A 54,524-nucleotide genomic window follows, 5' to 3' on the forward strand; every position below is an offset into this window, starting at 1 on the left:
CTCGAGGTCGGCGCTCATGCCCATCGACAAGGTGTCCAGCGCCAGGCCCTGCGCCCGCAGCGCGTCGAACAGCGCATGCAGGGCGCGGTGCGGCGCGCGCTGGGCTTCGAAGTCGGCGGCCGGCTCGGGAATGGCCATCAGGCCGCGCAGCCGCACGTTCGGCAGCTCGGCGACGGCGTGCGCCAGTGCCGGCAGCTCGTCGGGCATCACCCCGCTCTTGCTGGCCTCGCCGCTGATGTTGACCTGCAGGCACAGCTGCAAGGGCGGCCGCTGCGGTGGCCGCTGCTCGGACAGCCGCTGCGCGATCTTCAGTCGGTCGACCGAATGCACCCAGTCGAAGGCCTCGGCCACCACCCGCGTCTTGTTGCTCTGCAGCGGGCCGATCAGGTGCCACTCCAGCGGTGGCGAAAAATCCTGCAGCGCATGGATCTTTTCCAGCGCTTCCTGCACATAGTTCTCGCCGAACGCGCGCTGGCCGGCCGCGGCGGCCTCACGCACCGCTTCGGGGCCGAAGGTCTTGCTCACCGCCAGCAGCGTGACGGTCTGCACGGGTCGCCCGGCCATGGCACAGGCGGCAGAAATCCGCTCACGCAGTTGTTGTAACTTGGTCGCCACGCTCTGCATAATGGCCCGAGCCTACCCCAAGCACCCCCGATGGACATCACGCAACTGCTGGCCTTCTCGGTCAAGAACAAGGCGTCCGACCTGCACCTGTCGGCCGGCCTGCCGCCGATGATCCGGGTGCACGGCGACGTGCGGCGCATCAATGTCGAAGCCCTGGACCACAAGGCGGTCCACAGCATGGTCTACGACATCATGAACGACGCCCAGCGCAAGCACTACGAAGACACGCTGGAGTGCGACTTCTCGTTCGAGATCCAGGGCCTGGCGCGCTTCCGCGTCAACGCCTTCAACCAGAACCGCGGCGCCGGCGCGGTGTTCCGCACCATCCCGAGCAAGATCCTCACGCTCGAGCAGCTGAACACGCCGAAGGTGTTTGCCGACCTGGCCCTCAAGCCGCGCGGCATGGTGCTGGTCACCGGCCCCACCGGCTCGGGCAAGAGCACGACGCTGGCGGCGATGATCAACCACCTGAACGAAAACGAATACGGCCACGTGCTGACGGTGGAGGACCCGATCGAGTTCGTGCACGAGTCGAAGAAGTGCCTGGTCAACCAGCGCGAGGTGGGCCCGCACACGCTGAGCTTCTCGAACGCGCTGCGCTCGGCGCTGCGCGAGGACCCGGACGCCATCCTGGTCGGCGAAATGCGCGACCTGGAAACCATCCGCCTCGCACTCACCGCCGCCGAGACCGGCCACCTGGTGTTCGGCACCTTGCACACCAGCAGCGCGGCCAAGACGGTCGACCGCATCGTCGACGTGTTCCCCGCGGCAGAAAAGGAAATGGTGCGCGCGATGCTGTCGGAATCGCTGGTCGCGGTGATCTCGCAGACGCTGTGCAAGCTGAAGGACGGCTCGGGCCGCGTCGCCGCGCACGAGATCATGATCGGCACCTCGGCCATCCGCAACCTGATCCGCGAGAACAAGATCGCGCAGATGTACTCGTCGATCCAGACCGGCCAGAACCTGGGCATGCAGACGCTGGACCAGAACCTCTCGGACCTGGTGCGCCGCAACGTCATCTCGCCGATGGAAGCGCGCGCGAAAGCCAAGTTCCCAGAGAATTTTCCTGGCTAGCCTCGTCCTCGGCCCATCGACTGCCCTCTGCCGTGAAAACGCTGCTCAGCCGCCTGAGAGGCCGTCGCGCCGCTGCGAGCGAGGCAGGCGATTCGCTGCCGGCCACCACCAGCATGCTGCCGCCGGACGAAGTGCTGCCGCCGCCCGTGCGCTGGGAACAACGGGCCGCCGAACTGAAGGCGCGCCCGCTCGATGCCGCCGATGCCGCGCAGCAACTGCTGCGCCTGTGGCGCGGCGATGCACCGCTGGCCGCCATCGGCGACGCCGCGGCGGCCCGCCTGGCACCGCTGCTGCTAGCGTCTGAAGTGAGCGTCGACCAGCAACCCATCCTGCAGGACGAGACCGGCGACTTCCTCATCGTGCTGCTGGAGGGCCGCGTGTCGGTGGAACGCCAGCATCCCGGTGGCGCGGCCACGCGGCTGTTCGAGGCGCGCGCCGGCGACCTGCTCGGCGAGATGGCCTTGTTCGACGGCGGTCCGCGCTTCTGCGCCTGCCGCACGCTGAGCTCCTGCACGCTGGCCGTGCTGGACAGCAGCGCCCTCAATCGCCTGATGGCCGACGACCCGGTGCTGGCCGCCGCGCTGCTGGCTTCGATCACGCGGCGCCTGTCGCTGCGGCTGCGACAGACCGGTGCGCGCCTGTCGGCGCTGCTGGCGCCGCAATGACCCGCGGGTCGACCGACCCATCACGGAGAACCCCACATCATGGAACGCGACCAGGCCTCGAAATTCGTCAATGACCTGCTGCGGCTGATGGTCTCGCGCAACGGCTCGGACCTGTTCCTGACCGCCGACTTTCCGCCCGCGATCAAGGTGGACGGCAAGGTCACCAAGGTCTCGCCGCAGCCGCTGACCGGCCAGCACACCATCGCCCTGGTGCGCGCGGTGATGAACGACAAGCAGGCCGCGGAGTTCGAGAAGACCAAGGAGTGCAACTTCGCGATCTCGCCGCAGGGCATCGGCCGCTTCCGCGTCAATGCCTTCATGCAGATGGGCAACGTCGGCCTGGTGTTCCGCACCATTCCGCAAACCCTGCCGACGATCGACCAGCTCGGCCTGCCGAAGGTGATGAAGGACATCGCGATGACCAAGCGCGGCCTGGTCATCATGGTCGGTGCCACCGGCTCGGGCAAGAGCACGACACTGGCCGCGATGGTCGACTGGCGCAACGAACATTCCTACGGCCACATCATCACGGTGGAAGACCCCGTGGAGTTCGTGCACGCGCACAAGAACTGCATCATCACGCAGCGCGAGGTGGGGCTCGACACCGACGGCTGGGAGGCCGCGCTGAAGAACACGCTGCGCCAGGCGCCGGACGTCATCCTGATGGGCGAGATCCGCGACCGCGAGACGATGGAGCATGCGGTGGCCTTCGCCGAGACCGGCCACCTGTGCATGGCCACGCTGCATGCGAACAGCTCGAACCAGGCGCTGGACCGCATCATCAACTTCTTCCCTGAAGAGCGGCGCGCGCAGCTGCTGATGGACCTGTCGCTCAATTTGAAGGGTATCGTCTCGCAGCGCCTGCTGCCGCGCGAGGAAGGCAAGGGCCGCGTCGCCGCGGTGGAGATCATGCTCAACACGCCACTGGTGTCCGACATGATCTTCAAGGGCGAGGTCAACGAGCTGAAGGAACTGATGAAGCGCTCGCGCGAGCACGGCATGCAGACCTTCGACCAGGCGCTGTTCGACCTGTTCGAAGCCGGCCTGGTGACCTATGAGGACGCGCTGCGCAATGCCGATTCGGTGAACGACCTGCGACTGAACATCAAGCTGCACAGCGTGCGGGCGCGCAACAAGGATCTCTCGGCCGGCACGGAACACCTGACGATCGTTTGAGCCCCCCGGCGCCTGGCGCCGGCCCCCCGAGGAGGCACCCAACCCGACCGGGCAACCCGGATCGGGTTGAGCCCTTCCGATACGCACCGCGCCCCGGGCCGCTGCGCGGCCTGTCCCCTGGAGAATCCGGGCCCGGCCTCTACACTCGGGGCATGAAGACCTACGAACCCATTGCGGCGCGTCGCGTCGCCTTTCTTGGCCTGGGCGTGATGGGCCACCCGATGGCCGGGCATCTGGCACGGGCCGGCCATCAGGTTTGCGTCTACAACCGCACCGCGGCCAAGGCGCAGGCCTGGGTGGCCGAGCATGGCGGCCGGGCCGCGGCCACGCCGCGCGAGGCGGCGGCGGGCGCGGAATTCGTGTTCGCCTGCGTCGGCAACGACGACGACCTGCGCTCGGTCGTGCTGGGCCCGGACGGCGCCTTTGCCGGGATGCCGGCCGGTGCGGTGTTCGTCGACCACACCACGGCCTCGGCCGCGGTGGCGCGCGAGCTGGCCACGGCGGCCCGCAGCTTCGGCCTGCAGTTCATCGACGCACCCGTCTCCGGCGGCCAGGCCGGTGCGGTGAACGGGCTGCTCACCGTGATGTGCGGTGGTGACGGGCCGGCGTTCGAGGCGATGAAGCCGGTGGCGATGGCCTTCTCGCGCGCCGTCACGCTGGTGGGCGCGTCGGGCGCCGGTCAGCTGGCCAAGATGGTCAACCAGATCTGCATCGCCGGACTGGTGCAGGGCCTGTCCGAGGGCATCGCCTTCGGCAAGCGCGCCGGGCTCGACATGAAGCAGGTGCTCGAGGTCATCGGCAAGGGCGCCGCCCAGAGCTGGCAGATGGACAACCGTGGCCACACGATGGTCGACGACAAGTTCGACTTCGGCTTCGCCGTCGACTGGATGCGCAAGGACCTCGGCCTGGTGCTCGACGAGGCGCGCCGCAATGGCGCGCGGGTGCCGGTGACGGCGCTGGTCGACCAGTTCTACGCCGACGTGCAGGCACTGGGCGGCGGCCGCTGGGACACGTCCAGCCTCGTCAAGCGGCTGAAGTGAGCGGGGCGGCCGACGGGCTCAGTTCTTCGCGCCGTCCTTCGGCGCTTCTTTCGAGCCGTCCTTGGCCGCGTCCTTCGAGGGCTGCAGCTCGGCCAGCTCGGCCTCGCTGATCACCTCGAACACCCGCACCACCTTCTGCACGCCCGAGATCGAGCGCGCCACCTCGCCGGCGCGCCGGGCCTCGCGTTCGGTGACACGGCCCATCAGGAAGACCTGGCCCCGCTCGGTGACCACCTTGAAGGCATTGGCCTGCAGGTCGCGCGCATCGAGGAAGCTGGCCTTCACTTTGCTGGTCAGCACCACGTCGTTCGAGCGCGAGCCGATCGAGCTGTTGGCCGTGACCGCGAGCTCGTTGACGATCGAGCGCACGTTCTCGATCTGGCTGATCGATTGCTCGATCGCCGAACGGTCGGCCTCGGTGGGCACCTCGCCGGTCAGCAGCGCCATGCGGTTGTAGCTGGTCACGTTGACGTGGCCGCGCTCGCCCAGCACGCTCTGGATGCGGTTGATGGCCTTCAGCTCGATGGCCTGGTCCTCGATCTGCGCGCCAGAGGTTCGGCGGTCGGCGACCATCAGGCCGCCGACGACGGCGCCGCCCACCACCAGCCCGGCACAGCCGGACAGCAGCGCACCGCCCAGCAGCGAGGCCGAGACCAGCAGCAGCGGCGCCAGGCGGCGACGCGGGTTCAACGAAAGAGACTTCATGCGGGGTCCTGTTCGCCCAACAGTTGCAGATCGATCGCGTCGCACAGGCAGTGCAGCACCAGCAGCAGCGCCTCGAGCACGCGGGCCCGGCGCTCGTGGGGCACGGCCACCAGCACGTCGGTCTCGCCCAGCACGGCGGCCAGCGCACCGCCGGGTTGACCCTTGGCCTGGCCAGTCAACGCGATCACGGTCATGTCCTTGCCCTGGGCCGACTGCGCCGCGGCGCGCAGCCCGGGGTCGTCACCCTCGGGGTCGACGAGCAGCAGCAGATCGCCCGGCTGGCCCAGCGGCTCCAGCTGGCGCGCGAGCACCGATTCCAGCGTGCCCAACCGGGCCAGCGCGCCCAGGCTGCTGCCGTCCTGGCCCAGCGCCATCGCGGCCAAGCCGGGCCGCTCGCGCTCGAAGCGGCCGAGCAATTCATTGGCCATCAGCTGCGCCAGGCTGGCGGCGACACCGGCACCGGCCGTGAACAGCCGGCCGCCGGCCGTCAGCCCGGCCACGATGGCCTGTGCCGCGTCGGCCACCGGACGGCTCAGCACCTCGGCCGACTGGTACTTCAGGTCGGCGCTTTCGAAGAAATGCTGCTGAATCCGCTGCTCAAGCATGGTCATCGATCATAAGACAGGGGTCCGGGACGCCAGTTCCCAGCCGTTCCCGGTTGTGTGCGGGCGCATCCGCGGGCGGCTTCAGTCGGCATCGAAGGCCGCACGCAGCCAGTGCAGCTGCTCGCCCTCGATCGCCACCACGTCGAAGCGGCAGGGGGGCAGCTGCGGCAGGCGCAGCAGGTAGTGCCGCGCGGCCCGCACGATGCGACGCTGCTTGGGCGTCGTGACACTGGCGGCCGCACCGCCGCCCGGGCCATGGGCCCCACCGGCACGCGCCCGCACCTCGACAAAGACCAGCGTGCCATCGGGCTCGCGCAGGATCAGGTCGATCTCGGCACCGCGCGCAAAGGGCCCGCCGGCCAGTCGATAATTGCGCTCCACCAGGCGCAGGCCCTGGCGCTGCAGGTGGTCCAATGCCCGCTGTTCGGCCTGGTTGCCGGTGACCTGCCGCGCCGTCGGCCTGGCCTGTTGCGGACCGGCGCCGGTCCGACCCGATCGCCCACGTTCCGTTGTGACCATCTCTCCCTCCTTGTTGCTGCAGGCGGCCGCGGATGCGGCCGGCAGCCAGCAGTTCCCGCGCGGCGCACTGTATGTGCTGGCCACGCCCATCGGCAACCTGGCCGACATGAGCCTGCGCGCCATCCACCTGCTGAGCCTGGTGGATGCGGTGGCCTGCGAGGACACGCGCGTCACCGGCAGGCTGCTGCAGCACCTGGGGCTGCACAAGCCGCTGATCGCGCTGCACGAGCACAACGAGCTGAGCGCCGCGCCGCAGGTGCTGGCCCGCCTCGCGGCCGGCCAGCGCGTGGCCTATGCCAGCGATGCCGGCACGCCGGCGGTCAGCGACCCCGGCGCCGCGCTGGTGGCCGCCACCGTGGCGCAGGGCCACGCCGTGGTGCCCTTGCCCGGCGCCAGCAGCGTGGTCACCGCGCTGTGCGCGGCGGGCGACGCCGCTGCCGCCGGCTTCTGCTTCCACGGCTTCCTGCCCGCCAAGGGACAGGAACGGCGCGACGCGTTGCTGGCCGTGCTGGCGCTGCCGGGCAGCCAGGTGCTGTTCGAAGCGCCGCACCGCATTGCCGCCCTGCTGGCGCTGCTGGCCGAGGCCGCGCCAGCGCGCCGGCTCACCGTGTGCCGCGAGCTGACCAAGCAGTTCGAGCAGATCCACACGCTGCCGGCCGGCGATGCACCGGCCTGGCTGGCCGCCGACGTGCAGCGCACGCGCGGTGAGTTCGTGCTGGTGCTGCATGCGGCCCCGCCGGCCGCGGCGCGCGAGGAAGATCCTTTGCCGGCCGAGGCCGAGCGGGTGCTCGGCCTGCTGCTGCGCGAGCTGCCGCTGAAGCAGGCGGTGGCACTGGCCACCGAGATCAGCGGCGCGCCCCGCAACGCGCTCTATACGCGCGCGCTGACCCTGCGCCAGGCCAAGTAGCGCCGGCCGATCACTTCGCCGGCGCCGACGCGCCATGCTGCGCGTCGTGCTTCTGGTGATGGATCGCGCGGCTGTTGCGGTCCTGCATGCGGGCGACGTGGCGGCGCTCCTGCTTGGTCACCGTGCCATCGGCCTTGGCATTTGCCTCGGCCTGGTTCACCGCGGCCTGGCGCTTCTCCAGGCGCTGGGTTTCCTGGGCGGTCAGCGCGCCGTTGGCCGCGCCGCTGGCGATGCGGGCCTGCTGGCGGGCGGCCCGCTTGTCGGCATGCGGCATCGAAGCCGAGGCATCCTGGGCCTGCGCGGCCAGGGCGGTGAACGACAGCGCCAGTGCGGCGAGCAGCGAGGAGGAGAGCAGTTTCATCGGGGGGTCCTTTGGATGTTGGGCAAGAGGTTTGCGGGTCCCGGGTTGCGCCCCTGCACAACGGCCCCGGCCTGCGGCCCGAGGACGCGCCAGGGCCTATCGGCGCGGTAAATATTCGTGAAGCAGGGTCGGGTGACGACTCCTAGAATCGAACGATGATTTCGCGCGAACCCACCCTCGAACGCCTGGCCGTCGCCAGGTCGCTGCTGCTCGATCCCTTCAACCTCGACGATGCGGCGCTGAGCCGTGCGCTGGGCACGATCGGCGAGCATCGCATCGACGACGCAGACCTGTACTTCCAGATCACCCGCCATGAAGGCTGGAGCCTGGAGGAAGGCATCGTCAAGAGCGGCAGCTTCAGCATCGACCAGGGCGTGGGCGTGCGCGCGGTGGCGGGCGAGAAGACCGCCTTCGCGTACTCGGACGACATCTCGGAAGACTCGCTGCTGGATGCCGCGCGCACCGTGCGCAGCATCGCGGCCGCCGGCCAGAGCAGGCGCGTGAAGCTCGCCGCTGCGCCGCACGTGGCGCCCAGCCGAGCGCTGTACGGCCCGACCGACCCGATCGCCACGCTGGACAGCGCACAGAAGGTGGCACTGCTGGAGAAGATCGAGCGCATGGCCCGCGCGCGCGATCCGCGCATCGTGCAGGTGATGGCCGGCGTGGCCGCCGAGTACGACGTGGTGCTGGTGGCGCGTGCCGACGGCACCCGCGCGGCCGACGTGCGGCCGCTGGTGCGGATGTCCATCACCGTGATCGCCGAGTCGAACGGCCGGCGCGAAGTGGGGTCCGGTGGCGGCGGCGGGCGCTTCGGCCTCGGCTATTTTCAGGACGCTCAGCTGGAGCGCTATGTCGACCAGGCGGTGAATGCCGCGCTGACCAACCTCGAATCACGCCCGGCCCCGGCCGGCGAGATGAGCGTGGTACTCGGCCCCGGCTGGCCCGGCGTGCTGCTGCACGAGGCGGTGGGGCACGGCCTGGAAGGCGACTTCAACCGCAAGGGCTCGTCCACCTTCTCGGGCCGCATCGGCCAGCGCGTCGCGGCCAAGGGCGTCACGGTGCTCGACGACGGCACCTTGCCCGACCGGCGCGGCTCGTTGAACGTCGACGACGAAGGCCACCCCTCGCAGCGCAACGTGCTGATCGAGGACGGCATCCTCAAGGGCTACATCCAGGACGCGATGAACGCGCGGCTGATGGGCGTGAAGCCCACCGGCAACGGCCGCCGCGAAAGCTATGCGCATGTGCCGATGCCGCGCATGACCAACACCTACATGCTGGCCGGGGACAAGACCAAGGAAGAGATCGTCGCCAGCATCAAGCGCGGGCTCTATGCCACCAACTTCGGCGGCGGCCAGGTCGACATCACCAGCGGCAAGTTCGTGTTCTCGGCCAGCGAAGCGTTCTGGGTCGAGAACGGCCGCATCCAATACCCGGTGAAGGGCGCGACCATCATCGGCAACGGCCCCGATGCGTTGACGCGCGTGAAGATGATCGGCAACGACCTCGAGCTCGACACCGGTGTCGGCGTCTGCGGCAAGGAAGGGCAGAGCGTGCCGGTGGGCGTGGGCCAGCCGACGCTCAGGATCGATGGCCTCACAGTGGGCGGGACCGCCTAGAAGTAGCCGAGCTTCTTGATGCCGAAGTTGCCGATGTTGGGCATCACCAGCGGCAGGTTGCTGTCCGACACGCCGAGCCAGCCGGCCAAGGTGGCGCCGAGCTGATCGACCGATGTCGTCGGCACCAGCCGGCCCTGGCCGATGTCGTCGGGGCCGTTGACCGCGACGGCTGGTGCGGTGCCGTAGAACTGCTTGCCCTTCACCGCACCGCCCATGATCACGTGGTGGCTGCCCCAGCCGTGGTCGGAGCCATCGCCGTTGCTGCTGAGCGTGCGGCCGAAGTCCGAGGCGGTGAAGCTGGTCACCTTGTCGGCCACGCCGAGTTCGGCGGTGGCATCGTAGAACGCCTTCATCGCGTCGGCCACCTGGGCCAGCAGGTCGCCGTGGTTGTCGAGCAGGTTGTCGTGCAGGTCGAAGCCGCCCAGCGACACCAGGAAGACCTGGCGGCTCAGGCCGAAGCTGGCGCGCGCGGCGATCATGCGTGCCACCACCTTCAGCTGCGAGCCCAGCGAGGTGCCGGGGAAGGCGGTCGACAGGTCCGGCAGCCCGGCCAGCGCGGCGCTGATCTGCGCCTCGGCGTCGATCGAGCGCTGCGTGACGCGGGCGTACTCGTCGGCAAACAGGTTGGCGTTGTTGCCGGTGATGAGCGTGCGCAGGGCCGCCTGCGCGGCACTCGACCCGAACAGGCTGCGCTGCAGGCCCTTGATCGCCACGGCACCGCTGGTGCTCAGCTGGTACTGCACCGCGGTGTGGCCCGACAGGAACACCGCATTGCCGGTGACCGAGGTGCAGGTGAACAGGCTGCCGCCATTGCCCGAGAGCATCAGGTCGCCGATGCGGCCGCCCCAGCCGGAGGTGGAGCCCTCGGCCAGATCGGACTGCCAGATCGACTGCTGGTCGTTGTGCGACATCAGCTTGGGCGGCAGCGGCACCGACTTGGCGTTGTACTGCGCCACCGTGGTGGGCACGATCAGCGGGCCGACGTTCAGCTGCACCGCCAGCTTGCTGCTGTCCCACAACGTCTTCAGCGGCGCCCATTGCGGCGCGAACGCGAGCTGCAGGCCGTCGGGCAGCGGCGTCGTGGGCTGCAGCGTCGTGGCCGACAGCGCGGACTGCGCGGTGGCCAGGCTGCCACGGATCTGGGCATAGCTCGCATAGTGAGCGGCATCGACCGGCACCAGCGTGTTGCCGTGGTCGTTGCCACCATAGAGGAACACGCAGACCAGCGCCTTGTAGTCGGTGTTGCCGCTGGTGGCCGCAGCGGCGTCGCCCAGCAGCGAAAGGTTCAGTGCCCACGGCGCGGCGCTGCCGGCCAGCCCGAGCAATGCACTGCGGCGCAGCAGCGCGCGGCGCGCCAGATCGATGGTCGAAGCGGATGTCTTCATGGGTCGGCCCTCCTTCAGCGCTGGACCAGGTAGTCGGGGCAGGACATCACCAGCATCACCGCCGCATAGACGCGGTTGGCCTTGTCGCTGTCGGTGTTGCCGGCCATGCCGCTGAGCGTGCCGACGATCAGGCTGCGCGTGGCCTCGCCCAGCTGGTAGGCACACAGCAAGCGGTTGAGCCGGTCGACCAGCGCCGTCGGGTTGCCCGCCAGCGCCAGTTCGGCGCTGTAGTTCGGCTTGATGTCGGCATGGCCGTTGCCGATGGCCGTCTGCATGTAGTTCAGGTAGCCAGCCACGCTGGATTCATTGGTGATCTGGAACTCCGGCGCCTCCAGCGCGGCATTGCCGATCGCCGAGTTCGGCGGCACATAGCCAGGCCGGAAGTAGTTGAACACCGAGGGCGAGCGCTGCGGGCTCTGGCCCAGGCGCGTGGCCGGATCGCTGGTGTTGCCGACATTCCACTGCGCCGTGACCGAGGTGGCATTGAACACGCGTGCCCACTGCACGAAGCGCAGCATCGGCTCGCGCAGCTTGCCGAAACCCGGCGCGGCCAGGTTGGCATCGCTGCGCGCCTCCTCGTCGAGCAGCACGGCGCGCAGCACCGCCTTCAGGTCGCCGCGCACCCCCTGGCCGTTGTCGTTGAACGCCGCGCTGACGCGGCCCACGTAAGCCGCACTCGGGTTGCTGGTGACCAGGCGCTGGATCAGCTGCCGGCCGATGAAGGGCCCGACATTGGGATGCGCGGCCAAGGTGTCGAGCGCGATCTTCAGCGCCGTGCTGCCATCGGTGTTGGCGGGCACCGTGGTGCCGAGGAAGCTGGCCGCCAGCATCGAGTGCTTGCTGGCGGTCAAAGTGAGCGGCCGGCGCGCATACTCCGGTGTCTTGTCGCCCGGTGGCCGGTCGTAGTTCCAGCCGGTGAACACATGCGCGAGCTGCGTCACGGTGTCCTGCGTGTAGGTCTCGATCGGCTGGCCGCCGGCACCGAGCTTGGGCGTGCCATCGGGGTTCAGCACGTACAGGCCGATCGAGAACAGCTGCATCACCTCGCGCGCATAGTTCTCGTCGGGCTGGCGACCGGTGCTCGCGTCTTCCTTCTGGTTGCCGGCGGTGTTCAGGTAGTTGCCCATCGCCGGGTTCAGCGTGATCTTCTCGAGCAGCGATCGATAGCTGCCAAAGGCATTGGCCGCCAGCAGATCCCAGTAGCCGGCCAACTTGAACTGCTTGTAGGGGTTGTTGATGCCGTCGAAGCCGACGACGAAGATCTCCGACAAGGCCAGGGTCACGCGCTGGCGGAAGCTGTCGGGCGCGGTGAGCAGGCGCTGCCAGACCTGGGAGTCGACCCCGATCGCGGCGTTGTCGGCGTCCGGGTTCTTGTCGACGCCCATGGCCACCAGCCAGTCCCAGTTGCCGGCGGACAGGGGCTTGGCGAACTGCTGGTCCAGCCACGCGCTGTAGCCGATGGCGCGCACGTTGGCGATCTCGGCATCGCTGGCGGCGAGCGTGGCCTGCAGCAGGAAGCGTGCGGCCTGGGCATCGCTGAAGGCATAGCGCGTTGCCAGGACCAGCGGTGCGAAGTCGGCCAGGCTGCCCACGCGCAGCAGCACGCCGCCCGAGGCCGGCCCGAGCAGGTAGACGTCGCTGCCGGCCACGCCGACGTAGTTGCCCGTGCTCGGGTAGTAGCGGTACACGTAGGGCGGCAGGGTGGTGTCGCCCTGGTGGCCAGGAAAGAGATCCGGGTACTGCGCTTCGGCCCAGTCGAGCAGTTCGGTGACGGTGGGCACCGGCGGCGAGCTGCCACCCGAGTCCGCGGCGGCACTCACCTGCAGGATGCTGCGGTCGGTCCTGGCCGTGGCGGTGGCGAAGAAGGCTTCCGGCGGCGCCTCGCCGGCTCCACCGCCGCAGGCCGCGAGCAGCAGCGCGGCGCTCCCGACGAGCGTTGCAGGCCAGCCACCGGCCACGCGTTCAGCCGTCGGCAGCGGGGCCGGCGGGCTGCCTGGCGGCGGGGCAGCCACCGCCTGGCACACAGTCTGAGCGTCCATCGTTCACCTCCTCGAGCAGTTCGATCCAGGGCTGCATGCTGCGGCGTGGGTGAACTTTGCGCGAGCGGTTTTACCTGCTCGGCATGCGGGGTTCACATCGCGCAATGCTTGTATCCGCTTGCCAGACCCCGGTGGCTGCGTGCTACAGTCTCGCCCCATGCGTTCCGCCGTGTTTTTCTTTGGCTACTTTTGGTTCTCGCACCGCACCGGCGGAGGAGAGGCAAGCGCGTCAGCCTGACAAGCACAGCGAACACCTCGACAAACCGCCGGCAACCCCGGCGGTTTTTGTTTTTCCGCCCCTCGAAAGTGACACCGCCATGGCACCGAAATCCCCCAGCAGCCATTCCGCCAGCGAAGGTGGTTTTGGGTATGCGCTCAGCGAGAAGACCAGCGAGACCGACGACCAGCGCATCCGGGACGTGACGCCCTTGCCCCCGCCCGAACACCTGATCCGCTTCTTCCCGATTGCCGGCACGCCGGTGGAGAAGCTGGTGGGCAACACCCGCAGTGCGGTGCGCCACATCCTGCAAGGCAAGGACGACCGGCTGCTGGTGGTGATCGGCCCCTGCTCGATCCACGACCCGGCCGCAGCACTCGAATACGCCCGCAAGCTGAAGACCGAGCGCGCCAAGTACGCCGACACCCTGGAAGTCGTGATGCGGGTGTACTTCGAGAAGCCGCGCACCACGGTGGGCTGGAAGGGCCTGATCAACGACCCCTACCTGGACGAGAGCTTCCGCATCGACGAAGGCCTGCGCATCGCACGGCAATTGCTCGTGGACATCAACCGGGTCGGCATGCCCGCGGGCAGCGAGTTCCTCGACACCATCAGCCCGCAGTACATCGGCGACCTGATCAGCTGGGGCGCCATCGGCGCGCGCACCACCGAAAGCCAGGTGCACCGCGAGCTGGCCTCGGGCCTCTCCGCCCCGATCGGCTTCAAGAACGGCACCGACGGCAACCTGAAGATCGCCACCGATGCGATCCAGGCCGCGTCGCGACCGCACCACTTCCTGTCGGTGCACAAGAACGGCCAGGTGGCCATCGTCGAGACCAAGGGCAACAAGGACTGCCACGTGATCCTGCGTGGCGGCAAGGCGCCGAACTACGACGCCGCCAGCGTGGCCGCGGCCTGCGGCGAGCTGGAAGCCGCGAAGCTGCCCTGCCAGCTGATGATCGACTGCAGCCATGCCAACAGCAGCAAGCAGCACCAGCGGCAAGTCGATGTCGCACGCGACATCGCCGCGCAGATGGCCGCGGGCAACCGCTGCATCTTCGGCGTGATGGTGGAAAGCCACCTGCATGCCGGCGCGCAGAAGTTCACCCCGGGCAAGGACAAGGTCGATCAGCTCGAGTACGGGAAGAGCATCACCGATGCCTGCATCGGCTGGGACGATTCGCTGACCGTGCTGCAGGTGCTGAGCGACGCGGTGAAGGCGCGCCGCCAGAAGCACCGCTGAGGGCGGACGCTCAGGGGGCGGACTGCTGCGCGGCGAGCCGCTCGCTGCGCCAGTAGACGTCGTCGCCGCCCAGCCCGTCGAGGTTGGCGCGGTTCAACACGCGCGCCAGCACGAACAGCAGGTCCGACAGCCGGTTCAGGTACTGGCGCGGCGCCTCGTTGACGGCTTCGTGCGCGGCCAGTGCCACCACCGCGCGCTCGGCCCGCCGCGCGACGCTGCGGCTGACATGTGCCAGCGCCGCGCTGCGCGTGCCCGCTGGCAGGATGAATTCGGCCAGCCGCGGCAACGTGGCGTTGTGCGTGGCCAGCGCCTGGTCCAGGTGCAGCACGGCCTCGGGCTTCAGCAGCGTAAAGCCGGGGATCGACAGCTCGCCGCCCAGGTTGAACAGCTCGTGCTGGATCGTCACCAGCAGCGTGCGCACGTCTTCGGGCAGCGGCTCGGCCAGCAGCACGCCGAGGCTGGAGTTCAGCTCGTCGACATCGCCCATCGCCTGCACCCGCAGGTGGTCCTTGGGCACGCGGCTGCCGTCGCCCAGGCCGGTGGTGCCATCGTCGCCGGTGCGCGTGGCGATCTGCGTCAGTCGATTGGCCATGATGTCTGCACGCCCTGCTGGCAAAAACGCCATCTTGCCCGATCCTAGAATCGTCGACCTTCCGCCCCGTCAAGGAGACGCGCGATGAACGCCACGCTGCCCGCCCACCTCCAGCCTGTCGAGCCCCGGCCGGTGCCGACCGCGATGATCGAGGCGCTGAAGGCGCGCTTCGCCGAGCGATGCTCCACCGCGCTGGCGGTGCGCGAGCAGCACGGCCGCGACGAGTCGCCCTTCGACGTGCCACCGCCCGAGGCCGTGGTCTTTGCCGAGAGCACGCAGGACGTGGCCGATGCGGTGGCGCTGGCCGACCGCTTCGAAGTGCCGGTGATCGCCTTCGGCGTCGGCTCCTCGCTCGAAGGCCACCTGCTGGCGGTGCAGGGCGGCATCAGCATCGACGTGTCGCGCATGAACAAGGTGCTGCGCATCAACCACGAGGACCTGACCGTCACGGTGCAGCCCGGCGTCACGCGCAAGCAGCTGAACGAGGAAATCCGCCACACCGGCCTGTTCTTCCCGATCGACCCCGGCGCGGACGCCTCGATCGGCGGCATGGCCGCCACCCGCGCCAGCGGCACGAACGCGGTGCGCTACGGCACGATGCGCGAGAACGTGCTGGCGCTCGAGGTGGTGACGGCCAGCGGCGAGGTCATCCGCACCGGCACGCGGGCCAGGAAGTCCAGCGCCGGTTACGACCTGACGCGGCTGATGGTGGGCAGCGAAGGCACGCTGGGCATCATCACCGAGGTCACGCTGAAGCTGTTCCCGCAGCCCGAGTCGGTGTCGGCCGCGGTCTGCCAGTTCCCGAGCATTGCCGCCGCGGTGGCGACGACGATCCAGATCATCCAGCTCGGCGTGCCGATCGCGCGCTGCGAACTGCTCGATGCGAACGCGGTGCGGGCGGTGAACCGGCATGACAAGCTCAGCCTGCGCGAAGCGCCGATGCTGCTGATGGAATTCCACGGCAGCCAAGCCGGCGTGCAGGAGCAGGCGGCCACCGTGCAGGAGGTGGCGCGCGACAACGGCGGCCAGGATTTCGAATGGGCCACCACGCCCGAAGAACGCACGCGGCTGTGGACGGCGCGCCACCATGCCTACTTCGCCGCGCTGCAGCTCAAGCCCGGCTGCCGCACCGTCACCACCGACACCTGCGTGCCGATCTCGCGCCTGTCCGAGTGCATCGCGCTGGCGGTCGACGAGGCCGAGGCCGCGGGCCTGCTGTACTACATCGTCGGCCACGTCGGCGACGGCAACTTCCACATCGCCTACCTGATCGACCCGGCCGTCCCGGCCGAGCGCGAGCTGGCCGAGCGCCTGAACAACCAGCTGGTGCAGCACGCTCTGAAGCTGGAGGGCACCTGCACCGGCGAGCATGGCATCGGGCTGCACAAGCAGGGCTTCCTGGTCGACGAGGCCGGCGCCGGCACCGTCGAGCTGATGCGCGTGCTCAAGCGCGCGCTGGACCCGAAGAACATCCTGAACCCGGGCAAGATCTTCGCGCTCTGACGCGCCTGCCTAGCACCTGAGAGACGCGGCCTCCGCGGCTCCCGGTCCTGCCATCAGGCGGCGGCCTGGATCGGCGCACTGCGGCGCAGCAGCCAGGCCGCCAGGTCGGCGGGGGCGAGCGGCCGGCTGTACAGGAAGCCCTGGCCGCGGGCGCAGTGCAGCTGCTGCAGCAGCCGCGCCTGGCCGGTCGATTCGATGCCCTCGGCCACCGTGGCCATGCCCAGCGCCTGCGCGACACGGATCGTGGCCTCGATCAGGGCACGATGGTATTCGCTGGTCTCGGCATGGCTGACGAAGGAGCGGTCGATCTTCACCGTGTCCACTGGCAGCTGGTGCAGGCAGGCCAGCGAGGAATAGCCGGTGCCGAAATCGTCCAGGGCCAGGCCGATGTGCAGCGCCTTCAGCTCGCGCAGCCGCTCGCGTGCCAGCTCGTCCTGCGCCGCGATGCTCTCGGTCACTTCCAGCTGCAGCTGGTGCGCCGGCATGCCGGTGCGCCGCAGGCAGGCCTGGACCTCGGCCACGAAGCCGGGCTGGCGCAGCTGCACGGTGGAGAGGTTCACCGCCATCAGCGCCGGCGCCTGGGCGCCGAGCTGCTGGCGCCAGGCGACGAACTGGCGGCAGGCCGTCTCCAGCACGAAGCGGCCGAGCTCGACGATCAGGCCCGATTCCTCGGCCACCGGGACGAACTCGGCCGGCGACACCAGCCCGCGCTGCGGATGCTGCCAGCGCGCCAGCGCCTCCACCCCGCAGGTCAGCGGATCGGCGAACTCGATGACCGGTTGATAAACCACGAACAGCTCGTCCCGCTGCAGTGCCAGGCGCAGGTCGTTCTCCAGCCCGAGACTGTGGGCCACGCGCTCGTGCATCGAGGGGTGGAACACCACGTAGCGGCCGCGGCCGCCGCGCTTGGCTTCGTACATCGCGGTGTCGGCGTCGCGCATCACGGTGTGCGCGTCGTTGGCCGCCTGCTCGGAGGTGACGATGCCGATGCTGGCGGTGGAATGCACGACATGCGGGCCGATCTGGTAGGGCTCGGCCAACGCGTCGAGCAGGCGTGCCGCCACCGCGCAGGCATCGTCGCGGCTGGCCACCGATTCGAGCACGACGACGAACTCGTCGCCACCGATGCGGCCGGCGGTGTGCTCGTGGCTGGCGTTGCGGCCGATGGTGTCGCCGGCGCGCAGGGCATGGCGCAGGCGCTGCGCGATCTGGCGCAGCAGCTCGTCGCCGACCGCATGGCCCAGGGTGTCGTTGACCTGCTTGAAGCGGTCGAAGTCCATGAACAGCACCGCATAGCCGAAGCCCGGCTGCTCGCCGGCGCGCTGCAGCGCCTGCTGCACGCGGTCGAACACCGCGGCGCGGTTGGGCAGCTGGGTCAGGCCATCGGTGCGTGCGGCATGGCGCAGCATCGCCTGCATCTGCATCTGCTCGGTCATGTCGAAGTGGATGCCGGCCATGCGTCGCGGGCGACCGGCTTCGGTGCGCTCGATCACCGTGCCGCAGCTCAGGACGGTGGCCCAGTCGCCGTCGGGCCGCCGCAGGCGTTGCTCGAAGCGGAAGGGCACCTCAGGGTTCTCCAGGTGCTGGCGCAGCGCTTCGCGGCGCGGCGCCTCGTCGTCCGGATGGGCCAGTGCGTCCATCGTCAGGCCATCGAGCGGCATGCTGCCGGCGGAGTAGCCGAGCATGGACATCAGGCGTTCGTTGCAGCTGTAGACATTGCTCTGCATGTCCCACTGCCAGGTGCCGACGCCTGCAGCCGCCACGGTCATCTCCAGCAGCACGCGCTGGTTGCGCGATTCGGTCACGTCGGTCAGGCAGGACACCGCGCCGACCACATGGCCGAACGGGTCGGTCACCGGCTCGGCATTCACCAGCAGCCAGCGCAGCGAACCGTCTGCAGCGGCCACGCCCATGGTCTCGCCGCGCAGGCCGCGGCCACTGCGCAGCGCCCGGCCGCCGGGGCTGTCCTCGCGCGGCAGCGTGCTGAGGTCTTCGCGCACCAGCTTCCAGTGCGCGGGCCGCGAGGCCAGGTCGACCAGCTGCGCCCGGCTCAGGCCCAGCATCTGTTCAGCGGCGCGGTTGCATTCGACCACCAGACCGTCCGGAGCCTGCACCACCACGCCGGTGGGCAGCGCGGCCAGCATCGCTTCGGTCTTCAGGCCTTGCGTCACGCGTTCGGTGATGTCGTTGGCCACGCCGACGAAGCCGCTCAGCGCACCGGTCTCGTCATGCAGCGGTTGCACGTCCATGTCCAGCCAGGACTCGCGGCCGTCGGCGCTGCGGATCGGCAATTCGGCGCGCACGCCGCAACCCTGTTCGAGCGCCTGGCGGATCGGCGCGATGCGCTGCGGATCGGTGCTGGCCGCCTGCAGCATGCGCACGGTGTGGCGGCCCTGGATCAGGCGGGCGTCATAGCCGGTGATGCGGGCGAAGGCCTCGTTGGCCCACACGGAGCAGCCGCGCGCGTCGGTGATGATCACCGCATGGTGCGTGCGCTCGGCCACCAGCGCCAGGCGGGCCAGTTCCTCGGCCTGCGCGGCCAGCTGGCCGTTCTGGCGGCGCACGGCACGCACGGTCGGTTCGATCACGCCCAGCACCAGCAGCAGCAGCAGCACGGCGACCGAGGCCGCCCCGCTGCGCAGGTCGACCAGCGCCTCGTCGCTGCGCGCCCGCGCCGCTTCGCCCGATCGTTCCGCCAGCGCCTGGGTGGCGGCCAGCGCCGGGTCGACCTCGTCCTGCAGCGCCACCACGGCCGCGCGCAGGAACTGCTCATGCTCGGCCTGGCCGAGGCTGCGCAGCACGCTCTCGGCCCGGTACCAGAGGCGCTCGCGCGCCGCATGCCAGCGCGCCATCGCCGGCTGCAGCACCGTGGCCGCCGCGGGCGAGGCGTCCGCCTGGGCTTCGACCAGCTCATCCAGGCGCCGGGCTTCGCGCTGCGAGGCGCTCACGGCCTGCTGCAGGGTGCGGTCGGCGGTCTCGCGGTCCTGCGCCCGTGCGCCGCTGTGCAACAGCATCGCCTGGCGCGCGATCTGCTCGCCCCACATGGCCTGGCGGCCGGCCAGGCCGATGATGTCGGTGTCGTCGCGCCGCTGCTGTTCCAGGCGCTCGCCGCGCTGCTGCATGAAGGCCACCACCGCGGCCACCAGCAGCAACACCGACAGCATGGCCCAGCGCACACGCTGATGCATGTGGCCGGCGGACGTGCGGCGGGCGGATCGGCGCTGGTGCGGTGCAGCGGGCAAGGGGGTCTCCGGCCAGGAATGGCGCAGCCGGGGCGCGGAGACCCCAGCTTCATTTTTGTCGTATCGGCCGAATGACGCGGAAACTTGAGCTGCGCGCAGATGCACGCGGATGCACGCGGGTGCGCGCGGCCGCCGCAGCCTGGCTTACTGCTGCGGCGCGCCGACGGACCAGCGCTTGGTCACGTCACCGCGGCCGTTGGCGCTTTCCAGGTGCACGCCAAAGCCCCACAGCCGCGCCACGTGCTTCAGCACCTCTTGCGCGCCATCGTCCAGCGGCCGGTCGTTGTGCTGGAAGTGGCGCAGCGTCAGCGAACGGTCACCGCGCAGGTTGACGTTCCAGACCTGGATGTTGGGCTCGCGCGAGCCCAGGTCGTACTGGCGCGACAGCGCTTCGCGCACGCGCTTGTAGCCGGATTCGTCGTGGATCGCGCTGACCTCGAGCTCGCTCTGCTTCTCGTCGTCGGTGATCGCGAACAGGCGGAAGTCGCGCATCAGCTTCGGGCTCAGGAACTGGCCGACGAAGCTTTCATCCTTGTAGTTGCGCATGGCCTGGTCGAGCGTCGGCACCCAAGGCGCGCCGGCGATCTCGGGGAACCAGTGGCGGTCTTCGTCGGTCGGCTGTTCGCAGATGCGCTTCAAGTCCGTGTACATCGCGAAGCCCAGCGCATACGGGTTCAGGCCCGAGTAGCCGCGGTCGGTGACGCGCGGCTGGTAGACGACGTTGGTGTGCGACTTCAGCCACTCGATCATCACGCCGTCGGTCAGGTAGCCGTCGTCGTACATCGTGTTCAGCAGCCGGTGGTGCCAGAAGGTGGCCCAGCCTTCGTTCATCACCTGCGTCTGGCGCTGCGGGTAGAAGTATTGGGCGACCTTGCGCACGATGCGCACGATCTCGCGCTGCCAGGGTTCGAGCAGCGGCGCGTTCTTCTCGATGAAGTACAGCAGGTTCTCCTGAGGCTCTTCCGGGAACCGACGCACTTCAGCGGGCTCGCCAGCCTTGTCCGCGCGCTTGGGCAAGGTGCGCCACAGGTCGTTGATCTGCCGCTGCGCATAGGCCTCGCGGTCCTTGCGGTCGGCCAGCTCCTGCGCGAGCGACTTGCGCTGCGGCCGGCGGTAGCGGTCGACGCCATGGTTCTGCAGCGCGTGGCACGAATCGAGGAATTCCTCCACCGTCTCCATGCCGTGGCGTTCCTCGCACTCGGCCACGTAGTTCTTGGCATAGACCAGGTAGTCGATGATCGACGACGCGTCGGTCCACATGCGGAACAGGTAATTGCCCTTGAAGAAGCTGTTGTGGCCATAGGCGGCGTGCGCGATCACCAGCGCCTGCATCGCCATCGTGTTCTCCTCCATCAGGTAGCTGATGCAGGGGTTGGAGTTGATGACGATCTCGTAGGCCAGGCCCATGTGACCGCGCTTGTAGTTCTTCTCGGTGGAGATGAACTCCTTGCCATAGCTCCAGTGCCGGTAGTTCACCGGCATGCCGACGCTGGCGTAAGCGTCCATCATCTGCTCGGCGGTGATGATCTCGAGCTGGTTGGGGTAGGTGTCCAGGCCATAGCGCTCGGCGGTCTGACGGATCACCTCGTGGTACTGGTTGATCAGGTCGAAGGACCAGTCGCTGGGACCTTCCAGGCGCTCGACTGTCCGGTTCAGCGGCAACGGACCACGGCCCGGCTTGGCCGCGGCGGGGGACAGGATGGCGCTCATTTTGTCCATTAGGCGGCCTGGGCCGCCCCCTCCTTCTTGAACAGATCCCGGAACACCGGGTAGATCTGCGAGGCTTCGGTGGCCTTGCGCATCGCGAAGTGCGGCTGCGATTCGCAGAGCTGGGTGTACTCTTCCCAGAGGTTCTGCTCCTCCTCGGCCACCTGCACGTAGGCGAAGTAGCGGCACAGCGGCAGCAGCTTCTCGGCCAGCAGCTCGCGGCAGCGGCCCGAATCATGGTGCCAGTTGTCGCCGTCGCTGGCCTGCGCGCCGTAGATGTTCCACTCGCTGGGGTTGTAGCGCGCGCGGATGATCTCTTCCATCAGCACCAGCGCGCTGGACACCACGGTGCCGCCGGTCTCGCGGGCATGGAAGAAGTTCTCTTCGTCGACCTCCTGCGCCTGCGTGTGGTGGCGGATGAAGACGATGTCGATCTTCTCGTAGTGGCGCGTCAGGAACAGGTACAGCAGGATGAAGAAGCGCTTGGACAGGTCCTTGCGCGCCTCGTCCATGGACCCCGACACGTCCATCAGGCAGAACATGACTGCCTTGCTGGTGGGCACCGGCACCCTCACGCGGTTGCGGAAGCGCAGGTCGATGGGGTCGAGGAAGGGGATGCGATCGAGCCGCGTGCGCAGCGCGGCAATCTCTTCTTCCAGCGCCTTGATCTCGGCCTGCTTCGCGGTGTCGTTCGCGCTGGCGCTGAGCTTCAGCTCGGCCAGGCGTTCCTGCAGCTCGCGCAGCTCGCGCCGCGAACCGGAGCCGATGGCCAGGCGGCGGCCGATGGCGCCGCGCATCGAGCGCACCACATGCAGGTTGTTCGGCGTGCCGTCGCTGGTGTAGCCGGCGCGGTGGCTCTTCCACTCCGGCGTCTCGGCCAGTTGGGTGCGCACGAGGTGCGGCAAGGCCAGGTCCTCGAAGAAGACCTGCATGAACTCTTCCTTGCTCAGCGCGAAGGTGAAGTCGTCCTCGCCTTCGCCCTGGTCGCTGGCCTGGCCCTTGCCGGAGCCGCCGCCCTGGCCGCCCTTGGGCCTTTCGATGCGGTCGCCGCGCACGTATTCCTGGTTGCCCGGATGCACGACTTCGCGCACGCCGCCCTGGCCATGGTGGAACACCGGCTCGGACAAGTCCTTCTTCGGGATGCGCACTTCCTCGCCACGCTCGAGGTCGCGGATGCCGCGGCCATCGACCGCGCGCTTGACCGCTTCCTTGATCTGGTCCTTGTACCGCCGCATGAAGCGTTCGCGGTTCCCGATCGACTTGTTCTTGCCGGCCAGCCGCCGGTCGATGATTTGTTGAAGCATCCGGACCCTCTCGTTGGTCTATCGAGCGCGCTCAACTGCTCTTGCGCACGCGCAGGTACCACTCGCAGAGCAGGCGCACCTGCTTCTGCGTGTAGCCCTTGGCCACCATGCGGGTGACGAAGTCCTCGTGCTTCTTGGCTTCGTCGGCGCTGGCCTTGGCGTTGAAGCTGATGACCGGCAGCAGCTCCTCGGTGTTCGAGAACATCTTCTTCTCGATCACGGTGCGCAGCTTCTCGTAGCTGGTCCACACCGGGTTGCGGCCCTGGTTGTTGGCGCGGGCACGCAGCACGAAGTTGACGATCTCGTTGCGGAAGTCCTTCGGGTTTGCGATGCCCGCGGGCTTCTCGATCTTCTCGAGCTCGGCGTTCAACGCACCGCGGTCGAACACCTCGCCGGTGTCGGTGTCGCGGTACTCGTGGTCCTGGATCCAGTAGTCCGCGTAGGTGACGTAGCGGTCAAAGATGTTCTGGCCGTACTCCGAGTAACTTTCGAGGTAGGCAGTCTGGATCTCCTTGCCGATGAATTCCGCGTAGCGCGGCGCCAGCTGCTCCTTGATGAAGCCGATGTACTTCTGTTCCAGCTCCTGCGGGAACTGCTCGCGCTCGATCTGCTGCTCGAGCACGTACATCAGGTGCACCGGATTCGCGGCCACTTCCTGGCTGTCGAAGTTGAAAACCTTCGACAGGATCTTGTACGCGAAGCGGGTCGAGATGCCGCTCATGCCTTCGTCGACGCCGGCGTAGTCGCGGTACTCCTGGTAGCTCTTCGCGCGCGGGTCGGTGTCCTTCAGGTTCTCGCCGTCGTAGACCTGCATCTTGCTGAACAGCGACGAGTTCTCGGGCTCCTTCAGGCGCGTGAGGATCGCGAACTGGCTCATCATCTTCAGCGTCCCCGGGGCGCACTTGGCCTGGCCGAGCGAGGAGCCGTTGATCAGCTTCTCGTAGATCTTGATCTCCTCGCTAACACGCAGGCAGTACGGCACCTTGACGATGTAGACCCGGTCGAGGAAGGCCTCGTTGTTCTTGTTGTTGCGGAAGGTCTTCCACTCGCTCTCGTTCGAGTGCGCGAGGATGATGCCGTCGAACGGGATGGCGCCGAAGCCCTCGGTGCCCTTGAAGTTGCCTTCCTGCGTGGCGGTGAGCAGCGGGTGCAGCACCTTGATCGGCGCCTTGAACATCTCGACGAATTCGAGCAGGCCCTGGTTCGCCAGGCACAGCCCGCCGGAGTAGCTGTAGGCGTCCGGATCGTCCTGCGCATAGGTCTCGAGCTTGCGGATGTCGACCTTGCCCACCAGCGAGCTGATGTCCTGGTTGTTCTCGTCGCCCGGCTCGGTCTTGCACACCGCGATCTGCTTGAGCACCGAGGGATAGCGCTTGACGACCTTGAACCTGCGGATGTCGCCGCCGTACTCCTCCAGCCGCTTCACGGCCCACGGGCTCATGATGCGGTTGAGGTAGCGCGACGGGATGCCGTATTCCTTCTCGAAGATCGGGCCGTCCTCGGCCGCGTTGAACAGGCCCAGCGGCGACTCGTTCACCGGCGAGCCCTTGATGGCGTAGAAGGGCACGTCCTGCATCAGCGCCTTCAGCCGCTCGGCGATCGAGCTCTTGCCGCCGCCGACGGGGCCCAGCAGGTAGAGCACCTGCTTCTTCTCTTCCAGGCCTTGCGCGGCGTGGCGGAAGTAGGACACGACCTGCTCGATCGCGTCTTCCATGCCGTAGAACTCGGCGAAGGCCGGGTAGATCTTGATGACCTTGTTCGCGAAGATGCGCGACAGCCGCGGGTCGTTGCGCGTGTCGACCATCTGCGGCTCGCCAATGGCCTTGAGCATGCGCTCGGCGGCCGTGGCATAGGCCAACGGGTTGCGCTTGCACTCGAGCAGATAGTCCTCGAGAGACAGCTCTTCTTCCCGCGTACGTTCGTAGCGGGCGGCGAAACTGCTGATCACGTCCATGCGGACCTCCTTGTGCGGGACTTGACGCCAGCGCAGGCCGTGCAAGGCCTGCATCGGTGTCGGGGAAGTTCTGATGAAGTCCCGGCTTAACGGGCCCAGGCTCCATCAGAGCTTTCCGGTCGGCATGATCAGTGTTGCTGCTTCAGCGTGTCTCCAGCTTGATCCAATCGCGTGGGCCGCAAGCCGCCGAGAAAGGCCCGCTTCCGGGACCATTTCTGCGGCGAACCCTTGCAAGGCCCGCGCCAGTCATGTCGATGCCATCCTATACGCGCTTGAACGGCCGTGCACCCACACGCGCTGACAAGCGCGGCACCCACGATGACCATCATGCGCCGAATTGCACGGCGATGCACGGGCCTGTGACCTTCGGGCCACGCCGCGGTGCGTGGCGCGCGCGTTTGGAGGTGGTGCGCGCGGGGGGCTTCAGCGCTCGGTGGCGCCGAGCTTGTCGAGCAAGCCGTTCAGCTCTTCGAGCGAGCCGAAAGAGATGGCGACTTCGCCCTGCTCGCCGCGCTTGGTCCTGCGGTGGATGCGGATCTCGACCTGGGCGGTCAGCGCGTCGGCCAGCTGTTCTTCGAGCCGCACGATGTCGCGCGGCTTGTCCTTCTTCACGCGCAGCAAGGGGGCCTGACGGCCCGAGCCCTGGGCCTTGGCCACCAGGCGCTCGGCCTCGCGCACGGTGAGCTTCTTCGCGACGATTTCGTTGGCACTGAGGATCTGCTGCGCCCCCTCCAGCGCCAGCAGCGCGCGGGCATGGCCCATGTCCAGGTCACCGGTGATCAGCAGCTGCTGCACCGGCGCGGCCAGGTTCAGCAAGCGCATCAGGTTGCTGGCCGCGCTGCGCGAGCGGCCCACCGCCTGCGCGGCCTGCTCGTGCGTGAGCTTGAACTCGCTGATCAGCCGCTGCAGGCCTTGCGCCTCTTCGAGCGGATTGAGGTCTTCGCGCTGGATGTTCTCGATCAGCGCCATGATCGCGGCGGCCTCGTCGGGCACGTCCTTGACCAGCACCGGCACCTGGTCCAGCCCGGCCAGCTTCGCCGCGCGGAAACGGCGCTCGCCGGCGATGATCTCGTAGCCGCTGGCGCCGACCGGGCGCACCAGAATGGGCTGCATCACGCCCTGGCTCTTGATGCTCTCGGCCAGTTCGTAGAGCGAGCCCTCGTCCATCCGGGTGCGCGGCTGGTACTTGCCGGCGCGCAACTGTGTCAAGGGCAAGGTCGTCGGGTGGGCGTCGGCATCGCTGCCGTTGCCGCTCACGTGAGGGCCGAGCAATGCCTCCAGGCCCTTCCCCAGGCCCTTGGGTTTCTTGGTCACCATGCTGGAATTGTCACCGACGGGCCCGGCGCTGCGCAGCCGGGTACAACACCTCCCGCTCGAAGTAGCGCCGCAAGCGCAGGATGCGCGGGTCCATCCGGCCGGGCATGCGCGCGAGATGATCGACCACACCATCGACCCGCAACATCAGCGCGTTGCGCTCGTCGCGCCGCCACTGGCCGGCCAGCCGCGCAGCCAGCACGTCTTCGCGGTCGTGCGTGCCCAGGACGCGCTGCAAGTCGGCGCCATCGACCCAGCTGTAGCGGTCGTCATGCACCACCCGCATCGAGATGCCGCCGAAGGCGTGGTGCTGGCCTTCCTCGTCGGCCCACAGGCGCTCTCGGGCACGGTCCTTCAGCGCGCTGCCGAGGGCCAGCACGAGTTGCGGCACCACCACCATCACGACCGCCACCGCGCCCGCCAGCAGCAGCACAAGCCAGGAGCCACGCAGCAGGCGATCGACCACGCCGGCCAGCAGCATCGCGCCCAGGCCGATCAGCAGCGCCTGCCTGCCGTGCTTCATCGCGACAGGCCGAGCAGCCGCTGCACTTCTGCCGCGCCCTCGGGCCAGTCGCCCAGGCCGGACTCGGCGTTGAGGTGGCCACGTGGCCCGATGCAACGGGCCTCGGCACCCCAGTCGGTGGCCAGGGCCTCGGCGCACGCCACGCTGCCGAACGGGTCGTCGCTGCTGTAGAGCAGCCGGGCGGCAAACGGCAGGCGGTGGCGCCGCGCCGGCCGCCAGGGGGCCAGCTGCGGCGGCAGGTCGGGGGCATCCACATCGGGCGGCGCCACCAGCAGCGCGCCGCGCACCCGGTCCGTGTGCGCCGAATGCGCGGCCCAGGCGGCCACCAGATGGCAGCCCAGGCTGTGCGCCACCAGCACTGCCGGCTGCGGCGACGCGAGCAGCGTGGTTTCGAGCTGCGCCATCCAGTCGCCGCGCCGCGGCCACACCCAATCATGCTGTTGCACCCGCTGCCAGCCGTGGAGTTGCTCCCAGCGGGTTTGCCAATGCCCGGGCCCGGAATCCAGCCAGCCGGGCAGCAGGAGCACGCGCGTGTTGGTCATGGTGCTTGCCGTATGCTTCCAGTTTGCCCGTATCGGGGCGAATGCAGGACTTTAGCCATGACTTATCGCGTCTTCGTCGACGGCCAGGAAGGCACCACCGGTTTGCGCATCCACGAGATGCTCGCGCGCCGGCCCGAGATCGAGGTGCTGCGCATCGACGCCGACAAGCGCAAGGACAGCGCCGAGCGTGCACGCCTGCTGAACGCGGCCGACGTGGCCTTTCTCTGCCTGCCCGACGCCGCCGCGCGCGAGGCGGCCGCGCTGGTGACCAACCCGAACACCTGCCTGATCGACGCCAGCACCGCGCACCGCACCGCGCCCGGCTGGGCCTTCGGCCTGCCCGAACTCGCGCCTGGGCAGCGCGCGCTGATCCGCCAGAGCAAGCGCATCGCCAACCCGGGTTGCCACGCCAGCGCCTTCATCCTGCTGGTACGGCCGCTGGTCGATGCCGGGCTGCTGCCGGCCGAACTGCCGCTGTCGGCCACGTCGATCACCGGTTACTCCGGCGGCGGCAAGAAGATGATCGAGCAGTACCAGGCTGGTGGCGACCCGCGGCTGGATGCGCCGCGGCCCTATGCGCTGAGCCTGGCGCACAAGCACATCCCCGAGGTGATGGCGCACGGCCGGCTCGCGACCAAGCCGGTGTTCATGCCGGTGGTGGCCAATTTCTACAAGGGCTTGGCGGTGAGTGTGCCCTTGCACTTCTCGCAGCTGAAGGGTGGCACCGATGGCGCCGCCCTGCAGCGCGCGCTGGCCGAGCGCTATGCCGGCGAGCGCTTCATCCGGGTGGCGCCGCTGTCCGACCCGGCGGCGCTGGAGGACGGCTTCTTCGATGTGCAAGCCTGCAACGACACCAATCGCTGCGACCTGTTCGTGTTCGCCAACGAGCAGCAGGCCGTGCTGCTGGCCCGCCTGGACAACCTGGGCAAGGGCGCCAGCGGCGCGGCGGTGCAGTCGATGAACGTGCACCTGGGCGTCGACGAGGGCCTCGGGCTCTGACGCCCCGCTAATGCGCGCCGGGCTCCGGCGTGCGGTAGTGGTAGGCGTAGGCGTCGGCAAAGCCCAGTCGGCGGTAGACGGCGCGCGCCGGCGCGTTGTCGCCTTCCACCTGCAGATAGGCCACGCGCGCGCCGCCTGAACGGGCACGCGCCAGCAACTGGCCGCACAGCACCCGTGCCAGGCCCTGGCCGCGGCTGTCCGGGTGCGTGAACACGTCGTAGAGGCCGACCAGATCGCCCTCCGTCGCGATCTGCCCGCAGGCCGCGATGTGACCGTCCTCGCGACGACGCAGCACCCAGCCCTCGTAGGGCACCGGCGACAAGGCCAGGCGCTCGGCATGCGCCACGCGCTGCCCGGCCGGCGAACCGCGCAAGGCCCCGACCTGCTCGGCAAAGTCCGCCGGTGACAGCCGTTCCAGCGCCAGGCCGGGCGGCAATGCCTCGGCCTGGTCCGGGCCGTCGGGCGCCACCATCACCCGCGTGTCATCGATGCTGTGGAAGCCGGCGGCCGCCAGCGTGGCGTCGAGCCCCATCGGCTGAGTGAACGGCGTGATGCGCACGAACATCGGCAAGCCGGCCTCGCGGTACACGGCTTCGCACAGGGCCAGCCGCTCGGCCAGCGGCAGGCGACCGTCGGCCACCGCATTGATGCAGCGGGCGCGCTTGGCCTTGCCGGGCGAGAAGCGCAGCAGCCAGCCATCGACCCAGCGCTGCTGCGGCGGCGCGCTGGCGTTGAGGCCGGCATCTTCGACGCGGGACAGCAGGCTGGCGGGGTACGCGGGGTTCAGCATGGTCATCGAGCCTCGGGCCACGTCTTCACATGGACTTGGCGCGCTGCACCAGCTCGCGCGCGAACTCCAGGTAGGCCTGTGCGCCCTTGGCGGCGGGATCGAAGACCACGCCCGGCTGGCCGTAGCTCGGCGCTTCGGCCAGGCGCACGTTGCGCGGAATGACCGCCTCGAACACCTTGTCGCCGAAATGCGCCTTCAGCTGGTCGCTGACCTGCTGCTGCAGGGTGATGCGCGGGTCGAACATCACCCGCAGCAGGCCGATGATCTGCAGGTCACGGTTCAAGTTGGCGTGCACCTGCTTGATCGTGTTGACCAGGTCAGACAGCCCTTCGAGCGCGAAGTACTCGCACTGCATCGGCACGATCACGCCATGGGCGCTGCACAGGCCGTTCAGGGTCAGCAGGCTCAGCGAGGGCGGGCAGTCGATCAGCACGAAGTCGTAGTCGCCAGCCACCGCCTGCAGTGCGCGGCGCAGCCGGTCGTTGCGATGCTCCAGCCCGACCAGTTCGACCTCGGCACCGGCCAGCTCGCGGTTGGCCCCGAGCACGTGGTAGCCACCCTTCTCGGACACCTGGCGCGCCTCGGCGATCGAGGCGCTTTCCAGCAGCACGTCGTAGACCGACAGCGGCATGCCGCGCTTGTCGATGCCCGAGCCCATGGTCGCGTTGCCCTGTGGATCGAGGTCGACCACCAGCACGCGCTGGTCGGCGCGCACCAGGCCGGCCGCCAGGTTCACCGTGGTGGTGGTCTTGCCGACGCCGCCCTTCTGGTTCGCGATGCAAAAGACTTTGGCCATGGCGCGGAGTATCGCCGCTGGTCTTGGCGCCGAGAGGCCGGCTGCGGCGGCGTTCGATGCGCTCAGTCGCGCCCGTGGGGCCGCAGCCACACCAGGCAGCGCTGGGCCTTCAGCGCCGGCACATGCAAAGGTTCCACGTGAAACACCGTCACGTCGGCCGGCAGTGCGGCCACCTCGTCGTCCGGCGCCCTGCCCTTCATCGCCAGCCAGATCCCCTGCGGCGCCAGTGCCGCGCGCGTCCAGCTGACGAAGTCGGCCAGCGACGCGAAAGCCCGCGAGATCACGACGTCGAAGCCGGCGCCGGGCGGCAGCGCCTCGACCCGACCATGCAGCGCGTGCAGGTTGGGCAGCGCCAGCTCGCCGGCCACCTGGCGAATGAAGCTGGCCTTCTTGGCCACCGCATCGATGCAGCTGACCTGCCAGCCCGGCTCGACGATCGCCAGCACCGCGCCCGGCAGCCCGCCGCCGCTGCCCACATCCAGCAGCTTCAGCGGTCGGCCGGCGGCGTGGCGGCGCAGCGCCGGCAGCACGGCCAGGCAGTCGAACAGATGCTGCGTCAGCATCTCGCCGGGGTCGCGCACCGCCGTCAGGTTGTAAACCCGGTTCCAGCGCTGCAGCAGCGCCAGGAAGGCCAGCAGGCGGTCGATGGTGTGCGCATCCAGCGTCAGCCCGAGCAGGTCCAACGCGGCGGCCAGTCGTTGACGAGCCGGGTCCGCGTCAGCGCCGGCAGCAAGACCCGGCGTCACGGCGGAGGCTGATTCGCCGGGGACCGGCCCGGGCGGCGGCGGCCGCATCAGGCGGCGTCCTGCCGGGGGGCGGCTGCCTCGGTCCGCTCGCCACCAAAGCCCTGGAATCGCTTCTTCTTCAGGTGCACCAGCAGCAGCGAGATGGCCGCCGGCGTTACGCCCGAGATCCGGGAGGCCTGGCCCAGGGTTTCCGGCCGGTGCCGGTTCAGCTTCTGCCGCACCTCGAAGCTCAGCGCCGTGACCTGCGCGTAGTCCAGCTCGGCCGGCAAGCGCAGCTGCTCGAAGTGCGCGGTCCGCTCGACTTCCTCGACCTGCTTGCCGATGTAGCCCGCGTATTTGGTGGCAATCTCCAGCTGCTCGATCACCTCGTCGGCCAAGGTCTCGCCCAGCTCGGCGCGCAGTGTTTCACGTGAAACAGCGGCCTCGGGCTTGGCTGCCTGGGCGATCTCGCTCACCGTGTCGAAGCCGATGCCCGGCCGGCGCAGCAGATCGGCCAGCGTGTACTCCCGCTCGATGGCCTTGCCCAGCCAGCGCTCGGCATCGGCCGCCGGCAGCAGCCCGGGGTGGATCCAGGTCGACTTCAGGCGTTCCGATTCGCGCGCCACCGCCTCCTGCTTGCGGCAGAAATGCGCCCAGCGCTCGTCGTCGACCAGGCCCAGCTCACGGCCGATCGGCGTCAGCCGCGCATCGGCGTTGTCTTCGCGCAGCTGCAGCCGGAACTCGGCGCGGCTGGTGAACATGCGGTAGGGCTCGCTGACGCCCTTGCCGATCAGGTCGTCGACGAGCACGCCGAGGTACGCTTGGTCGCGCCGCAGCTGCAGCGGCGCCCGTTCCTGCGCTGCCAGCGCCGCGTTGATACCGGCGTACAGCCCCTGCGCCGCTGCTTCCTCGTAGCCGGTGGTGCCGTTGATCTGGCCGGCGAAGTACAGCCCGGCGATCGAGCGCGTCTCGAAGCTGGACTTCAGTTCGCGCGGGTCGAAGTAGTCGTACTCGATGGCATAGCCCGGCCGCACGATGTGCGCCCGCTCCAGCCCGGCCATCGAATGCACCGCGGCCAGCTGGATGTCGAAGGGCAGCGAGGTCGAGATGCCGTTCGGGTAGAACTCGTGCGTCGTCAGCCCTTCGGGCTCCAGGAAGATCTGGTGCGCGTCCTTGTCGGCGAAGCGGTTGATCTTGTCCTCGATGCTCGGGCAGTAGCGCGGGCCCACGCCCTCGATCACGCCGGTGAACATCGGGCTGCGGTCGAAGCCGGAGCGGATGATCTCGTGCGTGCGGGCATTGGTGTGGGTGATCCAGCAGGGCAGCTGGTGCGGGTGCTGTTCGGCCCGGCCGAGGAAGCTGAACACCGGCACCGGGTCCAGGTCGCCGGGCTGTTCGGTCAGCCGGCTGAAGTCGATGCTGCGGCCGTCGATGCGCGGCGGCGTGCCGGTCTTCAGCCGCCCCTGCGGCAGCTTCAACTCCTTCAGCCGCGCCGACAGCGTGACCGCCGGCGGATCGCCCGCCCGCCCCGCCGCATGGTTCTGCAACCCGACGTGGATGCGCCCGTCCAGGAAGGTGCCGGCCGTCAGCACGACGGCCTTGGCCCGAAAGCGAATGCCCACCTGCGTGACCGCGCCGACCACCCGGTCGCCCTCGACCATCAGGTCATCGACCGCCTGCTGGAACAGCCACAGGTTCGGCTGGTTCTCCAGCCGCCGCCGGATCGCGGCCTTGTACAGGATGCGGTCGGCCTGCGCGCGCGTGGCCCGCACCGCCGGCCCCTTGGATGAATTGAGGATGCGGAACTGGATGCCGGCCTCGTCGGTGGCAGCGGCCATCGCGCCGCCCAGCGCGTCGACCTCCTTCACCAGGTGGCCCTTGCCGATGCCGCCGATCGACGGGTTGCAGCTCATCTGCCCCAGCGTCTCGATGTTGTGGGTCAGCAGCAGCGTGCGGCAGCCCATGCGCGCCGACGCCAGCGCGGCTTCGGTGCCGGCATGGCCGCCGCCGACGACGATCACATCAAAGGTTTCGGGATGGAGCACGGTGAAGCTTCGCGCGGCAGGCGCGCGGACAAGGCACGGGGGGAAGCCGCGATTGTAGGAAGCCGGGGCCTGCTTGGGGTGACCGGCCGCTGGTCACCCTATCATCGGCCGGCCATGGACTGCCGCCCCCACTGTGCCGCCTGCTGCATTGCCCCGTCGATCAGCAGCCCGATCCCCGGCATGCCGCAGGGCAAGCCCGCCGGCGTGCCCTGCGTGCAGCTCGACGAGCAGCTGCGCTGCCGCCTGTTCGGCCGCCCGGAGCGGCCGGCCGTCTGCGGCGGCCTGGCCCCCAGCGCCGAGATGTGTGGCACCGACCGCCAGCACGCCCTGCAGTGGCTGGGCCGGCTGGACCGGCTGACGCAGCCTTCAGGCCGCTGAAGGTGGCTGCAGCGGCCGTCAGCGCACCGCCGCCAGCCGCAGCTGCCGTGCGACGAAGGCCACGCACAGCGCGGTGCCCAGCGCCGCCACCGCCAGCGGCACCAGCAGGTCGGGCGCGGCGATCAGCTCGCCCTTCAGCACCCGGCCCATCAGCGTGATCTGCGCCAGCGCCGGCACCCACAGGTGCCAGGGCTTCTCGCCCTCCTGGTTCAGCAGCGTCACCAGTGGCAGCAGCGAGATCACCAGCACCACGACCGTGTTGTTCGCCTGCGCTTCCTTGAACGTGCGGCAGCGGATCGCCACCGCCATCAGCAGCGCCGACAGCATGGCCGCCAGTGGCAGCAGCAGCGCCAGGAACTGCGCCGCCTCGCGCCAGCCGAACTGGAACATGGCCGCCAGCGTCTCGCTGCGCAGCAGCCACTGCGCCGGCAGGAAGCTGAAGCAGGACAGCACCGCGATCAGCATGCCGACGCTGGCCACCGCGCCCCACTTGCCCAGCACCAGGGCGGCGCGCGGCGCCGGGTTCATCAGCAGCGGCTCCAGCGAGCCGCGCTCGCGCTCGCCGGCGGTGGTGTCCAGCGCCGCGTTCAAGGCGCCGTACAGCACCGCCATCAGCACGAAGAACGGCAGGATGCCGGTCAACTGTGCAGCACGGGCCCGCGGGTCGGCCAGGTCGCGTTCCTCCACCTGCAGCGGCTGCAGCAGCGCCGGCGTCACGCCGCGCCAGGCCAGGCGCAAGGTCGCCTGCTCCTGGCCGAAGCCCATCAGCAGCCGCGTCAGGCGGCCGACACTGCCCTGCGCCCGGTTGTTCGCGCTCGAGCCCACCAGTTCGACCACCGGTGCCACGCCGCGCGCCAGGTCCGCCTCGAAATCCGCCGGCACCACCAGCACCGGCTCGCCAAACTGGCGCGACACCAGCTGGCGCTCGTAGTCGGCCGGTGGCGTCTTGACCTGGTAGGTCTGGCGCTCGAGGAAATTGCGCAAGGTCGGCGCCTTGTCCAGGCCCACCGCGTACACCTCGCGCGCCTCGGCCCGCTGCTCGATGCCAGCGATCAGCGCCGACATCGCGACCAGGATCAGCGGCCCGATCGCCACCGACGACAGCACCACCATCAGCAAGGTGCGGCGGTCGCGCAGCGCATCGCGCAGCTCCTTGAGAAACACGATCCACGCCAGCTTCATGCGCCCGCCTCCACCCCGGATTGCGCCGCTTCGTCACGGAAGGCCAGCTTGACGAAGCAGGCCTCGAAGTCCGTATCGCCGGTGCGCTGCAGCAGCTCGGGCACGCTGCCCTCGGCCACCGTGCGGCCGTGCGACATCACCACCACCTGGTCGCACAGCCGCTCCACCTCCTGCATGATGTGCGTCGAGAACACGATGCACTTGCGCTGCTCGTCGCGCAGCCGGCGCAGCGCCTCGCGCAGGCTGCGGGTGGCCAGCACGTCTAGCCCGTTGGTTGGCTCGTCCAGGATGATGTGCGAGGGGTCGTGCACCAGCGCCCGCGCCAGCGCCGTCTTCATCCGTTCACCCTGGCTGAAGCCCTCGGTGCGGCGCGCGAGCAGCGGCTTCATCTCCAGCATGTCGGCCAGCGCCTCGGCGCGTGCCTCGGCAGCGTCGGCGCTCAGGCCCTGCAGCCGGCCGTAGTAGACGATGTTCTCGCGCGCCGTCAGCCGCGGGTAGAGGCCCCGCGCGTCCGACAGCACACCCATGCGCGAGAGCGCACGCCGCGGCTCGCGGGCGATGTCGATGCCGTCCACCGTCACCTGGCCAGCATCGGGCGTGATCAGCGTCGCGATCATCCGCAAGGTGCTGGTCTTGCCGGCACCGTTCGGTCCTAACAGGCCGGTGATGCGGCCATCCTCGGCGCGGAAGCTCAGGTCCTGCACCGCCTGCACCACCTGCGCCTTGCGGCCGCGGCCGCGCACGAAGCGCTTGCTCAACCCGGTGACCTCGATCATTTGGCGCCCTCCGCGACCACCGGCTGGATCGGCACGAAGGCCGGCGGCCGCGGTATCCCAGAAGCGCACGTGGTGTCGACCGCCAGCGCCTCGGTCTCCGTTGCCGCATCGACGAATCGCAACACCGCGTCGCGCAGGCAGGCCAGCTGCAGCACGCCATGGCCGGTGTTCGGCACGATCACGTGACGCGCCTTCGCGCCCAGCGCCTGGGCCACGCGCGCGCCGTGGCGCGGCGGCGTCACCGGATCGGCGCTGCCCGACAGCACCAGTACCGGCGCCGGCGTGGCCGGCACGGTGTAGAAGGCCGCCGGCGGCGTGCCACGCGGCCAGTCGGCGCAGACTTGGCGGTAGACCTTGGCAAAGCTGTCGCCGAAGTCGCCGCCCGGTGCGTCCGCACTGGCTTCCAGCCGCGGCAGGTCTTCGGCACAGACCACCGAGAAGTGCATGCCGCTGGCGATGCCGCCGATGCCGCCCAGCGCGGTCGACAAGCCCAGCAGTGGCCCGTAGCGCCCTTCTGCCGCCTCGTGGATGGCCGCTGGCAGGCCGGACGCGAGCACCGGGCTGTACAGCGGTGTGCGCACCGCGCCGAGCAGCATGCTGCGCGTCAGCGTGATGCGTTCGAGCTGCCCGGTCAATGGATGTTGGACGCTCACTTCGCGCGTTTGCATCGTCAGCAACTGCTGCCACTGCGCACGCAGCGCCGGGTGCTTGCTGCGGCACACGGCATCGGCCTCGCAGCCGCTGAACACCGCATCCAGCGCCGCCTGGTTGTCGGTCGAGAACGCGGCTGGCAGCGCCATGTCCGGCGGCGCCACGCCGTCGATCACCGCGCGCCGCACGCGTTGCGGAAACTGGCGCAGGTACTCGAGCACGGCCCGCGTGCCGTAGGACGCACCGATGGCGTCGATCTGCGCCACGCCGAGCGCTTCGCGCACCGCGTCGATGTCGGCCATCGCAATCGTCGTCGTGTACTGGCGCAGGTCGCCGTGTGGCAGCTGCTGCAGCGCCACACGGCAGGCCTGCAGGCGCTGCAGCACCTGCGCTTCGTCGAGCGCAGCGGCCAGCGGCCGCTGCGGCGCGCGCTCGTCGTCATCGGCACATTTCAGCGGCGCGCTGCGGCCGGTGCCGCGCTGGTCGACGAAGACCAGGTCGTGCCGGTTGCTGAAGCGCGCGTAGCGCTTGGACAGCGGCCCGGCCAGGTCGATCGCGCTCTGCCCCGGTCCGCCGGCGAAGAAGAACACCGGGTCAGCGGCCTTGCGCCGCGCCAGCGCCGGCAGCACCGCGTAGTGCACCTCGATCTGGGCAGCCTGGGGCTGCGCGGGATCGAGCGGCCGCTTGACCCGGCCGCACTGCGCCTCGTGCTCCACGCCTTTCAGGCGGCAGGGGGTCAGGCCCATCGCGGGATCGGCAGCCTGGGCGGCCTGGGCCGCCAAGGGCGCCAGCAGCAGCGCGGCCAGCCGCCACCCGCGCAGCGCGCCCGCCTTGGTCATCGTGCGTCTCATGGGCGGCGATTCTTGCGCGCCGGCCCGGTCCGCCGCATCGGCGATGTGCCCAATCGCGCGGCCGGCCGCGTGAGTCGACAGCCGGACGGGCGAATGGCGGCCGGCGATGCCTCAGCCGGCCAGCAGCCGTTTCAGTTCGCCGCTGGCGATCAGCTTGCGCGTGTCGTCGAAGCCGCCGACCAGCATGCCCTTGACGAACACCATCGGGAAGGTCGGCCAGCCGGTCCACATCTTCAGCGCGTTGCGGCGGCGCCAGTCGCTGAGGTAGCTGCCGTATTCCAGGTAGTGGCAGGGGATGCCGGCGTCGTCGAGCGCCTTGCGCACCTTGCGCGGGAAGGGGTTCTGCCGCATGCCCACCACCAGCACCGGATGCTGGGCAGCGGCCGCCTGCACCTCGCGCACGATGGCGCTCTGGTGCTCGGCCACCTTCTGCCGGATGGCCGGGTGGATCTGGGATTCGTCGAGCACGGAGCGCGGCATGGTCGGTGGCCGGAAGCGGGGACAGCCGCGAGCATAGCCGCAGCGCGCCAAGGGGATTTGACGCGCCGGCTATCGTCGCACGCCACCCAACCCCTGAAGAAAGCCTCCGCATGAAGCTCTATTACAGCCCCGGCGCCTGCTCGCTCAGCCCGCACATCGTGCTCGAGGAAGCCGGTCTGCCCTACGAAGCCGTGATGGCCAGCACCAAGAGCCACAAGCTGCTCGACGGCACCGACTACTACACCATCAACCCCAAGGGCTATGTGCCGCTGCTGGAACTCGACGATGGCCAGCGCCTGACCGAAGGCCCGGCCATCGTGCAGTACATCGCCGACCTGGTGCCCGCCAGCGGCCTGGCCCCGGCGGCCGGCACGATGGCACGTTATCGGCTGATCGAGTGGCTGAACTTCATCTCGACCGAAGTGCACAAGAGCTACTCGCCGCTGTTCAATGCCGCGATGCCGGAGGAAGGCAAGGCGGTGTACCGCGAGCGGCTGCTGGGCCGCTACCGCTGGATCAACGAGCAGCTCGAAGGCCGCCAGTACCTGATGGGCGACACCTTCACGGGGGCCGATGCCTACCTGTTCACCGTCACCACCTGGGCCCCGCGCGTCGGGCTGGACCTGTCGGCCCTGGCCAACCTGCAGGCCTTCCAGGCCCGGGTCGCGGCACGCCCGGCGGTGCAGGCCGCGATGAAGGCCGAAGGCCTGATCGCCAAGTAGGCGCAGCGGGCCGCAGCGGCCTGCAAGCGCTCAGGCGCGCCTGGCCAGGCTGCGGGCCAGCGCGTCGCAGGTGCCGCGCTGGCTGTCGGTCGCCTCGATGCGGCTGCACACGCCGTCAAGCTGCTGCTGCAGCCGCGCGAGCACCGCGCCGTGCCGGCCACCGGCATTCCAGCTGGCGAGCTGGCTGCCCACCTTCTGCAGCGAGCGCGCGCTGCGCTCGTAGAACGCGCCCTTGTCCTGGGCCGCCTCGCGGAAGAGCTGCGCCGCCGTCTTCTCGATGCGCGCGGCGTCCTGCGGCGCCAGCTCGACCAGCGCGGTGAAGTAGGTCGCACCCCACTGCAGCCGCGTGGCCGGGCCTTCGCTCTTGTCGAAGGCCTGCTGGTACCAGCGCAGCGCCTCGTCCTTGCGGCCCAGCTTGCGCGCATTGCCCGCCAGCTGGCTCATCAGGTAGTAGGGCGAGTGGCTGCGGGCCAGGTTGGCCTTCAGCAGCGCATCGCTGTCCTGCCACAGGCCGGCCTGGCCCAGCATGTAGGCGGCGCCGGTGATCACCGCCTGGCGCTCGTAGCCATCGGTGATCTCGCGGTCGGCACGAGCCGCATGCTCACGCACCTGCTTCAGCAGCGCGGCCGAAATCTTCGGGTGGCGCTCGGACTTCGCGAGGTCCACCCGGGCCAGGTCGACGCGCGCGGCCAGCGCCGAGAGCCGATCGGCGCGCGACAGGCTGGCATCGCCTTCCAGCCGCTGCAGCGCGGCATCGAAGGCCGCGGCGATGGCCTGGCGATCGGCGCCGGCATCGGGCGCCAGCGCGCGGGTGATGTCCGGCGCGTAGTTCACCAGCATCTCCATCTGCGCGCGGCTGGCCACCGGATCGGCCAGCAGCTTGCGCACCCGCTCACGAACCGCGTTATCTGGCTTCAGGCCCTTGCCGTCGTCGCTGGCCGCCAGCGACTTCAACAACAGCCGCGTGCCGGATTCGGCCTCGGTCGCCGGGCAGGCGGCCGACAGCTCGGCCAGCAGGCCCGGCCGCTCGGCCTCGGGCACGAGCTGGTCCTGATCGGTGTCCCAGGAGTACAGCGCCAGCGCGCGCCACTCGTTGGCGCCCAGCGGCTTGCCGGCACGCGCATCGGCCAGCACCGCCTTCACCGGCCGGCCGCCGGCCAGGCCCTGCTGCAGCAGCGCCATCACCTGCGGTGCGTCGGCTTCGCCGGGCAGGCGCGTGAGTTCGGTGCCGTCGGCCCCCATCAGGATCAGCGTCGGGTAGCCGCGCACCTTGAAGCGCGCACCCAACTTCTGCGCGCCGGGCAGGTCGCCATCGATGTTGACCGCGACGAAGCCCTTCGAGCGCTCGATGAAGTCCTGCCGGTTGAACAGCGTGGCCTTCAGCTGGTTGCACGGCGGGCACCACTTGGCGCCCCAGTACAGCAGCACCGGCTTCTTCTCGGTGCGGGCCTGCGCGAAGGCCTTGTCGACATCGGCATCGCCGGCAGCGGCCAGCCAGGCCACGCCGCTGTCGGACTTCGCGCCGGCCGCGGCGGCGGCGGGCAAGGTGGCCAGCAGGCTCAGGCTCAAGAACGCGGCACGGGCGGCCAGGGTCAGGCGGCTCATCGGCATTTCCTTCGTGGGGAAGGCGCGATTGTGCCGCCGCGATGGACGACGAACCCCCGGGGTCAGCCCGGTAGCCCCGCCGCGGCGGCGGCCAATAGCTCGCGCGTCGCAGCGTCGGCAGGAAAGAAGTGCTCGACGCGCAGCGAGGCCGCCGTCACGTCCAGCGGCGCGCCAAAGGTGGTGAAGGCCGAGAACAGCTTCAGCTCGCCGCCGTCCACGGTGCGCAGGCGCGTCAACAGCAGCGGCGACGCAGGCGCGGCGGGCACATGCGCGCTCAGCCGCCGCGGCAGCAGCGGGCGCAGTTCCTCGACGATCGCGCGCAGCGGTGCGCACAGCATGGCCTCGCGCTGGGCACGCTGCCAGACCTCGCCGGCCACCTCGTCCGCATTGATCAGGGCCGCGGACAAGCCGCCCGGCAGGAACATCAGCCGCAGCAGGTTGACGCCCTGGCCCAGGTTGCCCGGATCGACCCCCAGCAAGACCATCATCGCCAGCGTGCCGCGGTTGGCCTGCAGCAGGTTCCACGCGTCGTCCAGCACGAAGGCGGGCGCCGGGTCGTGCGCTTCGAGCAAACGCGACAGCGCATCGCGCACCGGCGCCATCTCGGCATCGGCCAGCGCGCGCTGGCGGAAGGCCGGCGCATAGCCTGCTGCCAGCAGCGTGTCGTTGCGCTCGGCCAGCGGGGCCTCCAACGCATCGAGCAGCGCATGCAGCATCTCGCGGCTGGCCTGCGCGCGGCCGGTCTCGATGCAGGACAGATGCCGCTGCGAGACGCCGACGCGCAGCGACAGCTCCAGCTGACTGATGCGGCGGCGCTGGCGCAGTGCGCGCAGGCTGTCGCCGGCACGGCGGGCGGCGCCACTGCGGGCGGCCGGGAGCGGGGCAAGGGCGGCGTCGAGCATGGCCGTGATGCTGCCGCAAGCGCGCACCGCCGGCCATGACCTGCGAGGTCATTGCCGCCGTGCGAGGCCGGCCCGCAGACTGGCGCCACCTGGTCTGCAACCCACCCGAAAGGAGTCCTGCCATGCGATTGCTGCTCACCCTCGTCACCGCTGTCTTCGCCGCCTTCACGCTGTACGTGCTCTCACGCACCGGCCTCGTCGGCTTCTTCGAGCAGCTGCTGGCCAGCCCGGCCGGCTGGCAGACGCTGGCCGACGTGACGATCGCCCTCACGCTGGCGCTGGCCTGGATGTGGCAGGACGCGCGCCGCGAAGGCCGCGCGTTCTGGCCGTGGGTGCCGGTGACCCTGCTGCTCGGCTCGATCGGGCCGCTGCTGTACCTGCTGCTGCGGCGGGCCCCGCAGTCACGCCTGCAGGCCGCCTGAGCTCAGGACAGCGGCGCCTGCGGATCGTCGTCGCCCGGCTCCGGCGCGGCCCGCGCCAGCGCCATCCAGATGCCGAAGGGCAGCTTCATCGCGCGCTTCGGTGCCGGGCGCAGCACCTCCAGCGCGCCGCCGTCGTGCGCGGCCATCACGCCGTAGACCTCGGGCACGTCGTCGGGCCCGCCGATGCCGGCCTTCAGCACGTACCAGCACTCGCCGCCGATCTGGCGGTAGGCCTCGCCCTTGGTGGGCTTGCGCAGGTCGGCCAGCAGGTCGGCGCGGCGCACCTTGATCTCGTGCACCACGGGCTCGAGGTAATCCTCCACCGTGGTGTGGCGGATCGAGTAGACGTCGGGCATCGCCATCACCCAGCCGGCGGCATCGACTTCGCCCACCTTCGCGCGCAGCGACAACCCGCGCCACACCACGCGGCCGGCACGCTGCATCTCGCGCGCGATGCGGCCGACCAGCGCCTCGTGCGCGTCGCGCGCGCCGCGGTTGCGCTGCAGCGTCTGCGCCAGCAGCGCGATGCCGGCTTCGGTGACGCGCACCGTCTCGCGGCCCTGGCCGTCGCGCTCGCGGCTCAGCAGGCCGGCGGCCAGCAGCTCGATCTCGATCGGGTCCTGGAACGGCCAGCCGGCCGAGCGCCACACCTCGCGCAGCCGGCGCTGGTGCTGCACGGTGATCGCGATCGCCATGGCCGCGTCTTTCGAATGCTATGGACGCCGCTCAGACCTTCACGGACGGCTCGGTGCAGCTGCCCATCGTCGCCACCAGCGCGTCGAGGAAGGCCCGCGTGCGCGCCGGCATCAGGCGCCGTCCCGGGAACACCGCCCAGCACACGCCGGGCGGCAGGCACCAGTCCGGCAGCACCCGCACCAGCGTGCCGCGCTCGACCTCGGGCCGCGCGAAGAAGTCCGACACCGTGACCACGCCGATGCCGGCCTGCGCCATGCGCATCAGCGCCTCGGGCGAATTGGCCACCGTGTGCTGCGCCGGCGTGCCGCGCCATTGCTCGCGCACCGCGCCGGCAGCGCCGCCGGCCGGGTCGCGCTCGAGCGTCCAGCCCTTGGCTTCGCCACTGCGGGTCATCAGCAGCAGGCCGTGCAGGTCCAGCAGGTCCTCGGGCTCGGCCGGCACGCCCACCTGCCGCAGGTAGCCGGGCGCTGCGTACAGGCCCGCGCTCATCTCTGCCAGCTTGCGCGCGGCCAGCTGGCTGTCGTCCGGCAGGTCGCCCATGCGCACCGCCAGGTCGAAGTTCTCGCCGATCAGGTCGACACGGCGCGGCGACAGGTCCAGCTCCAGCACGATGGCCGGATGCGCCTGCACGAAGCTGGCCAGCATCTGCGGCAGCGCGACGCTGGCGAAATCGCCCGGCATCGACACCCGCAGGCGGCCGCTGGGCATGGCCTGGCGGTGCTGGGCCAGCGCCTGCGCGCCATCGACCTCGGCCGCCAGCGCGCGGGCATGGTCGAGCACGCCGATGCCGAAATCGGTGATCGCCAGCTTGCGCGTGCTGCGCTGGAGCAGCCGCTCGCCAAAGCGCTTTTCCAGCGCCGCGATGCGGCGCGACACGGTGGATTTGGGCAGCCGCACCCGCTCGGCCGCGCGGCTGAAGCTGCCGGCCTCGGCAACCCGGGCAAACAGCATCAGGTCATTGGCATCAAGGTCGATCATTCGTGTCCGCCCGGCCGCCCGAAGGACACGAAGACCCCCTCGGGGGGCGCGAACGCAGTGAGCTGGGGGTTCATGGTTCGCGATTCTGACGGCGATTGTTCCGTGCGCGCAACGATGTTATGCATTTCGGCGTCTTCCGTTGCTGTCATGGCGTCAATACAGTGACACCCATCGACAACCCTTCCGCACCGGAGTCCGTATGAACATCCTGCAAGTCAATTCCAGCGCCCGTGCATTCGCCAACGGGACCGGTTCGTTCTCGACCCGCCTGGCCAACGACCTGGTGCAGGGCCTGCGCGACGCCGAACCTGCCGCCACGCTGACCGTGCGCGACCTGACCGGCACGCCGCATCCTGCGCTGGACGAAGCCACGCTGCAAGCGCTGTTCACGCCCGCCGAGCAGCGCACGCCCGAGCAGGCCGCCCGCGTGGCGCTGGACGACGCGCTGATCGCCGAGATCCAGGCCGCCGATGTCATCGTGCTCGGCGTGCCGATGTACAACTTCGGCGTGCCCAGCCAGCTGAAGAACTGGATCGACGCGATCGCCCGCGCCCGCGTCACCTTCCGCTACACCGAGAAGGGGCCCGAAGGCCTGCTGACCGGCAAGACCGTCTACGCGGTGCTGACGCGCGGTGGCGTGCACCGCGGCCAGCCCAGCGACACGGTAGTGCCGTATCTGCAGACCACGCTCGGCTTCCTCGGCATGACCGACGTGCACTTCGTCTACGCCGAAGGCCTGGCGATGGGCCCGGAGGCCGAGGCCCGCGCGCTGGCCGATGCGCAAGCGCAGATCGACCAGCTGCTGCACAGTACCGAGACCGTTTGATCGCCCCCCTTGACGAAAGGATCCCCGCGATGAGCACCGCCACCCTCGAGACCTCGACGATCCAGCGCCCACGCGCGGTGGAGCGGCTCGTCGCCGGCCAGGCCACCAGCGATGGCGCGGGCGTCAAGCTGACCCGCGTGCTGACCCAGCCGCTGCAGCGCCGGCTCGACCCGTTCCTGATGCTCGACGCCTTCGGCTCGGACAACCCGGGCGACTACATCGCCGGCTTCCCGGACCATCCGCACCGCGGCTTCGAGACCGTGACCTACATGATCGCGGGCCGCATGCGGCACCGCGACTCGGCCGGCCACGAGGGCCTGCTGACCAATGGCGGCGTGCAGTGGATGACCGCCGGCCGCGGCGTGATCCACAGCGAGCTCCCCGAGCAGGAAGAAGGCCGGATGGAAGGCTTCCAGCTCTGGCTCAACCTGGCCGCCCAGGACAAGATGATCCCGGCGGGGTACCGCGACATCCCGAGCGACGCGATCCCCGGGTTCACGCGCGACGGCGTGTTCGCGCAGGTCATTGCCGGTGAAAGCCACGGCGTGGCTGGCGCCGTGCAGCGCGCGCGCACCGAGCCGCTGTACCTGGACCTGCACTTCGCGCCCGGCGCGCGCTTCGAGCAGCCGCTCGATCCGGCGCTGAACGCCTTCGTCTACGTCTACCGCGGCGGGCTGCGGATCGGCGAGACGGCGGTGCCGCCGCAGCGCATGGCGATCCTCGCGAATACGGCGGGCAGCGACGGCGTGGTGCTGCAGGCGGGCGGCGAGCCCACCCGCGCGCTGCTGATTGCGGGCCGGCCACTGAACGAGCCGATCGCGCAGTACGGCCCGTTCGTGATGAACACGCGCGAGCAGCTGATGCAGGCGGTCGAGGACTACCAGAACGGCAGTCTGGCCGGCGCCGGGCTCTGACCCCACCCCGGTAGGGGACAGGCCGCGCCAGCGGCCAGGGGCGCGCGGTGCCGATCGGAAGGGCCCGGCCCGATCCGGGTTACCCGGTCGGGTCGGGTGGCCCCCGCGGGGGGCGGCCGTCAGACGGCCGGGGTCGTCAGGCTCAACGCTCCTTGCGCAGCGCCGCCGACGGGTGGGCGGCGTCGCCCAGCATGTACAGCGTGTACAGGCTGCGCGCGCTCAGCGTCGCGTCGGTCAGGCTGTACAGCGCGGTGCTCGACAGCGGCGAGGTCACGTCCAGCCGGACCGCGGTGCCGCCGGTCACGGTACCGAAGTCCGACGCGTGGCCGAGCGCGGTGTTGGACGCGATGACGCTGAAATCGGCCGTCAGCGTCAGCGGATCGGTCAGGCCGGACACACCGTGCACCAGGCGCAGCTTGGCGTTGGTGCTCACGCTGGGCAGGCGGTTGTCGTCGGTGATCACCGTCAGCTGCGGCGCGCTGGCATCGCCCCAGACCAGCAGCGTGGTGTCGCTGCCGGCGGCGATGGTCGGCGAGGGCACCAGCACCGGCGTGCCGTTGACCACCAGCTGCAGCGCGCTGTTGGTGGCGATGAAGCTGCCGTAGTTGCCGATCGTCGGCGAGGTGCCGTTGGACAGCAGCGTGATGCCGCCGAGGCTGGCCGTCACCTTGCCATTGCCCGCCACCGAGGCCACCACGCGTGCGCGGGCCAGGTTGTTGTTGAAGGCGCTGACGCTGCCCTGCTGCGCCTCCAGCAGCGCATGCACCAGCACGCCGCTCGGCCCGGGCGTGAGGATCAGCGTGGCCACCTGGGTGCTGGCCAGCACCACGTTGCCGACATCGAGCCGCAGGTCGGTCTTGTCGCCGGCCGCCGTCACGCGCAGCCGGTAGGTGCCCGCCGCGATCGAGGTGTAGCCCACCGTGCCACCGCCGGCAACGCTCGCCGCCACCGGGCTGGCGTTGTCCAGCGACTCGTCGCTGCCGGTCAGGTACACGTCCAGGGTGCCGGCGTCCGGTGCGGTGTTCAGCACCATCAGCTTGCTCTTGCCGCTGTCGGCGGCGGTGGCGTCCTCTTCCAGCAGCGCGGTCTTCATCGCGCCCTGCCAGCCATAGGCCACCACGGTGTACGAGACGCCGCCGGTCAGCGTGCGGCCGGTGGTCGACAGCGCCGAGGTGCTGCCGCTGTTGGTGATCACCGTCGAGATGCTGCTGGTGCCCACGTCGGCATAGTCACCGGCTGCGCCGTAGCCCAGGGCGCTGTTCTTCTTGCTGTCGTCAACGTAGAAGTCGAGCGAGGCATAAGCCGTGCTCGCATTCAACAGGCGCAGCCGGGCGGTGCCGCTGCTGCTGCCCCCGCTGCCATTGCCACCACACGCTGCCAGCCCCAGGCCAGCCAGCACCACCACGGACCCCAGGGCCCACCACTTGAAGTTCTTGAACACGATCCCTCGCTGCTCCATCCAGACAATGCAGCGGGCATTGCACGTCGGGCGCGTTGCCGCGCTGTGGCCGATTGCGAGGGGTTCGTGAAGCAGCGTGTCCGGCCCGACACACTGTGGGGCCGGCCGACGGGTTCAAGCGTCTTGCGACGGGTCAGGCAACAACCTGCACGCCCTTCCAGAACGCGACGCGGCCCTTGATCTGCGCCGCGGCCTCGCTGGGCTCGGGGTAGTACCAGACGGCGTCCGGATTCATCTCGCCGTTCACCAGCAGGCTGTAGTAGCGCGCCTGGCCCTTCCACGGGCAGCTGCTGCGGTGGTTGCTGAAGCTGGTGTACTCGCGCTTGAGCGCGCTCTCCGGAAAGTAGTGGTTGCCTTCGACCACCACGGTGTCGTCGCTCTCGGCGATCACCACGCCGTTCCAGATGGCTTTCATGCGTTGCGGTCCTTGCTCGGGTCTGCCGTCGAAGCCGCGCATCATGCCGAAGAAACAAAGACCCGCCGGCACGGCGGCCACCGGCCGCCTTATGCTGCCCGCCCATGTCTTCCATGCCACCCGCCACCCCGGTGCTGGCGCTGCAGGGCCTGCGCTACCGCTGGCCCGGGCAGCACAGCGACGCGCTGCAGCTCGACGCCCTTCAACTGGCCCGCGGCGAGCGCCTGTTCGTGCGCGGGCCCAGCGGCTGCGGCAAGAGCACCTTGCTGGCGCTGATCGCCGGCGTGCTGCTGCCCGATGCCGGCAGCGTGGCGCTGCTGGGCACGCCCTGGTCGACGCTGTCGGCCATGCGGCGCGACCGCTTCCGCGCCGACCACATCGGCTACATCTTCCAGCAGTTCAACCTGCTGCCCTATCTCTCGGTGCTGGACAACGTGCGCCTGCCCTGCCGCTTTTCGCCGGCGCGTGCCGCCCGCGCACCGGCCGGCAGCGCCGAGCAGCTGCTCGAACGCAGCGGCCTGCCCGCCGCGCTGTGGCGGCGACCGGCGGCGCAACTGTCGGTGGGCCAGCAGCAGCGCGTGGCGGCAGCCCGCGCATTGATCGGCCAGCCCGAGCTGGTGGTGGCCGACGAGCCGACCTCGGCGCTGGACGAAGACCTGCGCGAAGCCTTCATGCAGCTGCTGCTGGACTGCTGCACGCAGGCCGGCAGCGCGCTGGTCTTCGTCAGCCACGACAGCCGCCTGGCCGCTCATTTTGACCGTCATCTCGATCTGGCCGCCGTGCGGCCCCGAGAGGTGGCTGCATGACCCCGCTGCTCGGCCTGGCCGCGCGCAGCGCGTGGAACCGCCGCTTCGCGCTGGGCCTGGTGCTGGCCTCGATCGCGCTGTCGAGCTTCCTGCTGATGGGGCTGGAGCGCGTCCGCCAGGACCTGCGCGACAACTTCGCGCAGGCGGTCTCGGGCACCGACCTGATCGTCGGCGCACGCACCGGCTCGGTCCAGCTGCTGCTGTACGCGGTGTTCCACATCGGCAACGCCAGCAACAACATCCGCTATGCCAGCGTGCAGAAACTGGCCGAGCACCCGGCCGTCGCGTGGGCGGTGCCGCTGTCCTTGGGCGACAGTCACCGCGGCTTCGCGGTGCTGGGCACCACGGCCGACTACTTCGCGCATTTCCGCTTCGGAAGCCGGCAGGCCCTGCAGTTCGCCGAGGGCCACGCCTTCAGCGGACTGTACGAGGCGGTGGTCGGCTCGGAGGTCGCGCGCCGCCTGGGCTACCGGCCCGGCCAGACGATCGAGCTCTCGCACGGCGACGGCGCGATCGAGCGCCACGACCACGCGGACAAGCCGTTCACGATCGTCGGCGTGCTGCAGGCCACCGGCACGCCGGTGGACCGCACGGTGCATGTCAGCCTGCAGGCCATCGAGGCATTGCACGCCGACTGGATGGCCGGCGTGCGGCTGCCCGGCTTCAAGCTGGATGCCGCACAGGCCGCGCAGCGCGACCTGACACCGCGCGCCGTCACCGCGGTGCTGATCGGGCTGAAGAACCGGGCCGCGGTGTTCTCGCTGCAGCGCGAGGTGGCGGCCTTCCGCGACGAGCCGCTGCTGGCCATCCTGCCCGGCGTGGCGCTGGACGAGCTGTGGCAGGTGCTGGACCTCGGCGAACGCGGGCTGCGGGCCGTCAGCGCGCTGGTGGCGCTGGTCAGCCTGGCCGGGCTGGTGGCGGTGGTGCTGGCCGGCTTGAACGAGCGGCGGCGCGAGCTGGCCATCCTGCGCGCGGTGGGCGCCGGCCCGCGCACGCTGCTGTGGCTGCTGGCGCTGGAGGGCGGGCTGCTCACCGCGGCCGGCGTCGCGCTGGGCGTGCTGGCCTGCTGGGGCACGGTGGCCGTGCTGGGTGGCTGGGTGCTGCAGCGCTACGGCCTGGTACTGCAGGCCGCGCCGCCCGGCCTGGCCGAAGCACGGCTGATCGGCGCGCTGCTGCTCGCCGGCGCGCTGGCCAGCCTGCTGCCGGGCTGGCGCGCCTATCGCCTGTCGCTGGCCGACGGGCTTTCGCCACGCGTGTGAGGCCAGGCTCAGGCAAGATACCGGCCCGATGTTCGACCACCGTCCCATGACCTCCCTCACCCGCCGCCGGTGGCTGGCGCTGTCGCTGGCCGCCGCCGCGCCGGCCTGCCTGCGTGCACAACCCGCCACCAAGCCGGGCGGCTACTCCCTGCTGAGCTGGGAAGACCTGGTGCCCAAGGGCTGGGACCCGATGAAGGGCCTGCAGGCGCCCGGCCTGGCGGCGATCAACGACGGCGACCCGGCCGCCGCCGACATGATGCGCAGGCTGCGCGAGGCCTGGGACAACGCACCGGCCGAGACCCGGCTGGACGGCACCGCGATCAAGCTGCCCGGCTACCTGGTGCCGCTGGACGAATCGCGCACCGGGCTGACCGAGTTCCTGCTGGTGCCGTATTTCGGCGCCTGCATCCACACGCCACCGCCGCCGGCCAATCAGATCGTGCTGGTGCAGCCGTCCCAGCCGCTGCAGGGCTATCACGCCATGGACACGGTGTGGGTCAGCGGCCGGCTGCGCGCCGCGCGCCAGGGCTCGCCGATGGGCACAGCCGCCTATCGGCTGGAAGCCGCGCTGGTCGAGCGCTACACCACGCCGCCGCAGCGCTGACGCGGCGGTCCGACGACCGTGCTGTCGAACGCCCACGAATCGGCCGGCGGCCTGGCCTGGCAGATCGTCACCCGCCTCGGCGAAGCGCAGCTGCTGCTGCCGGCCATGGCCGCCACCGTGCTGTGGCTGGTGCTGCGCCGGGACGCCTGGCGGCTGGCGCTGTGCTGGCTGCTGGCCACCGGCGCCGCGGCATCCCTCACCACCGCCAGCAAGGTGGCCTTCATCGGCTATGGCGTCGGCTACGCGCCCTGGGATTTCACCGGCTTCTCCGGCCATGCGATGTTCGCCGCCGCGGTGCTGCCGGTGATGTGCCGGCTGGCCGAAGGCTCGCTGCCAGAGCGCTGGCATGGCCACGGGCTGGCCTTCGGCTATGCGCTGGCGGCGCTGGTCGCAGCCTCGCGCGTGCCGGTGCTGGCACATTCGTGGTCCGAGGCCTTGAGCGGCTACGCCCTCGGCGCCATGGCCAGCGCCGTCACCTTGTGGGCCGCGCAGGCGCCGCGGCTGCGCTTCAGCCCCTGGCTGCTGGGCGCGCTGGCGCTGGGCCTGAGCCTGGGCGTCGCGCAGGCGCCGCCCTCGCGCACCCACGACATGGTGACGCGGCTGTCGCTCGCGCTGTCGCGCCGCCCGCAGCCCTACACCCGGCTGCAAATGCACCGCGACTTCCGCCGCCAGCATCTACAGACGGTGCAGATACAGGCGGCTCAACAGGCGGCTCAAAGGCAGGCGAGCTGCCAGGCCAGCGGCACCGCGCCGGGCGGCAGTGCGTCGAAGCCGACATGCTCGATCACCCGCACGCCCTGGTTCAGCTCGTGACTCGACTCGAACCAGCCGCAGCCGCGGGGCGCTTCGGCTTCCGGCAGCGGGCCGCCCGGCGGCAAGGGCATGGCGGCCGGGCCGATCGTGTGCGTCAGCATGTTCATGGTTCCCCCTGGTGTCTTGGTATGGCCGGCATCTTCGGCCGCTGATCTCCGGCCGGCCATCACCCGAGGGTTGGAAACGGCATCCCCCTTTGGGGGGTACCCGACCCCCAGTCACACGCGCCCGCTACAAATTGACACCGGTGATCACCGCTATTCGGCCGATCGCGCGCGGCCGGCCATCCCTAAGCTGCCGCCCATGGAACGCTCGCCCCGCCGCCCACCCCCGCAACCGGCCGGTTCGCTGCCGCCGGTGCGCGGTGTCGCGCCGGTCGGCCGCGTGGCCGAAGCGCTGGAGCGGGAAGACCTGCCCTCGCTGTCGGACATCCTCGCGCACTACCGCCAGCACGGCACGGTGGCACGCACCGTCGCGGCCTGGCACCCGAACCCGCCGCAGGCCCTGCCGTCGCCGGCCGAGGCCCCGCAGGCCTTCGACGAAGCGATCACCGGGCTGCAAACCCGCGAGCTGGACGGGCCTGAGCTCTTCGACCAATTCTTCGGCAACGGTCAACCCTAGAATGGGCTGATGCTCACGGCAGCCAGCAGGCGATCGGGCCGCGCGCTGCCGCTGCAGGCGGCCCGCGCGCTGCTCGTCCTCACCACCCTCTTCCTGTTCGCCGGCCGCAGCCCCGCGGCCCCGCCCGCCAGCGCCCCGCTGCCGGCCTCCGCCGCGACGGCCGCACCGTCGGCATCGGCCGCCGCGGCCGAGCCGGCGCCGGTCTCCGGCACCGGCCAGCGCATCTACGAGCGCAACCGCCCGCTGCTGCTGCAGGTGCGCACGCTGCTGAAGACGCAGGACAGCCAGGCCTCGGTCGGCTCGGGCTTCCTGGTCAGCGCCGAAGGGCACCTGATCACCAACTACCACGTCGTCAGCCAGTACGCGCTGCAGCCCAAGCGCTATCGCCTGGTGTACGCGACCATCGACGGCAAGCAGGGCGCGCTGCAGCTGCTGGCCTTCGACGTGCTGCGCGACCTGGCACTGCTCCGGCCGGTCGACCCCGCGCCGCTGGCCGGCCGCGGCACCGTGAACCTCGCGCCCGAGGCCGACAACATCGGCCGCGGCGCACGCATCTTCTCGCTCGGCAACCCGCTCGACGTCGGCTTCGCGGTGGCCGAGGGCACCTACAACGGCCCGGTCGAGCGCAGCTTCATCAAGACGCTGTTCTTCGGCGGCTCGCTCAGCCCGGGCATGAGTGGCGGACCGGCGCTGGACGAGCAGGGCCGGCTGGTCGGCGTCAACGTCGCCGCGCGGCGCGATGGCGAGCAGGTCAGCTTCCTGGTGCCGGCCGCGCCGGTGCGCGCGCTGCTGGCGCGCGGCCGTGAAGCCAAGCCGATCACCGAGCCCGCCTACCCCGAGATCACGCGCCAGCTGCTGGCGCACGAGGCCGACCTGACCGAGCGCTTCCTGGCCCAGCCCTGGCGCGACGCCGGCCACCCGCGCTACCGCATCCCGGTGCCGCAGGAGCTGTGGATGCGCTGCTGGGGCCGCGCGCCGCAGGTCGAGCGCGGCCTGCAGTTCGAGCGTTCGGACTGCGAGATGGACAGCCGCGTCTACGTCGCCGGCCGGCTGCAGACCGGCTACCTGACGGTGCGCCACGAAACCTACGACGGCAGCAAGCTCGGCACCCTGCGCTTCGCCGAGCGCTACTCGTCCAGCTTCCAGAACGAATTCATGGGCGCCGACGATCCCACGCGCACCGCGCCGCGTTGCGTCGAGCGCACGATCGAGCGCGAAGGGCTGCCGCTGCGCGCGGTGATCTGCGTGCGCGCCTACAAGAAGCTCGAAGGCCTGCACGACCTGAGCGTGCTGGTGGCCACGCTGGACGCCACCCAGACCGGCGCGCAGGGCCGGCTCGATGCGCATGGCGTCAGCTTCGCGAACGCGCAGCGGCTGGCGCAGCACTACCTCGACGGATTCGCATGGATCGCCCCGAAGAACGTCTCGCGCTGATCGAGCTGCTCGAGCGCGACGGCCGCGTCGGCCGCACCGTCGACGTGGCGCAATGGCCGCAGACGCTGGGCCGCTCGCTGGCCAACAGCGTGGTGCTCGACGACCCGCACGTCGCGGCCGAGCACGCCCGGCTGGAGGCCGACGAAGCAGGCCGCGTCAGCCTGACGGTCGGCCCCAGCGACAACGGCGTGCTGCTCGACGGCGCCCGCCTGGCCGCCGGCGAACGGCGCGAGCTGCCGCCCGGCGGCGCGCTGCTGCAGCTGGGGGCCACCCGCCTGCGGCTGCGGCTGCGCGGCGAGACGCTGGCGCCGGAGCGGCGGCTGATCTTCACCGAGCTCAAGCCGCTGACCCTGGCCGCGCAGGCCCTGGCGCTGATGGCGCTGATGCTGGCGCGCCAGTGGGTCGCGCTCGACCCCGGCGCCGACCTCACCGCGTGGCTGCCGCTGCTGTTCGGCCTGCCGCTGGCGCTGGTGGGCTGGTGCGGCGTGTGGGCGCTGGTGTCCAAGCTGTTCCAGCACCGCTTCGACTTCTTCGGCCACCTGCGGCTGGTGCTGCCCTGGCTGCTGGCCACCGAAGCCAGCGAGGTGCTGGTGCCGCAGCTGGGTGCGATGTTCGGCTGGGCCTGGCTGTGGCAGCTGACGCCGGCGCTGGGCGTGCTGCTGCTGGCCTTGCTGCTGCGGGCGCAGCTGGCGCACGTGCTGCCGCAGCATGGGCGCATCGTCAGCGCCACGGTCGCGCTGCTGACGCTGGGCTACGGCCTCGTCAACCTGGCGAACATCCACCGCAGCACCGACCGCTACACCCGCGCGCCGTACATGAGCACGCTGCCGCTGCCGGCACTGCGACTGAGCGGCAGCAGCACGCCGCAGGCCCTGGTGGGTGCGATGGCGCCGCTGCGCGAGCAGCTGGCCGACCGCGTGCGCCAGGCGCGCGACGAAGACGCCGACGCCAACCCCGACGGCGACTGAACGGCGGCGCTAGCCGAACGGGCGCACGCCGATCAGCGGGCCGTGCAGCCAGAAGCCGAACACGGCCCAGGCGATGACGCCGACCACCAGCGTCAAGCCGCTGCGCGCTGCGCTGCCGGCCGGGTAGCGGGTGCCGGCGGCCCGGTCGCGCGCACGCGCGCTGCGGAAGCACAGCACCGCCCACGCGAGGAAGCCGCCGAACAGCAGCAGGTCGGCCAGCGTGTTGTTGGCCAGCAGGTGGGCCAAGGCCCAGGTCTTGACGCCCAGCAGCATCGGGTGGCCCAGGCGCGCCTTGAGGCCGTTGCCCGGCACGTAGGCCGCCGTCAGCAGCACGAAGGACGGCAGCATCAGCAGCGCCGCGAGGTGGCGGGTCCAGGTCGGGCTGGCCCACAGCACCACCGGCTGCTGGCGCGCCAGGCCGTAGCCCCACACCACCAGCCCGAAGCCGAGCACCGACACCAGCGTGTACAGGCCCTTCCAGGCCTTTTCGCCGCGCGCGGCGATGAAGCCTGTGCGCGTGCCCTCGGCGACGATGCGCGCCGAATGCATGCCCAGGAACAGCAGCAGACCCAGCACCAGCACCGTCATCTTCGCCTCCGGTTCAAACGCGGGGGAATGGCCGCGTCAAAAGAATGTCATCACTTCTTGGCCGTGCTGCGCAGGTGGATGGACCACAGCCTGGCCAGGTCGGCCGTGCCATCGCTGCCCTGCACCGCGGCAAAGGTCTTCAGCGCATCGTCGTTGCGGCCCAGGCGCGCCTGCAGCATGCCCTGGTGCAGCAGCGCCTCGTTCGGCTGGCGCAGGCCGCCCTTGGCAATCGCCGCTTCCAGCAGCCCCAGTGCGCGCTCGTTGGCGCCGGTGGCGGCGATGGCCATCGCCAGGTTCGCCGCGACATTGCCGTCCTTGCCGTTGCGGGCGGCGGCCTCGTTCTCGTTCAGGCCCTTCTGGTCGGCGGCCGCGGCCTTGGTGGCCTGGTCGCGCAGCCGCTGGTGGGCCGCCGCCTGGGCACCCTTGCCGAACAGGCCGGCGGCATAGCCCTCGTCCATCAGCTTCTGGGCCTCGGCCGGCAGGCCGGCCTGCATCGCACGCAGCGCCATGTCGGCCTGCTCGTCGGTTTCCAGCGCCAGCCCCACGGCGCGCTGCAGGCGGTACAGGTCCAGGCGCAGGCGCTCCTCGGCGAAGCCGGGCCGGCGCGCGGTGCGCGAGATCAGCTCGGACCAGTAGTCCAGCGAGGTGTAGTAACGCGTCAGCTTCTCCAGCACGCCGTTGTAGGCCGGCTGGTCGTTGAGCTTGTTGTAGCTGATGGCCATGACCTTGAGCATCAGCTCCGAAGGCGCGCGGCCCGCGGCCTCGTCGGCCTCGACGGCCGACCGCGCCTCCTGCAGCGCCGCGGCATGCTCGTTGCGGTCCACCAGCAGCGCGGCATAACGGCGGCGCAGCGCGGGGTCGTTGCCGCCGAGCTCGCGGTAGGCCTTCAGCAGGCGCAGCGAACGCGCGGGGTCGTTGTTGGCCTCCAGCGCCAGCTTGGCCGCGACCTCGGTGATCGGCAGCTTGTCGGCCTGCGGCATGTGCGGCGAGCCGAGCACGGTCTCGAAGGTGTTCAGCGCCAGCGCACGATCGCCGGCCTTGAACGCGGCGACGGCCTTGATGCGCTGGATGTTGTAGGTCTCGAAGGGCGTCAGCGCCGGCACCGCCTCGGCCTCGGTCACGCTGACCAGCGCGGCCTTGCCGGCGGCCTCGTCGCTGCCCTTGAGCGATTCCTGCGCGGCCAGCAGCGGCTTGATCACCTCGTTGCGCATCGTCGGGCCGGCCGGGGCACTGGCCGCGCTGGCGGGCGCTGCCGGCTGCTGTGCCGGGGCCGGCAGGGCGGCCGCGACGAGCCACCAAGCCAGCAGGGAGGGAACGATCACCGGGCGGCGCCGGGCGGTCAGGGGCGTGAACATGCTGAAGACATCCCAGGGGCCGGGCCCCCAAAAACACAAGGGCGAGAGTGTAGGGCGGCGGCCGATGAGAAGAGCTGGCCCTGCGAAGCTTCAGCGGGTACCGGCGCGGTACCAGCGCGTCAGCGCCGCCTGCTCCAGCGCCGGATGGGCCGCCGCGTCGGGCAGCCAGCGGGCGCAGCTGGCCGCCGCGCGCGCGGCGAAGTCCAGCCAGGCCAGGTGCCGCCGCAGCACGCGCTGCTGGCGGTGCTCGATCAGCGGGTTGAACAGCCCGCGGCGCGAGAACAGCTGGCGCGGGTTCTTCTTGACCCACAGCCACGAGCCCATCTCCAGCGTCAGCGGCAGGAACACCTGCCCGGGCGCGGCCTGCAGCAGCAGGTGGTCCCACAGGTCGCCATGGGTGCGGTAGTGCCGGCTCTGCGGCTCCAGCACGTAGGGGTGATGCGGCAGCGACTGGTCGAGGATCGTGCCGAAGGCCTGCAGCACGGCCAGCTGCGGCATCGGCCGCGCGGTGTGGGCGAACGGGAACCACAGCCGGTCCCTCAGGCCAAAGCCCGAGTGGCAATCCACCGCCAGGCTGAACGGGCGCGGCAGCAGCTCGCGCTGC

General features: G+C 70.2%; 53 protein-coding genes (1 of these 53 running past the window's edge). 21 read left to right on the forward strand and 32 right to left on the reverse strand.

Going from position 1 to position 54,524, the window contains the following annotated elements; all coding sequences use genetic code 11:
- Positions 1-624: YggS family pyridoxal phosphate-dependent enzyme (locus ACILR4_RS14785; RefSeq protein WP_395701611.1), on the reverse strand; the 624-nt coding region annotated here is incomplete at its 3' end.
- A gap of 30 nt (positions 625-654) precedes the next feature.
- Here ACILR4_RS14785 and ACILR4_RS14790 point away from each other — a divergent pair.
- The 4 genes from ACILR4_RS14790 to ACILR4_RS14805 all read left to right on the forward strand — a co-directional run bounded on the left by ACILR4_RS14790 (position 655) and on the right by ACILR4_RS14805 (position 4,579).
- Positions 655-1,698 (forward strand): type IV pilus twitching motility protein PilT, encoded by a 1,044-nt coding sequence (locus ACILR4_RS14790; protein WP_395701612.1) that lies wholly within the window; start codon positions 655-657, stop codon positions 1,696-1,698.
- 32 nt (positions 1,699-1,730) lie between these two features.
- Positions 1,731-2,363: a cyclic nucleotide-binding domain-containing protein gene (locus ACILR4_RS14795; RefSeq protein WP_395701613.1), complete on the forward strand. Its 633-nt coding sequence runs from the start codon at positions 1,731-1,733 to the stop codon at positions 2,361-2,363.
- 39 nt (positions 2,364-2,402) lie between these two features.
- Positions 2,403-3,539 carry a PilT/PilU family type 4a pilus ATPase gene (locus tag ACILR4_RS14800; RefSeq protein ID WP_395701614.1) on the forward strand — a complete coding sequence of 379 codons (1,137 nt, stop codon included), beginning with the start codon at positions 2,403-2,405 and terminating at the stop codon, positions 3,537-3,539.
- A 152-nt stretch (positions 3,540-3,691) separates the two neighbouring features.
- A complete protein-coding gene (locus tag ACILR4_RS14805; RefSeq protein ID WP_395701615.1) occupies positions 3,692-4,579 on the forward strand; it encodes an NAD(P)-dependent oxidoreductase in 888 nt (295 codons plus the stop codon).
- Positions 4,580-4,597: 18 nt separating this feature from the next.
- Here the strand turns inward: ACILR4_RS14805 and ACILR4_RS14810 are convergent, their stop codons facing one another.
- The 3 genes from ACILR4_RS14810 to ACILR4_RS14820 all read right to left on the reverse strand — a co-directional run bounded on the left by ACILR4_RS14810 (position 4,598) and on the right by ACILR4_RS14820 (position 6,408).
- The gene (locus ACILR4_RS14810) at positions 4,598-5,284 is read right to left on the reverse strand and encodes a BON domain-containing protein (RefSeq protein WP_395701616.1); all 687 of its coding nucleotides are present in this window, start codon (positions 5,282-5,284) and stop codon (positions 4,598-4,600) included.
- Positions 5,281-5,889 carry an SIS domain-containing protein gene (locus ACILR4_RS14815; protein WP_395701677.1) on the reverse strand — a complete coding sequence of 203 codons (609 nt, stop codon included), beginning with the start codon at positions 5,887-5,889 and terminating at the stop codon, positions 5,281-5,283. The genes ACILR4_RS14810 and ACILR4_RS14815 overlap by 4 nt, the downstream gene beginning before the upstream one ends.
- Before the next feature lie 81 nt (positions 5,890-5,970).
- Positions 5,971-6,408 carry a YraN family protein gene (locus tag ACILR4_RS14820; protein WP_395701617.1) on the reverse strand — a complete coding sequence of 146 codons (438 nt, stop codon included), beginning with the start codon at positions 6,406-6,408 and terminating at the stop codon, positions 5,971-5,973.
- Here ACILR4_RS14820 and rsmI point away from each other — a divergent pair.
- The gene (gene rsmI, locus ACILR4_RS14825; protein WP_395701618.1) at positions 6,401-7,315 is read left to right on the forward strand and encodes a 16S rRNA (cytidine(1402)-2'-O)-methyltransferase; all 915 of its coding nucleotides are present in this window, start codon (positions 6,401-6,403) and stop codon (positions 7,313-7,315) included. The two genes, ACILR4_RS14820 and rsmI, sit on opposite strands and share 8 nt — an antisense overlap.
- Positions 7,316-7,325: 10 nt before the next feature.
- On the opposite strand, the gene ACILR4_RS14830 is transcribed toward rsmI, so the two are convergent.
- Positions 7,326-7,676 carry a hypothetical protein gene (locus ACILR4_RS14830; protein WP_395701619.1) on the reverse strand — a complete coding sequence of 117 codons (351 nt, stop codon included), beginning with the start codon at positions 7,674-7,676 and terminating at the stop codon, positions 7,326-7,328.
- Positions 7,677-7,831: 155 nt separating this feature from the next.
- On the opposite strand from ACILR4_RS14830, the gene tldD reads away from it, so the two are divergent.
- The gene (tldD, locus tag ACILR4_RS14835; RefSeq protein ID WP_395701620.1) at positions 7,832-9,295 is read left to right on the forward strand and encodes a metalloprotease TldD; all 1,464 of its coding nucleotides are present in this window, start codon (positions 7,832-7,834) and stop codon (positions 9,293-9,295) included.
- On the opposite strand, the gene ACILR4_RS14840 is transcribed toward tldD, so the two are convergent.
- Both ACILR4_RS14840 and ACILR4_RS14845 read right to left on the reverse strand, forming a co-directional pair.
- Positions 9,292-10,680 (reverse strand): DUF1501 domain-containing protein, encoded by a 1,389-nt coding sequence (locus ACILR4_RS14840; protein WP_395701621.1) that lies wholly within the window; start codon positions 10,678-10,680, stop codon positions 9,292-9,294. The two genes, tldD and ACILR4_RS14840, sit on opposite strands and share 4 nt — an antisense overlap.
- A gap of 14 nt (positions 10,681-10,694) precedes the next feature.
- Positions 10,695-12,719, reverse strand: a complete 2,025-nt coding sequence (locus ACILR4_RS14845; protein WP_395701622.1) for a DUF1800 family protein — start codon at positions 12,717-12,719, stop codon at positions 10,695-10,697.
- A gap of 317 nt (positions 12,720-13,036) precedes the next feature.
- Here ACILR4_RS14845 and ACILR4_RS14850 point away from each other — a divergent pair, with 317 nt between their 5' ends.
- Positions 13,037-14,179: a 3-deoxy-7-phosphoheptulonate synthase gene (locus ACILR4_RS14850; RefSeq protein ID WP_395701623.1), complete on the forward strand. Its 1,143-nt coding sequence runs from the start codon at positions 13,037-13,039 to the stop codon at positions 14,177-14,179.
- 10 nt (positions 14,180-14,189) lie between these two features.
- Here ACILR4_RS14850 and ACILR4_RS14855 read toward each other — a convergent pair whose 3' ends face one another.
- A complete protein-coding gene (locus ACILR4_RS14855; RefSeq protein WP_395701624.1) occupies positions 14,190-14,771 on the reverse strand; it encodes a cob(I)yrinic acid a,c-diamide adenosyltransferase in 582 nt (193 codons plus the stop codon).
- An 84-nt stretch (positions 14,772-14,855) separates the two neighbouring features.
- Between ACILR4_RS14855 and ACILR4_RS14860 the strand changes: the two genes are divergently transcribed.
- A complete protein-coding gene (locus ACILR4_RS14860) occupies positions 14,856-16,274 on the forward strand; it encodes an FAD-binding oxidoreductase (RefSeq protein WP_395701625.1) in 1,419 nt (472 codons plus the stop codon).
- 53 nt (positions 16,275-16,327) lie between these two features.
- Here the strand turns inward: ACILR4_RS14860 and ACILR4_RS14865 are convergent, their stop codons facing one another.
- The 7 genes from ACILR4_RS14865 to ACILR4_RS14895 form a co-directional block, all read right to left on the reverse strand.
- Positions 16,328-19,462 carry an EAL domain-containing protein gene (locus ACILR4_RS14865; RefSeq protein ID WP_395701626.1) on the reverse strand — a complete coding sequence of 1,045 codons (3,135 nt, stop codon included), beginning with the start codon at positions 19,460-19,462 and terminating at the stop codon, positions 16,328-16,330.
- Between the two features lie 198 nt (positions 19,463-19,660).
- Positions 19,661-21,235 (reverse strand): SpoVR family protein, encoded by a 1,575-nt coding sequence (locus ACILR4_RS14870; RefSeq protein ID WP_395701627.1) that lies wholly within the window; start codon positions 21,233-21,235, stop codon positions 19,661-19,663.
- The gene (locus ACILR4_RS14875; RefSeq protein ID WP_395701628.1) at positions 21,235-22,527 is read right to left on the reverse strand and encodes a YeaH/YhbH family protein; all 1,293 of its coding nucleotides are present in this window, start codon (positions 22,525-22,527) and stop codon (positions 21,235-21,237) included. The genes ACILR4_RS14870 and ACILR4_RS14875 overlap by 1 nt, the downstream gene beginning before the upstream one ends.
- A gap of 31 nt (positions 22,528-22,558) precedes the next feature.
- Positions 22,559-24,481, reverse strand: coding sequence for a PrkA family serine protein kinase (locus tag ACILR4_RS14880; protein ID WP_395701629.1), 1,923 nt, complete (start codon positions 24,479-24,481; stop codon positions 22,559-22,561).
- A gap of 423 nt (positions 24,482-24,904) precedes the next feature.
- The gene (locus tag ACILR4_RS14885; protein ID WP_395701630.1) at positions 24,905-25,798 is read right to left on the reverse strand and encodes a ParB/RepB/Spo0J family partition protein; all 894 of its coding nucleotides are present in this window, start codon (positions 25,796-25,798) and stop codon (positions 24,905-24,907) included.
- A gap of 10 nt (positions 25,799-25,808) precedes the next feature.
- Positions 25,809-26,318, reverse strand: a complete 510-nt coding sequence (locus ACILR4_RS14890; protein ID WP_395701631.1) for a hypothetical protein — start codon at positions 26,316-26,318, stop codon at positions 25,809-25,811.
- On the reverse strand, positions 26,315-26,860 hold the full coding sequence (locus tag ACILR4_RS14895; RefSeq protein ID WP_395701632.1) for an RBBP9/YdeN family alpha/beta hydrolase: 546 nt from the start codon (positions 26,858-26,860) through the stop codon (positions 26,315-26,317). The genes ACILR4_RS14890 and ACILR4_RS14895 overlap by 4 nt, the downstream gene beginning before the upstream one ends.
- Before the next feature lie 57 nt (positions 26,861-26,917).
- Between ACILR4_RS14895 and argC the strand changes: the two genes are divergently transcribed.
- Complete coding sequence (gene argC / locus ACILR4_RS14900) at positions 26,918-27,859, forward strand: N-acetyl-gamma-glutamyl-phosphate reductase (RefSeq protein ID WP_395701633.1); 942 nt, start codon at positions 26,918-26,920, stop codon at positions 27,857-27,859.
- A gap of 7 nt (positions 27,860-27,866) precedes the next feature.
- Here the strand turns inward: argC and ACILR4_RS14905 are convergent, their stop codons facing one another.
- From ACILR4_RS14905 to mnmG, 4 genes are all read right to left on the reverse strand, one after another.
- Complete coding sequence (locus tag ACILR4_RS14905) at positions 27,867-28,649, reverse strand: GNAT family N-acetyltransferase (RefSeq protein ID WP_395701634.1); 783 nt, start codon at positions 28,647-28,649, stop codon at positions 27,867-27,869.
- A gap of 25 nt (positions 28,650-28,674) precedes the next feature.
- Entirely contained in the window at positions 28,675-29,445 is a 771-nt protein-coding gene (locus tag ACILR4_RS14910; RefSeq protein WP_395701635.1) for a ParA family protein, read from the reverse strand.
- A gap of 62 nt (positions 29,446-29,507) precedes the next feature.
- A complete protein-coding gene (gene rsmG, locus ACILR4_RS14915; protein ID WP_395701636.1) occupies positions 29,508-30,128 on the reverse strand; it encodes a 16S rRNA (guanine(527)-N(7))-methyltransferase RsmG in 621 nt (206 codons plus the stop codon).
- A 110-nt stretch (positions 30,129-30,238) separates the two neighbouring features.
- Positions 30,239-32,215 (reverse strand): tRNA uridine-5-carboxymethylaminomethyl(34) synthesis enzyme MnmG, encoded by a 1,977-nt coding sequence (gene mnmG, locus ACILR4_RS14920; protein ID WP_395701637.1) that lies wholly within the window; start codon positions 32,213-32,215, stop codon positions 30,239-30,241.
- A 114-nt stretch (positions 32,216-32,329) separates the two neighbouring features.
- On the opposite strand from mnmG, the gene ACILR4_RS14925 reads away from it, so the two are divergent.
- The gene (locus ACILR4_RS14925; protein WP_395701638.1) at positions 32,330-32,593 is read left to right on the forward strand and encodes a YkgJ family cysteine cluster protein; all 264 of its coding nucleotides are present in this window, start codon (positions 32,330-32,332) and stop codon (positions 32,591-32,593) included.
- Positions 32,594-32,611: 18 nt separating this feature from the next.
- Here ACILR4_RS14925 and ACILR4_RS14930 read toward each other — a convergent pair whose 3' ends face one another.
- From ACILR4_RS14930 to ACILR4_RS14945, 4 genes are all read right to left on the reverse strand, one after another.
- Positions 32,612-33,775 carry an ABC transporter permease gene (locus tag ACILR4_RS14930; RefSeq protein ID WP_395701639.1) on the reverse strand — a complete coding sequence of 388 codons (1,164 nt, stop codon included), beginning with the start codon at positions 33,773-33,775 and terminating at the stop codon, positions 32,612-32,614.
- The gene (locus ACILR4_RS14935; protein ID WP_395701640.1) at positions 33,772-34,551 is read right to left on the reverse strand and encodes an ATP-binding cassette domain-containing protein; all 780 of its coding nucleotides are present in this window, start codon (positions 34,549-34,551) and stop codon (positions 33,772-33,774) included. Before ACILR4_RS14935 ends, ACILR4_RS14930 begins: the two co-directional genes overlap by 4 nt.
- The gene (locus ACILR4_RS14940) at positions 34,548-36,053 is read right to left on the reverse strand and encodes an alpha/beta hydrolase (RefSeq protein WP_395701641.1); all 1,506 of its coding nucleotides are present in this window, start codon (positions 36,051-36,053) and stop codon (positions 34,548-34,550) included. The genes ACILR4_RS14935 and ACILR4_RS14940 overlap by 4 nt, the downstream gene beginning before the upstream one ends.
- A 111-nt stretch (positions 36,054-36,164) precedes the next feature.
- Positions 36,165-36,533 carry a glutaredoxin domain-containing protein gene (locus tag ACILR4_RS14945; RefSeq protein WP_395701642.1) on the reverse strand — a complete coding sequence of 123 codons (369 nt, stop codon included), beginning with the start codon at positions 36,531-36,533 and terminating at the stop codon, positions 36,165-36,167.
- 110 nt (positions 36,534-36,643) lie between these two features.
- On the opposite strand from ACILR4_RS14945, the gene gstA reads away from it, so the two are divergent.
- Positions 36,644-37,255 carry a glutathione transferase GstA gene (gene gstA, locus ACILR4_RS14950; RefSeq protein ID WP_395701643.1) on the forward strand — a complete coding sequence of 204 codons (612 nt, stop codon included), beginning with the start codon at positions 36,644-36,646 and terminating at the stop codon, positions 37,253-37,255.
- Between the two features lie 30 nt (positions 37,256-37,285).
- On the opposite strand, the gene ACILR4_RS14955 is transcribed toward gstA, so the two are convergent.
- Together ACILR4_RS14955 and ACILR4_RS14960 are read right to left on the reverse strand one after the other, a co-directional pair.
- Complete coding sequence (locus ACILR4_RS14955; RefSeq protein WP_395701644.1) at positions 37,286-38,860, reverse strand: thioredoxin family protein; 1,575 nt, start codon at positions 38,858-38,860, stop codon at positions 37,286-37,288.
- A gap of 62 nt (positions 38,861-38,922) precedes the next feature.
- Entirely contained in the window at positions 38,923-39,762 is an 840-nt protein-coding gene (locus tag ACILR4_RS14960) for a helix-turn-helix domain-containing protein (protein WP_395701645.1), read from the reverse strand.
- A gap of 122 nt (positions 39,763-39,884) precedes the next feature.
- On the opposite strand from ACILR4_RS14960, the gene ACILR4_RS14965 reads away from it, so the two are divergent.
- Entirely contained in the window at positions 39,885-40,184 is a 300-nt protein-coding gene (locus ACILR4_RS14965) for a DUF2834 domain-containing protein (RefSeq protein ID WP_395701646.1), read from the forward strand.
- A gap of 2 nt (positions 40,185-40,186) precedes the next feature.
- Here the strand turns inward: ACILR4_RS14965 and ACILR4_RS14970 are convergent, their stop codons facing one another.
- On the reverse strand, positions 40,187-40,879 hold the full coding sequence (locus ACILR4_RS14970) for a hypothetical protein (RefSeq protein ID WP_395701647.1): 693 nt from the start codon (positions 40,877-40,879) through the stop codon (positions 40,187-40,189).
- Between the two features lie 31 nt (positions 40,880-40,910).
- The gene (locus ACILR4_RS14975; RefSeq protein ID WP_395701648.1) at positions 40,911-41,858 is read right to left on the reverse strand and encodes a LysR family transcriptional regulator; all 948 of its coding nucleotides are present in this window, start codon (positions 41,856-41,858) and stop codon (positions 40,911-40,913) included.
- Positions 41,859-42,057: 199 nt separating this feature from the next.
- Here ACILR4_RS14975 and ACILR4_RS14980 point away from each other — a divergent pair, with 199 nt between their 5' ends.
- Together ACILR4_RS14980 and ACILR4_RS14985 are read left to right on the forward strand one after the other, a co-directional pair.
- Positions 42,058-42,684, forward strand: coding sequence for an FMN-dependent NADH-azoreductase (locus ACILR4_RS14980; protein ID WP_395701649.1), 627 nt, complete (start codon positions 42,058-42,060; stop codon positions 42,682-42,684).
- A 29-nt stretch (positions 42,685-42,713) separates the two neighbouring features.
- Positions 42,714-43,598: a pirin family protein gene (locus ACILR4_RS14985; RefSeq protein WP_395701650.1), complete on the forward strand. Its 885-nt coding sequence runs from the start codon at positions 42,714-42,716 to the stop codon at positions 43,596-43,598.
- Positions 43,599-43,740: 142 nt separating this feature from the next.
- Here ACILR4_RS14985 and ACILR4_RS14990 read toward each other — a convergent pair whose 3' ends face one another.
- Both ACILR4_RS14990 and ACILR4_RS14995 read right to left on the reverse strand, forming a co-directional pair.
- Entirely contained in the window at positions 43,741-45,057 is a 1,317-nt protein-coding gene (locus tag ACILR4_RS14990) for a DUF4397 domain-containing protein (RefSeq protein ID WP_395701651.1), read from the reverse strand.
- Positions 45,058-45,190: 133 nt separating this feature from the next.
- The gene (locus tag ACILR4_RS14995; RefSeq protein WP_395701652.1) at positions 45,191-45,472 is read right to left on the reverse strand and encodes a DUF427 domain-containing protein; all 282 of its coding nucleotides are present in this window, start codon (positions 45,470-45,472) and stop codon (positions 45,191-45,193) included.
- A gap of 104 nt (positions 45,473-45,576) precedes the next feature.
- Here ACILR4_RS14995 and ACILR4_RS15000 point away from each other — a divergent pair, with 104 nt between their 5' ends.
- From ACILR4_RS15000 to ACILR4_RS15030, 7 genes are all read left to right on the forward strand, one after another.
- Entirely contained in the window at positions 45,577-46,278 is a 702-nt protein-coding gene (locus ACILR4_RS15000) for an ABC transporter ATP-binding protein (protein WP_395701653.1), read from the forward strand.
- On the forward strand, positions 46,275-47,537 hold the full coding sequence (locus tag ACILR4_RS15005) for an ABC transporter permease (RefSeq protein ID WP_395701654.1): 1,263 nt from the start codon (positions 46,275-46,277) through the stop codon (positions 47,535-47,537). Before ACILR4_RS15000 ends, ACILR4_RS15005 begins: the two co-directional genes overlap by 4 nt.
- A 46-nt stretch (positions 47,538-47,583) precedes the next feature.
- Positions 47,584-48,141 (forward strand): DUF3299 domain-containing protein, encoded by a 558-nt coding sequence (locus ACILR4_RS15010; RefSeq protein WP_395701655.1) that lies wholly within the window; start codon positions 47,584-47,586, stop codon positions 48,139-48,141.
- Positions 48,142-48,159: 18 nt separating this feature from the next.
- Positions 48,160-48,954, forward strand: coding sequence for a phosphatase PAP2 family protein (locus tag ACILR4_RS15015; RefSeq protein ID WP_395701656.1), 795 nt, complete (start codon positions 48,160-48,162; stop codon positions 48,952-48,954).
- Between the two features lie 303 nt (positions 48,955-49,257).
- Complete coding sequence (locus ACILR4_RS15020; RefSeq protein WP_395701657.1) at positions 49,258-49,575, forward strand: hypothetical protein; 318 nt, start codon at positions 49,258-49,260, stop codon at positions 49,573-49,575.
- A gap of 9 nt (positions 49,576-49,584) precedes the next feature.
- Positions 49,585-51,009, forward strand: a complete 1,425-nt coding sequence (locus tag ACILR4_RS15025; RefSeq protein WP_395701658.1) for a serine protease — start codon at positions 49,585-49,587, stop codon at positions 51,007-51,009.
- Positions 50,979-51,977: an FHA domain-containing protein gene (locus tag ACILR4_RS15030; protein WP_395701659.1), complete on the forward strand. Its 999-nt coding sequence runs from the start codon at positions 50,979-50,981 to the stop codon at positions 51,975-51,977. Before ACILR4_RS15025 ends, ACILR4_RS15030 begins: the two co-directional genes overlap by 31 nt.
- A 9-nt stretch (positions 51,978-51,986) precedes the next feature.
- On the opposite strand, the gene ACILR4_RS15035 is transcribed toward ACILR4_RS15030, so the two are convergent.
- The 3 genes from ACILR4_RS15035 to ACILR4_RS15045 all read right to left on the reverse strand — a co-directional run.
- Positions 51,987-52,565: an NnrU family protein gene (locus tag ACILR4_RS15035; protein ID WP_395701660.1), complete on the reverse strand. Its 579-nt coding sequence runs from the start codon at positions 52,563-52,565 to the stop codon at positions 51,987-51,989.
- A gap of 50 nt (positions 52,566-52,615) precedes the next feature.
- Positions 52,616-53,920 carry a hypothetical protein gene (locus ACILR4_RS15040; RefSeq protein ID WP_395701661.1) on the reverse strand — a complete coding sequence of 435 codons (1,305 nt, stop codon included), beginning with the start codon at positions 53,918-53,920 and terminating at the stop codon, positions 52,616-52,618.
- 90 nt (positions 53,921-54,010) lie between these two features.
- On the reverse strand, positions 54,011-54,524 hold the end of the coding sequence (locus tag ACILR4_RS15045) for a M14 family zinc carboxypeptidase (protein ID WP_395701662.1). The gene runs 530 nt beyond the window's last position; only the last 514 of its 1,044 coding nucleotides appear in the window; the start codon falls outside the window, past its right edge; the stop codon is at positions 54,011-54,013.

Origin of the sequence: Aquabacterium sp., from assembly GCF_044226965.1 — a bacterium.
Classification (GTDB): Bacteria; Pseudomonadota; Gammaproteobacteria; order Burkholderiales; family Burkholderiaceae_C; genus Pseudaquabacterium.

Bases quoted from the DNA above. Each gene is read 5' to 3' on its own strand.
- ACILR4_RS14905 (WP_395701634.1), bottom strand. From the start codon at position 28,649: ATGCTGAACCCCGCGTACCCCGCCAGCCTGCTGTCCCGCGTCGAAGAT.
- ACILR4_RS14800 (WP_395701614.1), top strand. From the start codon at position 2,403: ATGGAACGCGACCAGGCCTCGAAATTCGTCAATGACCTGCTGCGGCTG.
- ACILR4_RS15040 (WP_395701661.1), bottom strand. From the start codon at position 53,920: ATGTTCACGCCCCTGACCGCCCGGCGCCGCCCGGTGATCGTTCCCTCC.
- ACILR4_RS14975 (WP_395701648.1), bottom strand. From the start codon at position 41,858: ATGATCGACCTTGATGCCAATGACCTGATGCTGTTTGCCCGGGTTGCC.
- ACILR4_RS14910 (WP_395701635.1), bottom strand. From the start codon at position 29,445: ATGGCCAAAGTCTTTTGCATCGCGAACCAGAAGGGCGGCGTCGGCAAG.
- ACILR4_RS14850 (WP_395701623.1), top strand. From the start codon at position 13,037: ATGGCACCGAAATCCCCCAGCAGCCATTCCGCCAGCGAAGGTGGTTTT.
- ACILR4_RS14830 (WP_395701619.1), bottom strand. From the start codon at position 7,676: ATGAAACTGCTCTCCTCCTCGCTGCTCGCCGCACTGGCGCTGTCGTTC.
- gstA (WP_395701643.1), top strand. From the start codon at position 36,644: ATGAAGCTCTATTACAGCCCCGGCGCCTGCTCGCTCAGCCCGCACATC.
- ACILR4_RS14960 (WP_395701645.1), bottom strand. From the start codon at position 39,762: ATGCTCGACGCCGCCCTTGCCCCGCTCCCGGCCGCCCGCAGTGGCGCC.
- ACILR4_RS14805 (WP_395701615.1), top strand. From the start codon at position 3,692: ATGAAGACCTACGAACCCATTGCGGCGCGTCGCGTCGCCTTTCTTGGC.
- ACILR4_RS14875 (WP_395701628.1), bottom strand. From the start codon at position 22,527: ATGCTTCAACAAATCATCGACCGGCGGCTGGCCGGCAAGAACAAGTCG.
- ACILR4_RS14970 (WP_395701647.1), bottom strand. From the start codon at position 40,879: ATGGCGATCGCGATCACCGTGCAGCACCAGCGCCGGCTGCGCGAGGTG.
- ACILR4_RS14820 (WP_395701617.1), bottom strand. From the start codon at position 6,408: ATGGTCACAACGGAACGTGGGCGATCGGGTCGGACCGGCGCCGGTCCG.
- ACILR4_RS15035 (WP_395701660.1), bottom strand. From the start codon at position 52,565: ATGACGGTGCTGGTGCTGGGTCTGCTGCTGTTCCTGGGCATGCATTCG.
- ACILR4_RS14860 (WP_395701625.1), top strand. From the start codon at position 14,856: ATGAACGCCACGCTGCCCGCCCACCTCCAGCCTGTCGAGCCCCGGCCG.
- ACILR4_RS14865 (WP_395701626.1), bottom strand. From the start codon at position 19,462: ATGCATCAGCGTGTGCGCTGGGCCATGCTGTCGGTGTTGCTGCTGGTG.
- ACILR4_RS14815 (WP_395701677.1), bottom strand. From the start codon at position 5,889: ATGCTTGAGCAGCGGATTCAGCAGCATTTCTTCGAAAGCGCCGACCTG.
- ACILR4_RS14945 (WP_395701642.1), bottom strand. From the start codon at position 36,533: ATGCCGCGCTCCGTGCTCGACGAATCCCAGATCCACCCGGCCATCCGG.
- ACILR4_RS14890 (WP_395701631.1), bottom strand. From the start codon at position 26,318: ATGAAGCACGGCAGGCAGGCGCTGCTGATCGGCCTGGGCGCGATGCTG.
- ACILR4_RS15005 (WP_395701654.1), top strand. From the start codon at position 46,275: ATGACCCCGCTGCTCGGCCTGGCCGCGCGCAGCGCGTGGAACCGCCGC.
- ACILR4_RS15010 (WP_395701655.1), top strand. From the start codon at position 47,584: ATGACCTCCCTCACCCGCCGCCGGTGGCTGGCGCTGTCGCTGGCCGCC.
- ACILR4_RS14840 (WP_395701621.1), bottom strand. From the start codon at position 10,680: ATGAAGACATCCGCTTCGACCATCGATCTGGCGCGCCGCGCGCTGCTG.
- argC (WP_395701633.1), top strand. From the start codon at position 26,918: ATGACTTATCGCGTCTTCGTCGACGGCCAGGAAGGCACCACCGGTTTG.
- ACILR4_RS14870 (WP_395701627.1), bottom strand. From the start codon at position 21,235: ATGGACAAAATGAGCGCCATCCTGTCCCCCGCCGCGGCCAAGCCGGGC.
- tldD (WP_395701620.1), top strand. From the start codon at position 7,832: ATGATTTCGCGCGAACCCACCCTCGAACGCCTGGCCGTCGCCAGGTCG.
- ACILR4_RS14940 (WP_395701641.1), bottom strand. From the start codon at position 36,053: ATGAGACGCACGATGACCAAGGCGGGCGCGCTGCGCGGGTGGCGGCTG.
- ACILR4_RS14990 (WP_395701651.1), bottom strand. From the start codon at position 45,057: ATGGAGCAGCGAGGGATCGTGTTCAAGAACTTCAAGTGGTGGGCCCTG.
- ACILR4_RS14810 (WP_395701616.1), bottom strand. From the start codon at position 5,284: ATGAAGTCTCTTTCGTTGAACCCGCGTCGCCGCCTGGCGCCGCTGCTG.
- ACILR4_RS14935 (WP_395701640.1), bottom strand. From the start codon at position 34,551: ATGATCGAGGTCACCGGGTTGAGCAAGCGCTTCGTGCGCGGCCGCGGC.
- ACILR4_RS14965 (WP_395701646.1), top strand. From the start codon at position 39,885: ATGCGATTGCTGCTCACCCTCGTCACCGCTGTCTTCGCCGCCTTCACG.
- ACILR4_RS14895 (WP_395701632.1), bottom strand. From the start codon at position 26,860: ATGACCAACACGCGCGTGCTCCTGCTGCCCGGCTGGCTGGATTCCGGG.
- ACILR4_RS14855 (WP_395701624.1), bottom strand. From the start codon at position 14,771: ATGGCCAATCGACTGACGCAGATCGCCACGCGCACCGGCGACGATGGC.
- ACILR4_RS14845 (WP_395701622.1), bottom strand. From the start codon at position 12,719: ATGGACGCTCAGACTGTGTGCCAGGCGGTGGCTGCCCCGCCGCCAGGC.
- ACILR4_RS14985 (WP_395701650.1), top strand. From the start codon at position 42,714: ATGAGCACCGCCACCCTCGAGACCTCGACGATCCAGCGCCCACGCGCG.
- ACILR4_RS14790 (WP_395701612.1), top strand. From the start codon at position 655: ATGGACATCACGCAACTGCTGGCCTTCTCGGTCAAGAACAAGGCGTCC.
- ACILR4_RS14880 (WP_395701629.1), bottom strand. From the start codon at position 24,481: ATGGACGTGATCAGCAGTTTCGCCGCCCGCTACGAACGTACGCGGGAA.
- ACILR4_RS14995 (WP_395701652.1), bottom strand. From the start codon at position 45,472: ATGAAAGCCATCTGGAACGGCGTGGTGATCGCCGAGAGCGACGACACC.
- ACILR4_RS14930 (WP_395701639.1), bottom strand. From the start codon at position 33,775: ATGAAGCTGGCGTGGATCGTGTTTCTCAAGGAGCTGCGCGATGCGCTG.
- ACILR4_RS15025 (WP_395701658.1), top strand. From the start codon at position 49,585: ATGCTCACGGCAGCCAGCAGGCGATCGGGCCGCGCGCTGCCGCTGCAG.
- ACILR4_RS14955 (WP_395701644.1), bottom strand. From the start codon at position 38,860: ATGAGCCGCCTGACCCTGGCCGCCCGTGCCGCGTTCTTGAGCCTGAGC.
- ACILR4_RS15030 (WP_395701659.1), top strand. From the start codon at position 50,979: ATGGATCGCCCCGAAGAACGTCTCGCGCTGATCGAGCTGCTCGAGCGC.
- ACILR4_RS15000 (WP_395701653.1), top strand. From the start codon at position 45,577: ATGTCTTCCATGCCACCCGCCACCCCGGTGCTGGCGCTGCAGGGCCTG.
- ACILR4_RS14925 (WP_395701638.1), top strand. From the start codon at position 32,330: ATGGACTGCCGCCCCCACTGTGCCGCCTGCTGCATTGCCCCGTCGATC.
- ACILR4_RS14885 (WP_395701630.1), bottom strand. From the start codon at position 25,798: ATGGTGACCAAGAAACCCAAGGGCCTGGGGAAGGGCCTGGAGGCATTG.
- ACILR4_RS14980 (WP_395701649.1), top strand. From the start codon at position 42,058: ATGAACATCCTGCAAGTCAATTCCAGCGCCCGTGCATTCGCCAACGGG.
- ACILR4_RS15020 (WP_395701657.1), top strand. From the start codon at position 49,258: ATGGAACGCTCGCCCCGCCGCCCACCCCCGCAACCGGCCGGTTCGCTG.